Source organism: Streptomyces sp. NPDC026062 (assembly GCF_055568375.1).
This window is the reverse complement of record NZ_JBVHOQ010000018.1, coordinates 107,416-162,049: the sequence shown is the minus strand read 5'-3', so window position 1 is coordinate 162,049 and position 54,634 is coordinate 107,416. Positions and strand designations below refer to the sequence as shown.

55 protein-coding genes and 1 riboswitch (2 of these 56 running past the window's edge) are annotated in these 54,634 nt (G+C 71.1%); of the genes, 25 read left to right on the top strand and 30 right to left on the bottom strand.

The features are described 5' to 3' along the window. The 3 genes in view from ACZ4LX_RS18800 to ACZ4LX_RS18790 are tightly spaced (each overlapping or abutting the next) and all read right to left on the bottom strand, a layout consistent with a single transcriptional unit that may run on beyond the window. Window positions 1-522, bottom strand: partial view of a 5-oxoprolinase subunit C family protein gene (locus ACZ4LX_RS18800; protein ID WP_467645173.1) — the 5' portion only. Its footprint begins 345 nt before the window's first position; the window shows 522 of its 867 coding nt (coding positions 1-522); it begins with the start codon at window positions 520-522; its stop codon lies off the left edge, out of view. Further along, window positions 519-1,175 carry a 5-oxoprolinase subunit B family protein gene (locus tag ACZ4LX_RS18795; RefSeq protein ID WP_467645180.1) on the bottom strand — a complete coding sequence of 219 codons (657 nt, stop codon included), beginning with the start codon at window positions 1,173-1,175 and terminating at the stop codon, window positions 519-521. Before ACZ4LX_RS18795 ends, ACZ4LX_RS18800 begins: the two co-directional genes overlap by 4 nt. Further along, the gene (locus tag ACZ4LX_RS18790) at window positions 1,172-1,921 is read right to left on the bottom strand and encodes a LamB/YcsF family protein (protein ID WP_467645650.1); all 750 of its coding nucleotides are present in this window, start codon (window positions 1,919-1,921) and stop codon (window positions 1,172-1,174) included. Before ACZ4LX_RS18790 ends, ACZ4LX_RS18795 begins: the two co-directional genes overlap by 4 nt. A gap of 570 nt (window positions 1,922-2,491) precedes the next feature. Between ACZ4LX_RS18790 and ACZ4LX_RS18785 the strand changes: the two genes are divergently transcribed. The 5 genes from ACZ4LX_RS18785 to ACZ4LX_RS18765 all read left to right on the top strand — a co-directional run bounded on the left by ACZ4LX_RS18785 (window position 2,492) and on the right by ACZ4LX_RS18765 (window position 6,981). Then, entirely contained in the window at window positions 2,492-2,968 is a 477-nt protein-coding gene (locus ACZ4LX_RS18785) for a hypothetical protein (RefSeq protein ID WP_467645186.1), read from the top strand. Further along, a complete protein-coding gene (locus ACZ4LX_RS18780; protein ID WP_467645188.1) occupies window positions 2,965-3,738 on the top strand; it encodes a hypothetical protein in 774 nt (257 codons plus the stop codon). The genes ACZ4LX_RS18785 and ACZ4LX_RS18780 overlap by 4 nt, the downstream gene beginning before the upstream one ends. 92 nt (window positions 3,739-3,830) lie before the next feature. Then, window positions 3,831-4,718 (top strand): transporter substrate-binding domain-containing protein, encoded by an 888-nt coding sequence (locus ACZ4LX_RS18775; RefSeq protein ID WP_467645190.1) that lies wholly within the window; start codon window positions 3,831-3,833, stop codon window positions 4,716-4,718. A 105-nt stretch (window positions 4,719-4,823) separates the two neighbouring features. Then, complete coding sequence (locus ACZ4LX_RS18770) at window positions 4,824-5,480, top strand: HD domain-containing protein (RefSeq protein ID WP_467645192.1); 657 nt, start codon at window positions 4,824-4,826, stop codon at window positions 5,478-5,480. 160 nt (window positions 5,481-5,640) lie between these two features. Beyond that, window positions 5,641-6,981, top strand: coding sequence for a Cmx/CmrA family chloramphenicol efflux MFS transporter (locus tag ACZ4LX_RS18765; RefSeq protein WP_467645195.1), 1,341 nt, complete (start codon window positions 5,641-5,643; stop codon window positions 6,979-6,981). Window positions 6,982-6,987: 6 nt separating this feature from the next. On the opposite strand, the gene ACZ4LX_RS18760 is transcribed toward ACZ4LX_RS18765, so the two are convergent. Both ACZ4LX_RS18760 and ACZ4LX_RS18755 read right to left on the bottom strand, forming a co-directional pair. Next, window positions 6,988-7,260, bottom strand: a complete 273-nt coding sequence (locus ACZ4LX_RS18760; RefSeq protein WP_467645198.1) for a DUF4031 domain-containing protein — start codon at window positions 7,258-7,260, stop codon at window positions 6,988-6,990. Beyond that, window positions 7,257-7,625, bottom strand: a complete 369-nt coding sequence (locus ACZ4LX_RS18755) for a hypothetical protein (RefSeq protein ID WP_467645201.1) — start codon at window positions 7,623-7,625, stop codon at window positions 7,257-7,259. The genes ACZ4LX_RS18760 and ACZ4LX_RS18755 overlap by 4 nt, the downstream gene beginning before the upstream one ends. 103 nt (window positions 7,626-7,728) lie before the next feature. On the opposite strand from ACZ4LX_RS18755, the gene ACZ4LX_RS18750 reads away from it, so the two are divergent. The 3 genes from ACZ4LX_RS18750 (at window position 7,729) to ACZ4LX_RS18740 (ending at window position 11,291) form a co-directional block, all read left to right on the top strand. Then, on the top strand, window positions 7,729-8,649 hold the full coding sequence (locus ACZ4LX_RS18750) for a MurR/RpiR family transcriptional regulator (protein ID WP_467645202.1): 921 nt from the start codon (window positions 7,729-7,731) through the stop codon (window positions 8,647-8,649). 90 nt (window positions 8,650-8,739) lie between these two features. Continuing rightward, complete coding sequence (gene murQ, locus ACZ4LX_RS18745) at window positions 8,740-9,705, top strand: N-acetylmuramic acid 6-phosphate etherase (RefSeq protein WP_467645205.1); 966 nt, start codon at window positions 8,740-8,742, stop codon at window positions 9,703-9,705. 47 nt (window positions 9,706-9,752) lie between these two features. Then, window positions 9,753-11,291, top strand: a complete 1,539-nt coding sequence (locus ACZ4LX_RS18740) for a PTS transporter subunit EIIC (RefSeq protein ID WP_467645208.1) — start codon at window positions 9,753-9,755, stop codon at window positions 11,289-11,291. A 141-nt stretch (window positions 11,292-11,432) separates the two neighbouring features. On the opposite strand, the gene ACZ4LX_RS18735 is transcribed toward ACZ4LX_RS18740, so the two are convergent. The 10 genes from ACZ4LX_RS18735 to ACZ4LX_RS18690 all read right to left on the bottom strand — a co-directional run bounded on the left by ACZ4LX_RS18735 (window position 11,433) and on the right by ACZ4LX_RS18690 (window position 18,931). Further along, window positions 11,433-12,314 (bottom strand): inositol monophosphatase family protein, encoded by an 882-nt coding sequence (locus ACZ4LX_RS18735; protein ID WP_467645211.1) that lies wholly within the window; start codon window positions 12,312-12,314, stop codon window positions 11,433-11,435. Between the two features lie 62 nt (window positions 12,315-12,376). Beyond that, window positions 12,377-12,928 (bottom strand): YciI family protein, encoded by a 552-nt coding sequence (locus tag ACZ4LX_RS18730; protein ID WP_467645214.1) that lies wholly within the window; start codon window positions 12,926-12,928, stop codon window positions 12,377-12,379. Between the two features lie 50 nt (window positions 12,929-12,978). After that, window positions 12,979-13,224 carry a hypothetical protein gene (locus ACZ4LX_RS18725; RefSeq protein ID WP_467645217.1) on the bottom strand — a complete coding sequence of 82 codons (246 nt, stop codon included), beginning with the start codon at window positions 13,222-13,224 and terminating at the stop codon, window positions 12,979-12,981. A gap of 321 nt (window positions 13,225-13,545) precedes the next feature. Further along, window positions 13,546-15,936, bottom strand: a complete 2,391-nt coding sequence (locus tag ACZ4LX_RS18720; RefSeq protein WP_467645220.1) for an ATP-binding cassette domain-containing protein — start codon at window positions 15,934-15,936, stop codon at window positions 13,546-13,548. An 81-nt stretch (window positions 15,937-16,017) separates the two neighbouring features. Further along, window positions 16,018-16,428, bottom strand: coding sequence for a VOC family protein (locus ACZ4LX_RS18715; RefSeq protein WP_467645222.1), 411 nt, complete (start codon window positions 16,426-16,428; stop codon window positions 16,018-16,020). A gap of 10 nt (window positions 16,429-16,438) precedes the next feature. Next, window positions 16,439-16,891 carry a helix-turn-helix transcriptional regulator gene (locus ACZ4LX_RS18710; protein ID WP_467645224.1) on the bottom strand — a complete coding sequence of 151 codons (453 nt, stop codon included), beginning with the start codon at window positions 16,889-16,891 and terminating at the stop codon, window positions 16,439-16,441. Window positions 16,892-17,283: 392 nt separating this feature from the next. Then, entirely contained in the window at window positions 17,284-17,895 is a 612-nt protein-coding gene (locus tag ACZ4LX_RS18705) for a TetR/AcrR family transcriptional regulator (RefSeq protein ID WP_467645226.1), read from the bottom strand. A 132-nt stretch (window positions 17,896-18,027) separates the two neighbouring features. Continuing rightward, complete coding sequence (locus ACZ4LX_RS18700; RefSeq protein ID WP_467645229.1) at window positions 18,028-18,279, bottom strand: hypothetical protein; 252 nt, start codon at window positions 18,277-18,279, stop codon at window positions 18,028-18,030. 177 nt (window positions 18,280-18,456) lie between these two features. Next, window positions 18,457-18,699, bottom strand: a complete 243-nt coding sequence (locus tag ACZ4LX_RS18695) for a hypothetical protein (protein WP_467645232.1) — start codon at window positions 18,697-18,699, stop codon at window positions 18,457-18,459. After that, window positions 18,689-18,931: a hypothetical protein gene (locus tag ACZ4LX_RS18690; RefSeq protein ID WP_467645237.1), complete on the bottom strand. Its 243-nt coding sequence runs from the start codon at window positions 18,929-18,931 to the stop codon at window positions 18,689-18,691. The genes ACZ4LX_RS18695 and ACZ4LX_RS18690 overlap by 11 nt, the downstream gene beginning before the upstream one ends. Window positions 18,932-19,044: 113 nt before the next feature. Between ACZ4LX_RS18690 and ACZ4LX_RS18685 the strand changes: the two genes are divergently transcribed. Next, complete coding sequence (locus tag ACZ4LX_RS18685) at window positions 19,045-19,887, top strand: helix-turn-helix domain-containing protein (protein ID WP_467645244.1); 843 nt, start codon at window positions 19,045-19,047, stop codon at window positions 19,885-19,887. Beyond that, a complete protein-coding gene (locus ACZ4LX_RS18680) occupies window positions 19,868-20,134 on the top strand; it encodes a DUF397 domain-containing protein (protein ID WP_467645249.1) in 267 nt (88 codons plus the stop codon). Before ACZ4LX_RS18685 ends, ACZ4LX_RS18680 begins: the two co-directional genes overlap by 20 nt. A 193-nt stretch (window positions 20,135-20,327) precedes the next feature. Here ACZ4LX_RS18680 and ACZ4LX_RS18675 read toward each other — a convergent pair whose 3' ends face one another. Together ACZ4LX_RS18675 and ACZ4LX_RS18670 are read right to left on the bottom strand one after the other, a co-directional pair. After that, the gene (locus tag ACZ4LX_RS18675; RefSeq protein ID WP_467645255.1) at window positions 20,328-20,567 is read right to left on the bottom strand and encodes a hypothetical protein; all 240 of its coding nucleotides are present in this window, start codon (window positions 20,565-20,567) and stop codon (window positions 20,328-20,330) included. Window positions 20,568-20,611: 44 nt separating this feature from the next. Beyond that, window positions 20,612-21,913, bottom strand: coding sequence for a HEAT repeat domain-containing protein (locus tag ACZ4LX_RS18670; RefSeq protein ID WP_467645258.1), 1,302 nt, complete (start codon window positions 21,911-21,913; stop codon window positions 20,612-20,614). Between the two features lie 335 nt (window positions 21,914-22,248). Between ACZ4LX_RS18670 and ACZ4LX_RS18665 the strand changes: the two genes are divergently transcribed. Together ACZ4LX_RS18665 and ACZ4LX_RS18660 are read left to right on the top strand one after the other, a co-directional pair. Continuing rightward, window positions 22,249-23,145, top strand: coding sequence for a hypothetical protein (locus tag ACZ4LX_RS18665; protein WP_467645261.1), 897 nt, complete (start codon window positions 22,249-22,251; stop codon window positions 23,143-23,145). A gap of 199 nt (window positions 23,146-23,344) precedes the next feature. After that, window positions 23,345-24,388 carry an SGNH/GDSL hydrolase family protein gene (locus tag ACZ4LX_RS18660; protein ID WP_467645264.1) on the top strand — a complete coding sequence of 348 codons (1,044 nt, stop codon included), beginning with the start codon at window positions 23,345-23,347 and terminating at the stop codon, window positions 24,386-24,388. Between the two features lie 157 nt (window positions 24,389-24,545). Here ACZ4LX_RS18660 and ACZ4LX_RS18655 read toward each other — a convergent pair whose 3' ends face one another. Further along, entirely contained in the window at window positions 24,546-25,907 is a 1,362-nt protein-coding gene (locus ACZ4LX_RS18655) for a hypothetical protein (RefSeq protein WP_467645267.1), read from the bottom strand. Between the two features lie 357 nt (window positions 25,908-26,264). On the opposite strand from ACZ4LX_RS18655, the gene ACZ4LX_RS18650 reads away from it, so the two are divergent. Both ACZ4LX_RS18650 and ACZ4LX_RS18645 read left to right on the top strand, forming a co-directional pair. Then, window positions 26,265-27,002, top strand: a complete 738-nt coding sequence (locus tag ACZ4LX_RS18650; RefSeq protein WP_467645272.1) for a DUF4232 domain-containing protein — start codon at window positions 26,265-26,267, stop codon at window positions 27,000-27,002. A gap of 156 nt (window positions 27,003-27,158) precedes the next feature. Then, a complete protein-coding gene (locus ACZ4LX_RS18645) occupies window positions 27,159-29,009 on the top strand; it encodes an eCIS core domain-containing protein (protein WP_467645277.1) in 1,851 nt (616 codons plus the stop codon). Window positions 29,010-29,041: 32 nt separating this feature from the next. On the opposite strand, the gene ACZ4LX_RS18640 is transcribed toward ACZ4LX_RS18645, so the two are convergent. Further along, window positions 29,042-30,733, bottom strand: coding sequence for a CocE/NonD family hydrolase (locus tag ACZ4LX_RS18640; protein ID WP_467645282.1), 1,692 nt, complete (start codon window positions 30,731-30,733; stop codon window positions 29,042-29,044). Window positions 30,734-30,839: 106 nt separating this feature from the next. Here ACZ4LX_RS18640 and ACZ4LX_RS18635 point away from each other — a divergent pair, with 106 nt between their 5' ends. Continuing rightward, window positions 30,840-31,637, top strand: a complete 798-nt coding sequence (locus tag ACZ4LX_RS18635; RefSeq protein ID WP_467645287.1) for a TetR/AcrR family transcriptional regulator — start codon at window positions 30,840-30,842, stop codon at window positions 31,635-31,637. Between the two features lie 235 nt (window positions 31,638-31,872). Here the strand turns inward: ACZ4LX_RS18635 and groL are convergent, their stop codons facing one another. From groL to thrC, 4 genes are all read right to left on the bottom strand, one after another. Then, window positions 31,873-33,495, bottom strand: a complete 1,623-nt coding sequence (groL, locus tag ACZ4LX_RS18630) for a chaperonin GroEL (protein ID WP_467645293.1) — start codon at window positions 33,493-33,495, stop codon at window positions 31,873-31,875. A gap of 530 nt (window positions 33,496-34,025) precedes the next feature. Next, on the bottom strand, window positions 34,026-34,232 hold the full coding sequence (locus ACZ4LX_RS18625; protein WP_003967346.1) for a cold-shock protein: 207 nt from the start codon (window positions 34,230-34,232) through the stop codon (window positions 34,026-34,028). A 448-nt stretch (window positions 34,233-34,680) separates the two neighbouring features. Beyond that, complete coding sequence (locus tag ACZ4LX_RS18620) at window positions 34,681-34,959, bottom strand: MoaD/ThiS family protein (protein WP_467645297.1); 279 nt, start codon at window positions 34,957-34,959, stop codon at window positions 34,681-34,683. A 40-nt stretch (window positions 34,960-34,999) separates the two neighbouring features. Continuing rightward, window positions 35,000-36,310: a threonine synthase gene (thrC, locus tag ACZ4LX_RS18615; protein ID WP_467645301.1), complete on the bottom strand. Its 1,311-nt coding sequence runs from the start codon at window positions 36,308-36,310 to the stop codon at window positions 35,000-35,002. Between the two features lie 17 nt (window positions 36,311-36,327). Continuing rightward, a riboswitch (SAM riboswitch) is annotated at window positions 36,328-36,454 on the bottom strand. Window positions 36,455-36,606: 152 nt separating this feature from the next. On the opposite strand from thrC, the gene ACZ4LX_RS18610 reads away from it, so the two are divergent. Further along, entirely contained in the window at window positions 36,607-37,566 is a 960-nt protein-coding gene (locus ACZ4LX_RS18610) for a glucosyl-3-phosphoglycerate synthase (RefSeq protein WP_467645304.1), read from the top strand. A 53-nt stretch (window positions 37,567-37,619) separates the two neighbouring features. After that, window positions 37,620-39,011, top strand: a complete 1,392-nt coding sequence (locus ACZ4LX_RS18605; protein ID WP_467645308.1) for an alpha,alpha-trehalose-phosphate synthase (UDP-forming) — start codon at window positions 37,620-37,622, stop codon at window positions 39,009-39,011. On the opposite strand, the gene otsB is transcribed toward ACZ4LX_RS18605, so the two are convergent. From otsB to ACZ4LX_RS18590, 3 genes are all read right to left on the bottom strand, one after another. Next, window positions 38,988-39,923, bottom strand: a complete 936-nt coding sequence (otsB, locus tag ACZ4LX_RS18600) for a trehalose-phosphatase (protein ID WP_467645312.1) — start codon at window positions 39,921-39,923, stop codon at window positions 38,988-38,990. The two genes, ACZ4LX_RS18605 and otsB, sit on opposite strands and share 24 nt — an antisense overlap. 95 nt (window positions 39,924-40,018) lie before the next feature. Further along, window positions 40,019-40,315, bottom strand: coding sequence for a DUF3263 domain-containing protein (locus ACZ4LX_RS18595; protein ID WP_467645317.1), 297 nt, complete (start codon window positions 40,313-40,315; stop codon window positions 40,019-40,021). 89 nt (window positions 40,316-40,404) lie between these two features. Continuing rightward, window positions 40,405-41,619: an extracellular solute-binding protein gene (locus tag ACZ4LX_RS18590; protein ID WP_467645654.1), complete on the bottom strand. Its 1,215-nt coding sequence runs from the start codon at window positions 41,617-41,619 to the stop codon at window positions 40,405-40,407. Window positions 41,620-41,976: 357 nt separating this feature from the next. On the opposite strand from ACZ4LX_RS18590, the gene ACZ4LX_RS18585 reads away from it, so the two are divergent. The 5 genes from ACZ4LX_RS18585 to ACZ4LX_RS18565 all read left to right on the top strand — a co-directional run bounded on the left by ACZ4LX_RS18585 (window position 41,977) and on the right by ACZ4LX_RS18565 (window position 47,225). Then, window positions 41,977-42,885 (top strand): SIS domain-containing protein, encoded by a 909-nt coding sequence (locus tag ACZ4LX_RS18585; protein ID WP_467645321.1) that lies wholly within the window; start codon window positions 41,977-41,979, stop codon window positions 42,883-42,885. A gap of 178 nt (window positions 42,886-43,063) precedes the next feature. After that, on the top strand, window positions 43,064-43,996 hold the full coding sequence (locus tag ACZ4LX_RS18580; protein ID WP_467645324.1) for an ROK family protein: 933 nt from the start codon (window positions 43,064-43,066) through the stop codon (window positions 43,994-43,996). Continuing rightward, complete coding sequence (nagA, locus tag ACZ4LX_RS18575) at window positions 43,996-45,150, top strand: N-acetylglucosamine-6-phosphate deacetylase (RefSeq protein ID WP_467645326.1); 1,155 nt, start codon at window positions 43,996-43,998, stop codon at window positions 45,148-45,150. Before ACZ4LX_RS18580 ends, nagA begins: the two co-directional genes overlap by 1 nt. A gap of 184 nt (window positions 45,151-45,334) precedes the next feature. Next, window positions 45,335-46,276 (top strand): 1-phosphofructokinase family hexose kinase, encoded by a 942-nt coding sequence (locus ACZ4LX_RS18570; protein ID WP_467645328.1) that lies wholly within the window; start codon window positions 45,335-45,337, stop codon window positions 46,274-46,276. A 97-nt stretch (window positions 46,277-46,373) separates the two neighbouring features. Continuing rightward, a complete protein-coding gene (locus ACZ4LX_RS18565; protein ID WP_467645331.1) occupies window positions 46,374-47,225 on the top strand; it encodes a class II fructose-bisphosphate aldolase in 852 nt (283 codons plus the stop codon). 75 nt (window positions 47,226-47,300) lie between these two features. On the opposite strand, the gene ACZ4LX_RS18560 is transcribed toward ACZ4LX_RS18565, so the two are convergent. Both ACZ4LX_RS18560 and cdgB read right to left on the bottom strand, forming a co-directional pair. Further along, the gene (locus tag ACZ4LX_RS18560) at window positions 47,301-48,290 is read right to left on the bottom strand and encodes a carbohydrate-binding protein (protein WP_467645335.1); all 990 of its coding nucleotides are present in this window, start codon (window positions 48,288-48,290) and stop codon (window positions 47,301-47,303) included. Window positions 48,291-48,454: 164 nt separating this feature from the next. After that, window positions 48,455-50,101, bottom strand: coding sequence for a diguanylate cyclase CdgB (gene cdgB / locus ACZ4LX_RS18555; protein ID WP_467645338.1), 1,647 nt, complete (start codon window positions 50,099-50,101; stop codon window positions 48,455-48,457). A 372-nt stretch (window positions 50,102-50,473) separates the two neighbouring features. Between cdgB and ACZ4LX_RS18550 the strand changes: the two genes are divergently transcribed. Further along, window positions 50,474-50,980: a flavin reductase family protein gene (locus ACZ4LX_RS18550; RefSeq protein WP_467645340.1), complete on the top strand. Its 507-nt coding sequence runs from the start codon at window positions 50,474-50,476 to the stop codon at window positions 50,978-50,980. Window positions 50,981-51,078: 98 nt separating this feature from the next. On the opposite strand, the gene arfB is transcribed toward ACZ4LX_RS18550, so the two are convergent. Further along, the gene (arfB, locus tag ACZ4LX_RS18545; RefSeq protein WP_356319017.1) at window positions 51,079-51,513 is read right to left on the bottom strand and encodes an alternative ribosome rescue aminoacyl-tRNA hydrolase ArfB; all 435 of its coding nucleotides are present in this window, start codon (window positions 51,511-51,513) and stop codon (window positions 51,079-51,081) included. 224 nt (window positions 51,514-51,737) lie between these two features. Between arfB and ACZ4LX_RS18540 the strand changes: the two genes are divergently transcribed. Both ACZ4LX_RS18540 and ACZ4LX_RS18535 read left to right on the top strand, forming a co-directional pair. Continuing rightward, on the top strand, window positions 51,738-52,313 hold the full coding sequence (locus ACZ4LX_RS18540) for a TerD family protein (RefSeq protein WP_467645345.1): 576 nt from the start codon (window positions 51,738-51,740) through the stop codon (window positions 52,311-52,313). Window positions 52,314-52,591: 278 nt separating this feature from the next. Further along, window positions 52,592-54,175: a M4 family metallopeptidase gene (locus ACZ4LX_RS18535; protein ID WP_467645348.1), complete on the top strand. Its 1,584-nt coding sequence runs from the start codon at window positions 52,592-52,594 to the stop codon at window positions 54,173-54,175. Window positions 54,176-54,299: 124 nt separating this feature from the next. Here ACZ4LX_RS18535 and ACZ4LX_RS18530 read toward each other — a convergent pair whose 3' ends face one another. Continuing rightward, window positions 54,300-54,634 carry the 3' portion of a M1 family metallopeptidase gene (locus tag ACZ4LX_RS18530; protein WP_467645350.1) on the bottom strand. The gene runs 1,108 nt beyond the window's last position, so 335 of the gene's 1,443 nt are visible here — the last part of the coding sequence; the start codon falls outside the window, past its right edge — the gene reads right to left on this strand; it ends in the stop codon at window positions 54,300-54,302.

Here is a 54,634-nt window from a genome sequence, read left to right as displayed (position 1 = left end):
TACGTCGGGTGCCCCCGGCCACGGCACCGCGTCGGCGTGCGGCGCACCGGCCGGCGGGGGCGGTCCCAGCGGCAGGACGTCCCCGTCGCGCAGGGGCGCGGGACCGAGACCGGAGAGCAGGTCGGCGGACCGGCTGCCGAGCACCGGTTCCGCCGCCACCCCGCCCGCGAACGCCAGGTAGCCGCGCAGCCCTTGCACGGCCGGACCCGCGTCCAGCACCGCCCCCGCCGGTACGCGCACCGCGGCGCCCCACGCCACGGGCCGCCCGTCCACCGTCACCCGGCACGGCGCGCCGCCCACGACCGCGCGCACCGCGCGGTCCGGGCGGACGGCGCAGCCGGTGGCGGTCGTCTCCAGGACGGCCGCGGAGTGCGGGTTGCCGGCCAGCCGGTTGACGAGCCGGGCGGCGGGCGCGTCGAGCGCGCCCGCGCGTCCGACGCCCAGGTGGGCCAGCCCGGCGCGGCCCTCGTCCTGCACGGTGGTCAGGGCGCCGGCACGGACCACCTCGACGGTCGCCGTCATCGTGCCGCCTCCACGAACCGGACCCGGGCGCCCGGCCCCAGCAGCGCGGCCGGTTCGCGGTGCGGGTCCCACAGGGGGCCGGGGTCCGGCATCCGGCCGATGAGCTGCCAGCCGCCCGGGGACGGGCGTGGGTACACCCCGGTGTACGGTCCCGCGAGCGCGACGGCGCCCGCCGGGACCCTGGTGCGCGGCGTCGCCCGGCGGGGCAGGTGGAGGCGGTCCGGCAGGCCGGTGAGATAGCCGAATCCGGGGGCGAACCCGCAGAAGGCGACCCGGAATTCGGTTCCGGCGTGGATACGGGGCACCTCGGCGGCGGCCACCCCCCAGGCCTCGGCCACATCGGCCAGGTCCGGTCCGTCGTAGACGACGGGGAGCTCCACCACCTGACCGGCCTCCTGTCGCGGTGCCGGTGCGGGCCAGGTCCGCAGCTCCCGGGCGAGGGAGGCCGCGCCCCGCGCGATGCCGTCGAGCAGTACCGTGCGTTCGCCGGGCACGATGTCGCGCACGTCGGGCAGTTCGCCCGCCGCGCGCCGTCGCAGCACCTCGGCGTGGAATGCCTCCGCGGCCTGCCGGCCGTCCAGCTCGACCAGCAGGGCGTGCGGCCCGGCGGGCAGCACGACGAGCGGCGGGCCGGTGCGGCGGACCGTACTCATGCGAACGCCCGCACCGCGACGCCCGCTTCCTCAAGCGCTCCACGGACCCGCCGGGCGAGCGCCGCGGCACCCGGTGTGTCGCCGTGGACGCACAAGGAGCGGGCCTCGACGGCGATCCGGCCGCCGTCGGACCCGGTCACCGACCGGTCCACCGCGAAGCCCACGCTGCGGCGTACGACCTCGTCAGCGTCGTGCACCACGGCGCCCGGCTCCCCGCGCGGCACGAGCGTGCCCCGCGGGGTGTACGCGCGGTCGGCGAAGGCCTCGTCGACAGTGACCAGACCGGCCTGCGCGGCCCGTGCGAGAAGCCGGGAGCCGGGCAGTCCGAGAACGGCCATGTCCCCGCCCGCCAGCCGGACGCCCTCGACCACCGCGGCGGCCTGCTCGTCGTCCCGGACGGTGCGGTTGTAGAGGGCGCCGTGCGGTTTGACGTACGAGACGCGGGACCCGGCCGCCTCGGCGAACACCCGCAACGCACCGATCTGGTAAGCGATTTCGGCAGCCAGTTCGGCGGGCGGCACATCCATGGCGCGACGCCCGAAGCCCGCCAGGTCGCGGTACGAGACCTGTGCGCCGATCCGTACATCCCGGGCGGCCGCCGCATCGCAGACCCGCCGCATCACCGAGGCGTCGCCTGCGTGGAAGCCGCACGCCACATTGGCGCTGGTCACACAGGCGAGCAACGCCTCGTCGTCGGTGAGCGTCCAGCGACCGAAGCCCTCGCCGAGGTCCGCGTTGAGGTCCATCACCACGGCCGAAGCGGAGCCGCCCACCGTCGCGGAGCCGTCCACCGGAGCGGAGCCGCCCACCGAAGCGGAGCCGTCCACCGTCGCGACGCCGTCGACCGTCGCGGGGTCGCACACCCCGCCCGGACCGCTCGCCACAACCAACCCGCCTGCCTCGCCCAGCCTGTCCACGCTGCCCAACCCGTCCGTCCTCCCCAACGCGTCCGCACTTCCCGGTCCGTCCGTACCGCCAGGTCCGTCAGGCCCGTCCGTACTGCCCATCAGGTCCGCCGGTTCCGCCGGAATCGCCACGACGGCACGGTAGCGCCCGTACCGGCCGACCGGCCCCGGCGTCTGGTCCGAGGCGGAGAACTCCTGCTCCCGGACGCCCTCCGGTTCGCACCGCGCCCCCACAGCTGCCTTCGCCCGCGGACCGGTGGGCACCGCTCCGTCGCGGCAGCTCCGCCTGCGGGCCCGGTGTCCCGTTACCACCGCCGCACCACGCCATTCGAAGTTCCGCATGAGTGTGATTCACTCAACTACTCAAAGTATTGCGAGTGTTGGCAAATCCCTGATTCTCATGGAGCCATCATGTCCCTGCTTGACCTGGCCGCCCAGCTTGCCCCCCACTTCTCCTTCTTTGCCGGCCGCATGGTCGACGGCGTCATGTCGAGCGCCGTACAACGGGTCGCCGACCGGACCGTGGACGCGGGCGAGGGCGCCTTCCGGAGCCTCGTCGGCGAGGGCGGACAGAACGCCGCCGACGACGCCGCTCTCACCACCGAAGAGGCCACCGAACTGGACGGCCTGCTGGCCGAGTTGAGCGACTCGGACCGGTCAAGGCTCGCGACCGCGCTGAGCACGTGGCTGGAGAACGGCCCGCCCGGCCCCGACAGCCTGGAGGACCTGGTACGCCGTACAAGGCCCGCGCCCGGCCCGCCCGACGGCAACGGTCCGGCACCCGCCGCGCCCGGCACCTGCATCCGGGTCGAGTCCCAGGGTGACCACAACACCGTGATCGGCAGCGTCGGCACGTGGAACCAGCACCCGAGAAACGACCGGCCGTGAGTCAGGACCCACACGGCCCCGGCGAAACCTCGGTGCACACGACGGGCGACCACAACACAGCGGTCGGGCGCGTCGACGCCTTCCGCCAGACCTTCATCCAGCGGGCCCCGTTCGTCACGGGCTGGGTGTTCCTGGTCCTCGCCGTCGTCCTCGCCGGTTACGCCATCTGGAACTGGCCCGGCGGATCGCGCGGCCAGTACGTCGCCTTCGTCATCTTCCTGCTGCTCGCCTTCCTCGCCTCCGTCGTCCACATCGCCCTGCGCCGGTCCGATCGCGGACGGTCCTCGGGAGGGCAGGGGAAGACAGGCTCCAGATACGGCGAGATGCTCCGGCTTCCCGATCTGCTCCTCGTCGCCTCGCTCGTCTGCTCGCTGGTCAGCTGGTGGGCGTTCGAGGACGTGGTGCGGACCGGTGAGGTGCGGGCGACGATCCAGGTGCGCGGCACCCAGCCGCTGACCGGCGCCTCGGACAGCGCGCTCACCCTGACGGTGGCCCAGCCGGACCGGTCCAGCCGGCGGGACCGGCTGCGCCTCACGCTGGAGATCGGGGAGGACGACCCGGACGCACCGGCCTGCTCCCACAAGACGCGGGTCATGCTCACCGCGGTCACCGACGGCGTCACCCCGCACCGGTCCGACCTGCCCGCCCGTTCCACCACCGATTTCGAGCTCGCCGACCGGGCGGGCGCGACCTTCGAGCTGCGCGTACGTACCGACGAAGGCTGCAACCTGCGGCTGGTGGACCGGCAGGGCGTCCTGCACACCGACTGACGGGCCCACCGGCGGGACCCACTGGCTGACCGGGCCCACCGCCTGACGGGCCCACCACAGACGGACTGACCACAGACGGAGTGAGGTATCAGATGGCAGCAGCAGTTCGGCGGCGATGGGCGGCCCTCACCGCGGCGGCCCTCCTGTACGTGACCGGTTGCACGTCCGACCCCCCGTCGATCCTGGGGGACGACACGGAGGTGGGAGCCAAGAGCGACCAGCCGGGCACCAGCTTCTCCCCGCACGACGGCGAGTACAACGGCTTCGACATCGCCGTCGTCGGAACGCTCATGAACATGCTCGGCTACGAGACCCCGCGCTTCAGCGGCGTACTGTCCAAGAACCGGGCGAAGCTGCTGCACGACGGAGACGTACAGCTGGTGGCCGCGACCTACTCGATCACCCCGACCCGGATGGCGCCCAAGGACAAGGGCGGCGACGACCTCGACTTCGTCGGTCCGTACGCCTCCACCCACCAGGGCTTCCTCATCCGTGCGAACGACCGCAGCATCCGCACCCTGGCCGATCTCAACGGCAAGGTGGTGTGCGTCTGGAGGGGCACGACCTCCGCCAACGAGCTCAGCAAGGCGGCCTACGACAAGATCGCCAAGCGCACGGAGGAGGACGCCAGTTACTGCGTGAACGCCCTCAAGCAGAACGAGGTCGACGCGGTCTCCACGGACATGCTGATCCTCTACGGCTTCATGCAGGTCAACCCCACGCTCAGGGTCGTGCCCGGCATCAAGTTCGGGGAGCCCAACGACTACGGCATCGCCATGGCCAAGGGGCACCGCAAGGACTGCGTACGGCTCCGCGACAAGCTCACGGAGTACGTGAGCCAGGCGACCTCCTGGGAGCGCGACTTCCAGAACAGCCTTCCCGCCGTCCCCAAGACGGTCCGGGACGAGGCCAAACCCACCGAGAGCGACATCTCGGCCCTGTCCTGCGTGGACAAGCCGGGCGCCGCCCCCGCCGACTGAACCGGCACCCCGGCCCGCCCGGCCCCCTCCGGTCCCCTCCGCGCCCCTCCGTACCGAAACCGGCCGGCCCCTTCACACCGGCACCGGCCCCTCTACAGTCGCCGTATGACCGACAGCGCCCAGAGCCTCCGCAGCCGCTGGCAGGAAACCCTCGTCGCCGCCCGGAACGGCGCCGAGGGCCCCGACGCGCTGCCGTACGCCGACAACCTCCTGGCCCGGTGGGCTGAGCCCCAGCGGCGCTACCACACCACCGCCCATCTGACGGCGGTCCTCGACCACATCGACACCCTCGCCGGTCATGCCTCGGACGCGGACGCGGACGCGGTCCGGCTGGCGGCCTGGTTCCACGACGCGGTCTACCGGCCCGACCGCTCCGAGAACGAGGAGCGCAGCGCCCTTCTCGCCGAGCGCGCCCTGCCCGAGGCGGGCGTGCCCGCCCCGACCGCCGCCGAGGTCGCCCGCCTGGTCCGGCTCACCGTCTCGCACGACCCGGCGGACGGCGACACCAATGGCGAGGTCCTGTGCGACGCGGACCTCGCGATCCTCGCGGCCTCGCCCAAGGAGTACGCGCAGTACGCGGCCCAGGTCCGCGAGGAGTACGGATTCGTCCCGGCGGAGGCGTTCCGAGAGGGCCGGGCCGCGGTGCTGCGGCAGCTTCTGGAGCTGCCTCGGCTGTTCCGTACCCCGTACGGGGCGGCCGCATGGGAAGCGCGGGCCCGGCACAACCTGAGCACGGAGCTGGAACTGCTCGCCCCCCGCTGAGCAGGCGCTCCCCCGGGCCCGGGCGGGGTGAGCCGCCGGCCTTCGCCCCGGAACAGGCAGGGTGAGCCGCGCGCCATCGCCCCAGGCCCGGCGGGGAATGCCACGGACTATTTGGCTGTTGGCACCTGTCATGCCCGAATCTGCCACCATCCGCTCTCGTATGCCCCTGGCCGTATACATCCTCGGCCTCTCGGTCTTCGCCCTCGGCACGAGCGAGTTCATGCTCTCCGGGCTGCTGCCACCCATCGCCGACGACATGAACGTGTCGATCCCGCGCGCCGGACTCCTCATATCCGCCTTCGCGATCGGCATGGTGGTGGGCGCCCCGCTGCTCGCCGTGGCCACGCTCCGGCTGCCGCGCCGCACCACGCTCATCGCGCTGATCACCGTCTTCGGCCTCGGCCAGGTCGCTGGTGCGCTCGCGCCGACGTACGAGGTGCTCTTCACCTCCCGGGTGATCAGCGCGTTCGCGTGCGCCGGGTTCTGGGCGGTCGGCGCCGCCGTCGCCATCGCGATGGTGCCGGTGAACTCCCGTGCCCGCGCGATGGCGGTGATGATCGGCGGGCTGTCCATCGCGAACGTGCTGGGCGTGCCGCTGGGTGCCTTCCTCGGGGAGAACCTGGGCTGGCGGTCGGCGTTCTGGGCGGTCGGGGCGGCGTCCGCCGTGGCACTGGCCGGGGTGGCGACGATGATCCCCCGCATCCCGCTCCCGGACGAGAAGCCGCAGCTCAAGCGGGAGCTGTCGATCTACCGCGACCGGCAGGTATGGCTCTCCATCGTGCTCACCGCGCTCGCGGCGGGCGGGGTGTTCTGCGCGTTCAGCTATCTGGCGCCGCTGCTGACGGACGTCGCCGGGCTGGACTCGGGCTGGGTGCCGACCGTGCTCGCGCTGTTCGGGATCGGTGCCCTGGTCGGTACGACGATCGGCGGCCGGGTCGCCGACGCGCACCTCTTCGGGGTGCTGCTGAGCGGTATCGCGGCATCGACGGTGTTCCTGGCCGCGCTTGCGCTGTTCGCGTCGAACCAGGCCGCCGTGATCGCGCTCTCGTTCCTGCTGGGCCTCTCGGCCTTCTACACGGCTCCGGCGCTGAACGCCCGCATGTTCAACGTCGCCGGTGCCGCCCCGACCCTGGCGGGTGCGACGACCACCGCCGCGTTCAACCTGGGCAACACCGGCGGTCCCTGGCTGGGCGGCACGGTGATCGACCTGGACTTCGGCTTCGAGGCCACCGCGTGGGCGGGGGCCGCGATGACCGTGCTGGCCCTGGTGACCGTGGTCCTCTCCCTGCGATTGCAGCGCAGCCGGGGCGCGTCGTCCCTGCTGGTGGCGGGCGCCCCGGCCGCGGTGTCGCGGGACGCGGCCTCGCGGGACAAGACATCGCAGGACAACGCATCGCGGGACACGACGTCGCAGGAGAAGGCGCGGGACACGTCGCGGGATTCCGTGCGGGACGACGTGCCGGACGCGTCGCGGGTGTGCGCGCCCGGGACGGCCGGCTGAGCGGACTCAGCGGGGCGCGGGCCTGCCCTTGGGGCGGCGCAGGCCCGCCTCCGTGATCCGGCGGACCAGTTCCTTGGAGCCGATCTGCCGGGCACCGGCCCGTACGGCGTCCGCGTACCGCGCCTCGGGTACGTCGTAGTGGTCGCGCTCGAAGGCGCGGGGCGGGCAGCCGATGGACGCCGCGAAGGCGTGGAGTTCCTCGAAGGACACATCGCTGACCAGGTGCGACCAGAACCGCCCGTGCCCCGGCCAGTCCGGCGGATCGATGTAGACGGTCACGGCCGCAGTATTCCGGTCAGCGCGCCGACCGGGGCCACGGCCACGGCGGCCTTCGTGCAGACCCAGTGCGGGTCCGTTCCCAGCTCCGGCTCGACGTCGAGCGCGTGCGGGTCGCCCTCGTCGCAGACCGGGCAGAGCGGCCAGCGGCCGTACTCCTCCAGCAGCGCGTCCTGGACGTCCTGGGCGACGAGGCCGACGACGAACTCCGCGCCCTCCGGCCACTGCTCGACCCACCAGCGCCGGTGCGCCACCGCGTCCTCGACCATCGAGACGATCTGCGCCTCGGCGACATCTCCGGCGGCGAGGTCGGCCATGACGCGTGCGCGGGCGGTGTGCAGCGCCTGCTCCAGGGGGTTCGGCTCCATGCAGCCATTGTCCACCCACGCGCAAACCGCCCTTCCGCGTTCCGTCAGAGGTCGGGACCAAAGGGGGGTTGACGGACACCGGGGTTGAAAATATCTTTCAAAGGTGACCAATGACCTGAAGGAAAGTTTCAGCGCCGATTCGCCGCCGGCCCCGGCAGCGCTCGCGGCCAAGGTGCGGACGCTCGCGCCCTCCATGACCCGCTCCATGCAGCGGGTCGCCGAGGCTGTCGCGGGCGACCCGGCCGGCTGCGCCGCCCTCACGGTCACCGGTCTCGCCGAGCTCACCGGCACCAGCGAGGCGACCGTGGTCCGCACCGCCCGCCTCCTCGGCTATCCCGGCTACCGCGATCTGCGCCTCGCGCTGGCCGGTCTCGCCGCCCACCAGCAGTCCGGCCGGGCACCCGCCGTGACGGCGGACATAGCGGTCGACGACCCGATCGCCGACGTGGTCGCCAAGCTGGCCTACGACGAGCAGCAGACCCTCGCCGACACCGCCGCCGGGCTCGACACCGTGCAGCTCGGTGCCGCCGTGGCCGCCGCCGCCACCGCCCGCCGGATCGACATCTACGGCGTGGGCGCCTCCTCGCTCGTCGGCCAGGACCTGGCGCAGAAGCTGGCCCGTATCGGCCTGATCGCCCACGCCAACATGGACCCGCACCTCGCGGTGACCAACGCCGTGCAGCTGCGCTCCGGCGACGTGGCCATCGCGATCACCCACTCCGGTTCGACCGGCGACGTCATCGAGCCGCTGCGGGTCGCCTTCGACCGGGGCGCGACGACGATCGCGATCACCGGCCGCCCCGACGGCCCGGTCACGCAGTACGCCGACCACGTACTGACCACGTCGACGGCGCGCGAGAGCGAGCTGCGCCCGGCCGCCATGTCGAGCCGTACGAGTCAGCTCCTGGTCGTCGACTGCCTCTTCATAGGAGTCGCGCAGCGTACGTACGAGACGGCGGCCCCGGCCCTCGCCGCTTCCTACGAGGCGCTGGCCCACCGCCACAACCCCCGCAACACCCGCTGACCAACGGCACACGCATACACCGCACCCGCACCCGCACCCGCACCCGCACCCGCAGAACCGTACGAGTTCAAGAAAGCAGAGCCGCTCTCCATGACCTCCCTCACCGACACCGACGCCACCACCCCCGACGGGTACGGCGAACTGCGCGCCCAGCTCGCCACGCTCACCACCGAGGCGTTCCGCCCCGAGCTCGCCGAGATCGACCAGCTGGCCACCCCGGAAATCGCCCGGATCATGAACGGCGAGGACCGGACCGTTCCCGCCGCCGTCGGCGAGCGGCTGACCGAGATCTCCGCCGCGATCGACGCCACCGCGGCGCGCATGGCACGCGGCGGCCGGCTGATCTACGCGGGCGCGGGCACCGCGGGCCGCCTCGGTGTGCTCGACGCCAGCGAGTGCCCGCCCACCTTCAACACCGACCCGGCCGATGTGATCGGTCTGATCGCGGGCGGCCCGTCCGCCATGGTCACCGCCGTCGAGGGCGCCGAGGACAGCAAGGAGCTGGCCGCCGCCGACCTCGAAGCGCTGGGCCTGACCGCCGACGACACGGTGGTCGGCATCTCCGCCTCCGGCCGTACGCCGTACGCGATCGGCGCCGTCGAGCACGCCCGCGCCAAGGGCGCCCTGACGGTCGGTCTGTCCTGCAACGCGAACTCCGCGCTGGGCGCGGCGGCCGAGCATCCGCTGGAGGTCGTCGTCGGCCCGGAGCTGCTCACCGGCTCCACGCGGCTCAAGGCGGGCACGGCCCAGAAGCTCGTGCTCAACATGATCTCGACGATCACGATGATCCGGCTCGGCAAGACGTACGGAAACCTCATGGTCGACGTCCGCGCCTCCAACGAGAAGCTGCGCGCCCGTTCCCGGCGGATCGTCTCGCTGGCCACCGGGGCCTCGGACGCCGAGATCGAGGCCGCGCTCGCCGCCACCGACGGCGAGGTGAAGAACGCCATCCTGACCATCCTCGGCCAGGTCGACGGCCCCACCGCCGCCGCCCTGCTGGCCGCGTCGGACGGTCACCTCCGCGCCGCGCTCGCCGCCGCCCCCCGTACCACCTGACCCACCGCACCACCTCCGCTCCCCCGCACAGCAAGGCACCACGCACCATGGCTACAGAAGACAAGAACCGCGCCACTGCCGCCGCGATCCTTCCGCTCGTCGGTGGCGCCGCGAACGTCAGCTCCATCGCTCACTGCATGACCCGGCTCCGGCTGGGTCTGCACGATCGTTCGCTCGTCCAGGACGAGGCACTGAAGGCCGTGCCCGCCGTCATGGGTGTGGTCGAGGACGACACATACCAGATCGTTCTCGGTCCGGGTACGGTCGCCCGCGTCACCCCGGAGTTCGAGAAGCTCGTCGAGGAGGACAAGGCCTCGGCCCCCTCCCCGGCCGCTCCCCCGGCTTCCGCCGCTCCGCTCACCGCGGAGGAACTGGCCGCTCAGGGTGCCGAGATGAAGGCGGCCAGGAAGGCGAAGAACGCCACGCCGTTCAAGCTGTTCCTGCGCAGGATCGCCAACATCTTCGTGCCCCTGATCCCGGCCCTGATCGGCTGCGGCATCATCGCGGGCCTCAACGGCCTGCTGGTGAACCTGGAGTGGCTGCCCTCGGTCACCCCGGCCCTGGCCGCGATGGCGTCCGGCTTCATGGCGCTGATCGCGGTCTTCGTCGGCTACAACACGGCGAAGGAGTTCGGCGGCACACCGATCCTCGGTGGTGCGGTCGCGGCCATCATCGTCTTCCCGGGCGTCGCGAACATCGAGGCGTTCGGCCAGAAGCTTTCCCCCGGCCAGGGCGGTGTCCTCGGCGCCCTGGGGGCTGCGGTGCTCGCGGTGTACGTGGAGAAGTGGTGCCGCCGCTGGGTGCCGGAGGCGCTGGACGTCCTGGTCACCCCGACGCTGACGGTCATGATCTCCGGCCTGGTGACGATCTTCGGCCTGATGTACGTGGCGGGCGAGGTGTCCACCGCGATCGGTACGTTCGCCGACTGGCTGCTCTCCAACGGCGGCGCGGGCGCGGGCCTGATCCTCGGCGGCTTCTTCCTTCCACTGGTCATGCTGGGCCTGCACCAGGCGCTGATCCCGATCCACACCACGCTGATCGAGCAGCAGGGCTACACGGTCCTGCTCCCCATCCTCGCCATGGCCGGTGCCGGCCAGGTCGGCGCGGCGATCGCGGTCTTCTTCCGCCTGCCGCGCAACGAGTCGATCCGCCGGACCATCAAGTCCGCCCTGCCCGCGGGCTTCCTGGGTGTCGGCGAGCCGCTGATCTACGGTGTCTCGCTGCCGCTGGGCCGTCCGTTCATCACGGCGTGCGTGGGCGGTGCGTTCGGCGGCGCTTTCGTCGGCTTCTTCAACCAGCTCGGTGACGCGGTGGGCTCCACCGCGATCGGCCCCTCCGGCTGGGCGCTGTTCCCGCTGCTGGACGGCAACCACGGCCTGGGCGCGACGATCGCGATCTACGCGGGCGGCCTGGTCGTCGGCTATCTGGCGGGCTTCGTCGCCACGTACTTCTTCGGCTTCGGCAAGGACCTGCTGGCGGAGTTCAACGTCTCCCAGGAACCGGCCGCCTCGACGGTCGCGGCCACCGGCCCGGCCACGACCGGTACCGGCCCGGACGCCCCCGCGAAGGAACCTGCGGGGGTCTGACGGACCGCACGTCGACGTGCCGGGAAGGGCGGCTCCCCTGCCGAGGGGGGCCGCCCTTCCCCGTTCACGGGCCGGACGCCACCGGTCCCGCCCCCGGCCCCGGCCCTAGTCCTGCCCCCGGCCCTGCCTCCGACCCGGGCCCTAGTCCTGATCCTGATCCTGGTCCTGATCCTGATCCTGGCCGTGCCCCTGACCCTGATCGCGCCCCTGACCCTGATCGCGCCCCTGGTCCTCGACCATCCTCACCAGCGCCTCGTGCGTCTCCCGGTCCGCCGCCGCGATCAGGCCACCCGCCCCGGTGTACGGCGGCCGGCCGTGGAGGTCCGTCACCACGCAGCCCGCGGCCTCGCACAGCGCGATCCCGGCGGCGAAGTGCACGCTGTCGCGCAGGTCCCCGTCAGTGACGTACGCGGCCCTGCGGCCGGCGGCCACCCAGGCAACGGCCAGCGTGGTGGAGACGACGCGCGGCCGGAACCGCTCGGCGAACTCCGGAGCGGCGAGGAGGCGAACCGCCCGGAAGTCCGGGGCGCTGGGGAACGGGGCATCGAGATTGACGTCGACCAGCCGGGATCCGGGTGAGGGCGACAGCTCCTCGTCCGCACCGCCCCTGCGCACACGGGCGGACGAGCCGTCGGTCCAGAACACCTCACCGCTGAACGGGTCGGCGGACGCGGCGACCGTGATGCCGGACCCGACCCGCAGCGCCACGTTCACCGCGACCAGCATGTTCCGCACGGCGTAGTTCAGCGTGCCGCACAGCGGATCGACCAGCCACCTGCGTTCCGCGCCCACCGCACCGGTGTGCCCGCTCTCCTCACCGGTCACGGCGTCATCGGGGCGGGCGGCCCGCAGTACGTCGAGGATGGCCTGCTCGGCCGCGAGGTCGGCGGCCGTCGCGAAGTCCCCGCCGGACTTCTCCACACGGGACAGCGCGGCCCCGTACATGTCCCGGACCACCGCCGCGCCCGCTTCCGCCGCCGCGACGGCCAGTCGCGCATCACTTGCCGTGCCCATGACCACCATGCACGCAGGTTATCGGGGCTCTCCCAGGCTGCGCCCCCCAAAGTGGCCGGCCCTGCCCCTGGTCAGGACGAGCGGCCGCCGAACTGCCAGTTGTGCACCTCGATGTCGGCGTACCGGTCCTCGGTCAGGATGCCGCGTGCCGCGTCCGGGTCCGGAGCACGGACCAGCGCCGCCGTGCCCAGCCAGGTGGCGCCGTCGTCGGAGAGCAGCGGCCCGTAGGCGATCAGTTCGTCCCGGTCCGGCGGCACTTCGAGGTCGGCGGCCTGCCCGTCCCCGGTACCGAGGCCGAGCACCAGATAGCGGTTGCCGTCGGTCGGGCCGCCGGGGAACTCCCACATGGTGCGGCCCAGCGCGTTGTGCCAGCGGCGCAGCAGCACATCGCGGTAGACCCCGGCCTGGTAACCGGGTTCGTCGAAGGCGAAGGTGCGGGCGGCGACGGGATCGGGCACATCGACGATGTGCATGCTGCCGGTCGGGATGTCGCCGACAAGGGTCGGGCCCCGGGCGATCATCTCCTTCGCGTACCCGTCCATGTAGGACCAGTGTTCTTCCAGCAGTTCGTCACGCAGTGCCATGGAACCCGGCCGGTCGCGGTGGTAGCAGAGGAACTCCATGATCGAAGAATTCCTTCTCTACACGGCCACGTCCAGCGAGTTGACCGATGTCACCTGGGCAGCTGCCCCTCACGGTTGATCTCCCTGACCCGCGCCCGCAGGGCGAGTCCGGGCGGAGCGGGCCGGACGGCGTCGGGCGGGCAGTCCCACTCCGCACCGCCTCCGGGGAGCTTCAGCCGGATGTACGGGCCGACCCGGCCCATCACCCGGCCCACCCGGCCGTCCCGCACATCGACTGCGAACGCCCCCCGCGCCGGCACGGGGACCTCCGGGTCGCAGCCGCCCTCACCTGCCATGTCCGGCCACCTTTCCGTACCGCTTTCTGTCCCGCTCCTTCATCTCCATGATCCATCCATTCCACGCTGAGTAACCAAAATGCGCACCCAGCGTGCCTATTCTTTCGCGCCCCCCAAATCAGCACAGGTCACGCACCTCATGTACCGAATCGGAGCTTGCCGTGCCGGGCACCCGGACGAGGCGGAGGGGCCCGGGGCTCAAGCCTCGGGCCCCTCCGCGACCAGCGACCAGCGACCAGCGACCAGCGACCACGACGAACCGCGAACCGCGAACCGCCAAGCCGTCGGCCGCCGGCCGTCGGCAACCAACCGCGAGGGTCGTCAGCCGCCGACGTACTCCGCCAGGTGCTCGCCCGTGAGAGTAGACCGGGCCTCGACCAGATCCGCGGGCGTGCCCTCGAAGACGACCTTTCCGCCGTCGTGACCGGCACCCGGGCCGAGGTCGATGATCCAGTCGGCGTGCGCCATCACGGCCTGGTGGTGCTCGACGACGATGACGGACTTGCCGGAGTCGACCAGGCGGTCCAGCAGACCGAGCAACTGCTCGACATCGGCGAGGTGGAGTCCGGTGGTCGGCTCGTCGAGGACGTAGACGCCGCCCTTGTCACCCATGTGGGTGGCCAGCTTGAGGCGTTGCCGTTCGCCGCCGGACAGCGTGGTGAGCGGCTGCCCGAGGCTGAGATAGCCGAGGCCGACATCGGCGAGCCGGTCGAGGATGCGGTGCGCGGCCGGCAACTGCGCCTCGCCCGCGCCGAAGAACTCCTCCGCCTCGGCGACCGACATCGCCAGGACCTCGCTGATGTCACGGCCGCCGAGCTTGTACTCCAGCACCGACGGCTGGAACCGCTTGCCCTCGCAGTCCTCGCACGGGGTGGCGACCCCCGCCATCATCGCCAGGTCCATATAGATGACCCCGGCGCCGTTGCAGGCCGGGCAGGCCCCCTCGGAGTTGGCGCTGAACAGCGCGGGCTTCACGCCGTTCTCCTTGGCGAACGCCTTGCGGATCGGGTCGAGCAGTCCCGTGTACGTCGCCGGGTTGCTGCGTCGCGAACCCCGGATCGGGCTCTGGTCGATCGACACCACGCCTTCCCCCGCCGGGATCGAGCCGTGCACCAGCGAACTCTTGCCGGACCCGGCGACGCCCGTGACGACGACGAGCACCCCGAGCGGGATGTCGACGTCGACCTTGCGCAGGTTGTTCGCCGTCGCGCCCCGGATCTCCATCGCACCGGTGGCCTCGCGCACCGTGTCCTTGACGGCGGCCCGGTCGTCGAAGTGACGGCCGGTGATCGTGTCGCCGGCCCGCAGCCCCTCGACGGTGCCCTCGAAGCAGATGGTGCCGCCGCCCGTACCGGCCCCCGGGCCGAGGTCGACGACATGGTCGGCGATCACGATCGTCTCGGGCTTGTGCTCGACGACGAGCACCGTGTTGCCCTTGTCGCGCAGCCTCAGCAGCAGCTTGTTCATCCGCTCGATGTCGTGCGGGTGCAGCCCGATCGTGGGCTCGTCGAAGACGTAGGTGACATCGGTGAGCGCGGAGCCGAGGTGGCGGACCATCTTGACGCGCTGCGCCTCGCCGCCCGACAGCGTGCCCGCGGGCCGGTCGAGCGAGAGGTAGCCGAGGCCGATCTCCACGAACGAGTCGAGGCTCTGGCCCAGGGCGGTGAGCAGCGGGGCCACCGACGGCTCGTCGAGACCGGCGACCCAGGCGGCCAGGTCCCTGATCTCCATCGCGCACGCGTCGGCGATGGAGATCCGCTTGATCTTCGAGGAGCGGGCGCCCTCGCTGAGGCGCGTACCGTCGCACTCGGGGCAGATGGTGAAGGTGACCGCACGCTCCACGAACGCCCGGATGTGCGGCTGCATCGACTCCTTGTCCTTGGACAGGAACGTCTTCTGGATCTTGGGGATCAGCCCCTCGTAGGTGAGGTTGACGCCGTTGACCTTGACCTTGACCGGCTCCCCGTGGAGGAAGGCCTGGAGTTCCTTCTTGGTGTACTCGCTGATCGGCTTGTCCGGGTCGACGAAGCCGGACTGGGCGTAGACCTGCACGGTCCACTGGCTGTCCGACTTCCAGCCGGGGATGGTGAACGCGCCCTCGGAGAGCGACTTGGAGTCGTCGTAGAGCTGGGTGAGGTCGATGTCGGAGACCGAGCCCCGGCCCTCGCAGCGCGTGCACATGCCGCCGGTCTTGTTGAACGTCGCCTTCACGGTCTTCTTGTTGCCGCGCTCGACCGTGATCGCACCGCTGGCCCGGACCGAGGCGGTGTTGAAGGAGTACGCGCTGGGCGGCCCGATGTGCGGCTTGCCGAGCCGGCTGAACAGGATGCGGAGCATCGCGTTGGCGTCGGTGGCGGTGCCGACCGTGGAGCGGGGGTCGGAGCCCATGCGCTGCTGGTCGACGCTGATCGCGGTGGTCAGACCTTCGAGTACGTCGACCTCGGGCCGGGCCAGCGTGGGCATGAAGCCCTGGACGAAGCTGCTGTACGTCTCGTTGATCAGCCGCTGCGACTCCGCGGCGACCGTGCCGAAGACCAGGGAGCTCTTGCCGGAGCCGGAGACACCGGTGAACACGGTCAGCCGGCGCTTGGGGATCTCGACGCTGACGTCCTTGAGGTTGTTCACGCGTGCCCCGTGCACACGGATCACATCGTGGCTGTCGCCCGCGTGCGACGCGGACGAAGCCGTGTCCGCCCTCTTGGCCCTGGTCATCGTGTCTCCCTCTGTGGGCGGGGCCGCTCGTGCGGCCCCGTCGGTGTTGTGCGGGTCACGGTGTGGGGGGATGGGGACGGCTCAGCGCCGTTCCTGGATGCGGATCAGGTTGCCCGCGGGGTCGCGTACGGCGAAGTCGCGTACGCCGTAGGGCTGCTCGGTCGGCTCCTGGACGATCTCGGAGGTACCGGCCTGCACCTTATCGAACGTACGGTCGAGGTCGTCCGTGGCGAGCAGGACGCGGGCGAAGGTGCCCTTGGCCATCATCGCGACGACGGTGGCGCGCTCCTCGTCGGTGACGGCCGGGTCGGCGTACGGCGGCTCCAGGACGAGGGACGTCTCGGGCCGGCCGGCGGGTCCGACCGTGATCCAGCGCATCGCGCCCTGGCCGACGTCGTTGCGGACCTCGAAGCCGAGGACGTCGCGGTAGAAGGCCAGCGAGGCGTCCGGATCCTGGTGCGGAAGGAAGGCGGAGTGAAGGTTGATGTCCATGTCCGTCACGCTAATCCGGCTTCCCGGAGCGCGCTTCTCGATTCCTGACCGGTCGTGTCACCTGCTTCTCCAGACACGACGGCACCCCCGCCTCGCTCTGCTCCGCCTCCTCCGCCCGGCGCCGGTAGACGCTGGGCGACACCCCGACCAGTTCGGTGAAACGGGTGCTGAACGTGCCCAGCGACGAGCAGCCGACCTCGAAGCAGACCTCGGTGACGCTGAGATCGCCGCGCCGCAGCAGCGCCATCGCCCGCTCGATGCGCCGCGTCATGAGATAGCCGTACGGGGGCTCGCCGTAGGCCCGTCGGAACTCCCGGCTGAGATGGCCTGCCGACATGTGCACACCACGGGCAAGCGCCTCGACGTCCAGCGGCTGGGCGTACTCCCGGTCGATCCGGTCACGGACGCGGCGGAGCCGTGCGAGATCGCTGAGATGCTGTGCAGGATCGGTTCTGCTGGTCACCCGCGAAATCGTGCCACGCCCGGGCGCGGAATACCCGGAATACCCGGCAGCGGCCCAGGACCGCGCCGGTCGCAGGCGCGCAACGCCGAAAGCAGCGACGAAAGCAGCGCCGAAAAGGGAGGACCGCGGGCCATCAGGCCCTCGGTCCTCGACGTGTCATCCGCCGGGCAGCCGCGTCAGGCGCCTTCCCCGTCAGCTGCCACCACACCCCCGGCACGGGCGGCGGGACGACCGGCGGCCGGTCGTCGCAGGCAGGCTCCACAGGACACGGGCGCGCCCGGGAATCGGACAGTCTTCAAGGCCGGGTCCGTGGAGACAGGGCAGGCCGATCGGCATGGACGACCCCCTGACGGCTCACCCGGCGTCATGCGGTTGGGGGCCTCAGCAGGGATCTACGGGGTGGGGAGTCCGGCGGTCACCATGCGCAGAGCCCGGGGCAGCAGAACCTCCATCGGCTCGTCCGCGCCACCCTGCACGAACAGCTCCAGGGCGACATTGCTGGCGGCCATCACGCTCGCGGCCACCAGGCGAGGGTAGAGATCGGACTCAAGATCCATGCCTGTACGGTCGGCGATCGCCGCGGCCAGCTCCTTCTCCGCGATCTTGCCCGCCCGCAGCATCTCGGCCTCCAGCGCGGGTTCGGCCAGCATCACCCGCAGGCCGGCCGCCCACTCATCGGGGCCTTGAGGCGGCATGTTCTCCACCGCGGGCCCAGGCTCCAACTGCCGCAGCGCCGCGCGCGTGATCGCCTCCCACAGCGGCTCGCCGGGCGGTCCGTGGCGCAGCTCGGCCGCGAGGCGCAGCGAGCGCTCAAGGTGCCGGAAGGCGATCGCTTCGGCCTTGCTGGAGAAGTAGTTGTTGTAGGTGCGCGGCGACACGCCTACCGCTGCGGCAATGTCTTCGACCTTGACCGCACTCCACCCGCGCTCGGCAGTGAGCCGGACGGCGGCCCAGCTCAGCGCCGCGCGCGTGGCCTCTTTCTTGCGTTCCCGTAGACCGCTCATGCCGTTCACACTAACAAAAAATGCGTGGCACGCAATAATTCGCGTCCCGCACCTTTCCGGGTCAGGGCTGAGTCGTCGATCGCGATGCTCCCCGAGGCCGGGGTTCACGACGAACCTCGGGTGCGGGACCACCTACAGGGGGCTGTAGGTGCCGTACTTCCCGGCAAGGGAATTCGTGGCGGCTTCGGCTCCATCCGACCGGGGGCCGGAGACGCACGAGGTAAGGAACTGGCGTACCCGCTGTCCCGTCCAGCCGGCTGCGGCAGCAGCGGGCCAGAGGTGGGTCCCGTCCTGCGGGGACCTGGCTTCGACGAAGACGAAGTCGAGAACGCCGCTCACGGTTTCCTCGTCCAGAGCGAGGCGGAGCATGACCACGGCCTGCAACGCCCCCTCCACAACGGCCTCGTTGTCGGTGCTCAGGCACCGGCGAATCGCCTCGGTGCGGGAGTACCCCTGTAGCTCAGCCGGACGATGGCGTCACCCCCAGCACCATGAACCCGGCGGCGTGGACCGCCGTTGCGGACGCCCCGCACACCCCGGGGGCTGCGCGGAACCCGTTCCTCAGCGGGGCAGCTGGCCCTCGCGGTTGACCTCCGTCACCCTGGCCCGCAGCACGAGGCCCGGCGGGGCCGGACTGACACGGTCGGGCGGGCAGTCCCACTCCGCCCCGCCACCCGGCGGGCGCAGCTGCACATACGGCCCGACCCGCCCCATCACCCGGCCCACCCGCCCGTCCCGGCCGTCGACCGCGAACGACCCGGGCTTCGGCGCACCCGTATCCGGACCACCCGCGTCAGCCGTCATGACCGGCCGCCTCCCGCTCCAGCACCCGCGTCAGCCGCAGCGCCGTATCGAGGTTGCAGCGGCCCAGGTCAACCAGCGCCACCGGATCTTCACCCGCGAACGAGACCGGATCGATCCGCAGCGAGGGCAGCACCACACCGACCCCCGCGAACCCTCCCCGCAGCCGCGCCACCAGTTCCTCCGCCTCTCGCACCCTGCCCGCCGCCGCCTTGCGTCGCTCTGTAGTCGTCATGATCCATTCCTTCCACTCTGAGTAGTTCCGATGCATACCCAGCGTGGCGAATCACTCGTTAGCCTGGAAGAGGTGCTGTTCCAACAACCGCACGTGTGCAGCAGGGAGTTGTCATGCCAGGCCCCAGGAAGCTCGACCCCTCCTCCTCTCCGCGCGCCCTTCTGGGCGCCGAACTCCGCCACCGAAGAGAGCATGCGGGCCTCTCCCAGACCGATTTGGGCGCCCCGCTCTTCGTCAGCGGCTCGTTCATCGGACAGCTGGAGTCCGGGGTGCGGCGGATGCAGATGGACCAGGCGGAGAAGTTCGACGAGGTGCTGGACGCCGACGGCTTCTTCGTACGGAACTGCGCGGCGCTGAAGACGTCCAAATACCCGGAACACTTCGCGGAGGCCGCCGAGGCGGAAGCCCGCGCGGAGGCGATCAGGGAGTACGCGCCCCAGCTCGTCCCGGGGCTGCTCCAGACGGAGGCGTACGCGCGGGCGGTGTTCCGGGCCTACCAGCCGACGGCTGCGGAGAGCGTCATCGACGAGCTGGTGACGACGCGACTGGAGCGCGCGCAGATCCTCGCCGATCCAACCGCCCCGCTGTTGTGGGTGGTGCTGGACGAGGCCGTGCTGCGCCGGGCGATCGGGGGTCCGGAGGTGATGGCGGAGGCGCTTCGGCATATCGCGGGCCTCGCCGGACAGCATCGGATCATCGTCCAGGTCCTGCCGTTCTCGGAGGGCGCCCACATGGCGTTGGAAGGGCCCGTCAAGCTGATGGGGTTCCCGGACGCTCCCCCGCTCGCGTACCTCCAGGGGCTGGGCACCGGGCAGTTGCAGGACGATCCGGCCACGGTCCGTCAGTACGAACTGACCTACGATCTGGTGGTGGCCGGAGCGATGTCGCCGACGGCGTCCCTGGCCTTGATCGAATCGGTGGCGGAGGATTACGACCATGAAGCTGAGCGGTTCTGACTACGACCTGTCCACGGCGATCTGGCGCAAGTCGTCCCACAGCGGGGGCGACGGCGGCAACTGCCTGGAGATGGGCACCTGGCGCAAGTCCACCTACAGCGGCGGCAGCGGCGGCGACTGCCTCGAAATCCTCGACGGCGTGCCCGAGATCGTCCCCGTCCGCGACTCCAAGGTCACGGACGGACCGGCGCTGGTGTTCCGGGCGGGGGCGTGGTCGACGTTCGTGGACGGGCTGAAGAGGTCCTGAGCCGGTTCCAGTCGTTCCCGTGCTCCGACCGCAGGGGTTCGCCGGGTTCGTGGCCGGGCGGCTGGATGCGAGGTGACGTCCGGCGGGCGATGACGCCGCCGGCCCGGCGGGAACCGGGTCCCGGCCATCGCACCGTCCGGACGGCCACCACCCGCCCGACCGGGCTGGGCCCGCCGTGCGCATCGCGGTCTGATCACTCACTGACGCGCAGGGTCGCGCAATCCGCAACCCCCAGCTCCGACAGCACCGCCCGGAGCCGCTCCAGGGCCGCAGCGGAGTCCGCGTCCTCCGCGACGTCGAGGTCGAGATGGCAGCGGCCCGTACCGCCGCCCGCGCCGGTGACCTCGCCGTCGAGCTCGAACGCCGCCTCCAACGCCTCCTCGACCTCGTCACGATCGATCGGCAGCCCCACGAACACGATCTCGACGAACATCCCGGTCCTCTCTCCCGCCCCGGTGAACCGTGGCGATCACCACACTAGATCCGCACCGCCCCCGTGAACGCGCCGTGCCCCACGCCGGGGCGGGTGACCGCGAGCCAGCCGTGGCCCCGCAGGGTGGTCGTCGAGCCTACGCAGGTCGGCTCGACGGACAGGGCGTGCGCCGCGCCGCTGACGTCGGATTCCATGGTGGCGTTGGGTTCGTGCTCGTCCTCGGGGTCGTATGCGGGGTCGGCGGTGAGGGGCTGCTCCCAGTCCATGGGGTCGCCCTGCCACTCCGGCGTCCCGTAACGCCAGTACGCGCGGCGCGGCACGCCGTCGATGGCGACCGCCCAGATCATCGAGTCGCTGTGGACGTCCTGACAGTAGAACTGGGCCTGACCGCAGACCGCGCTGAGGCGGCCGAGAAGGTCGTCCACGTCCCAGGACATGCTGCCCAGCGGTGTGTCGGCGTAGATCAGCCGCCAGCCGTCCAGCTCCGGGGTGACGAACACCCGGAACGCCGTGTGCTCCGTGCCGTCCGGGTCCTTGACCACGGTGGCGTCGTTCTCCATCGCGGAGAGTCCCATGGAGATCGTGCAGGGGACACGGTCATGCAGTCCCATGGCGTCGAAAAGGCCCTCGTACAACGCGCCGGGGACGGCCACCCAGCAGTGGTCGGGCAGGGAGACCGGGGTGTCCTGGGCCGACTTGATGCGGATCAGACGCTCCAGGGCGCTGCGGTCACGCCGGTCGAACTGGTCAAGGCCGCCGATGAGCGCCAGCGCCGTCAGCGCGTGCCGTCTCAGGTGGGCGGGCCCGTCACGGCGGATGCCCCGCAGGGCGGGCCCGGCGTCCGCGCCGATGGCTCTGACGGCCGCCTCGGCATGGTGACGGGTGTACGCGTGGCGGTCGTTCAGAAAGGGGAGGACGTCGGTCAGCGTGCCCGCAGCGGCCTCGCCGAGGTTCTGCAACCCCCACAGGGCCTGGATCCGTATGTCCCTCATGGGGTGGGAGAGCGCGGCCTTGTACCGCGGGACGCACCGTTCGTCGAAGCCGCGCAGCACATGGCCCAGTTCCCACCAGTCGGGAACCTTCTCGGCCCGTGCCCGGGACTCCACCGCCGCGTCGAACCCGGCGGGGCCGATCAGACGCAGAGCGTCCCGCAGACTCCACATGGCCGGTCGGCTCACCGTGCCCAGCGCGGCCACAAGTGCGGGCGCCGCGTCGGCACCGGCCTCGGCGAGCCGCCGGACGATGTCGGCGGTCGCCTCCGCGTCCTGTCCAACTCGGTCGAGTTCAGCGATGAGTTCGGCAACGCGCTCGTCAACACGTCCGGCCATGCGTTCGACTTGATCCATGCGGCGGACAATAACCGAGTGGACTGACACCGGCGCACGACGTCCGCATGCGTGCGGCGCCTTCATCTCGGACATCTCGGAGGGATGGGCGGACGCCGCCGCGCACCTCGCCTCAATCCTCGGAGCTCAAGCCCCGAGATCCGAGCGCTCTTTCAGAGGAATGGTTGGCGGGATTGATTTCCCACCCACCCTCCCTGCCTGGCGCGTTGACTTTTCGCGATCGACTTGCGACGGAGGGTAGCGACGCTCTAGCGTCAGCCCAGACACGACGGCCCCCGCCGGTGCGCAAACACCGAGCAGGGGCCTGACCAGGACGATCGAACGGACCCGATCTCATGGCTGCCGACCAGCTTAGTGCCGCCCCTGTTTCCCCGTCCGGACCCGTGCCCACGCTCGACCATCCGATGGCGAACCCCGGATACGGCAAGCGTTCCGCACCGGACCAACGCGCCCGTACCGGCCATGCCTTCGCGCACCTCCTCCCCCGTGACGCCGCTGTCGCCGCGTACATCGACGGGCTCTGCGAGGGCGCCGACATCTCCGTGAAGACCCTCGCCAAGGTGCTCCCGTACGGGCAGTGCGCGCTCCGGACCACGCTGAACAGGCTCCAGGAGGCCGGACACCTGCGCCGGGGCAGTGAGTGCGTGGCGACCGAGGAGGCGCTGATCTGGGTGACGCGCACGTTCTTCTCCCGCACCGCGCGCGAGGACGAGTGGTGGGCGGCGTACATCCGGGGCGACGCACCGAAGGCACCCCAACGCCCCACCCGTTCCCGCTCGTTCATCCTGCTGGCCGCGCTCGGGAAGGCCGCGCCCTCACTCCAGTTGTCCGAGCGGGACTGCCTGCACCTGGAACCGGGCCTCAGCGAGTGGTTCGAGCGGGGCGCCACCGAGGCGCAGGTCCTGCGGGCGCTGACCGAGGGCCTGCCGGTGCGCGTCCACCATGCCGCCGCCCTCGTCCGACGGCGGCTGCTGGACAAGCTGCCGCCCTCCGTCGTCGCTCCCGTCCGCAAGGTCGTCCTGCGGACCCTGGAATGCCGCGAATGCCGGGCGCCCGGCAGCCCGGAGGCGATGCCGGGCGGCATCTGCGGAGCGTGCGACGGCAGCCCGGGACCCGCCGCCGCCCGGGGCCCGGAGGGTGCCGTGCCCGTCCAGGGCGTACGGGCGCGGATGAGCGAAGTACGGGCGGGCCTGGCACCCAGGAACGAGCGCGCGGGCCGCCGGAACGGGTGAGGGGAATCGCGGGACCGGCTCTCCAGGGTGGGGTGTTGACGGGCGACGGGGCGAAAGATCTGATCATTTAGCCCGATCGAGGGCGGAAGGCCGTTTTCGGGAGGAAGCCGGTCCATCGGCATGGATGATCTTGGCCGAGGTGCCTCCGCCCGAGGGCACGTATCGGCCCCGGGCATCCTTCGCCGACCCTGGAGAATCCATGCGACACCCCGTCTCCCGCCTGCGTACGCGAGCCCTGGCCGTCGGACTCGCGCTGGCCGCGGCCACGCTCGTGCCCGCCGGCTCCGCCGGTGCGGCCGATGCGTACGAGTGGGCCGCCCTGGGCGACTCGTACACCGCCGGCGGCTTCGTCGGTGAACCGCTGCCCGCGCTGGGCGACCCCTCGCGGGACGGGTGCGACCGCACCTCCGACGCCTACCCGGGCCTCGTCGAGCGGGAACTCGCCGAGTTCCCGCCGGGCAAGGCCGTCAACCTGACGAACGTCAGCTGCGGCAACGCCACCATCAACCACATCGCCACGACCAAGCAGACGCCGATCAGCCCGGTCGAGCCCCCGGCCGCCGGCTGGGCCGCCGTGGACACGCAGATCAAGCGGGCCGCGCTCGGCGACGGGACCGACGTCGTCACCGTCGGCGTCGGCGGCAACAGCCTGCCCTTCGGCGGCATGCTCCTCACGTGTCTCACGGAGGGCGCCACCGGGAAGACCTGCCGCGACAACTACACCAATCCCCCCGAGGGCGAGGAGAGCATCGACGACAAGCTCGCCCGGGTCCAGGACGAGTACATCGAGATGCTGGCCCACGTCCACCAGGCCGCGCCCAACGCCAAGGTGATCACGGTCGGCTACCCGGCCGTCCTGCCGGACGACGCCGGTGACTGCAACCGCCTGTCCCTCGGCGAGCTCGGTCCGATCGCCCACAGCGACATCAACTGGCTCCGCGACGACGTCCTCAAGCAGCTGAACAACACCATCAAGCGCGTCACGGAGTTCTTCGGTGACCGCTACGTCGACGTCTACACCTCCAGCGTGGGCCACGACGCCTGCCAGCCGGCGGACACCAAGTGGGTCGAGGGAATCTGCGGCGAGGCCCCGAGCTACTGGCCCGCCAACGTGGCCGGCACGATCCTGAACTGCGCCCCCTTCAACAAGCGCGCCACCCTGGTCCACCCGAACGCCGCAGGACACGCCAACACCGCCCACCACGTCGAGCGCGCCATCCGCATCGCCCTTCTGGAACGCTGACCGGATCCCGGCACCAGGCCCGGCGCCCGACAGCCCGGCAGCCCGGCAGCCTGGGGAAGGAGAACACGTACGGCCCGCCGGATGTCCGGCGGGCCGTACGTGTCGGAGCAAGTCGGTCCGTACGTGTCGGAGCAGTCGGGCCGTCCGGGTCAGGCCGTCAGTTCCGGGCCGCGCGGCGGCGGACCAGCAGGACCGCGCCCGCACCGACGGCCAGGGTCGCGGCAGCCGCGCCCGCCAACGGAAGCGTCGAACCGGAGCCGGTGGCGGCCAGGCCGCCACCGGTGGAGCCGGACTTCACGGAGACGTCCGTCGCGGAGCCACCGGTGGAACCGGAACCGCCTGTGGAGGCGGAACCGCCGGTCGAAGCGGAGCCGGAACCACCCGTGGACGCGGTGCCCGAGCCGCCCGTGGTGGACGTCGAACCGTCACCGCCCGCCGATCCGCCCGTCGATCCGCCAGCCGATCCGCCAGCCGTGGAGCCGGAACCGCCGGTCGAGGCCGTGCCGTTGTCCAGCAGCAGCGTGGCGGTGTCGTTCTTCTTGTTGTTGTCGTAGGGGCGCTCCTGCCCTTCGAGAGTCACCGTGAACCTGGCTCCGGGCACCGCCTTGTCGACGCGCAGCGTGAAGAGCCACTGGTCGGTGAAGCCCGCCTTCACGGGGGGATTGGTGTAGGGGGAGCAGCTGTAGCTACCGGTGGCGACCTTCGTGCAACGGTTGTCCCTCTTCGTCACCGTCGTTCCGGCAGGGATCTTGACCAGGGCCTTGACCAGCGGCTTTACATCGTCGTAGTAGTAGTGCACCCAGCCCGGCCCGGCATTGGTGAACTTCGCCTCCAGCGTGACCGTGTCCCCGACGCGTTCGGTCTCCCGTGCCGCCGCCTGGAAGTCGGCCGTGTTCACCACGTTCACCGCCAGAATGGCGGAGTCCCACTGCCTGTCGTCGACCCGGGACGGGTGATCGCCGTCGCCCACCGGAGTGTTCGGGGGCAGCTCGGTCAGCTCCACCGCAGGTCCGCTTCCGGGAAAGGTGTGGACGGGGCCGCCTTCGGAGGGGTCCATCTCCTGCCCGGGGTCATAGGTGCTGATCATCACGGAGACGCTCTCGTTCAGCCCGTTGTCGAGGACCTTCAACGTCGGAGTCTTCTCCAGGGCGTAGATGCCACCGCCTTTCACGGTCTGGTTGAACGTGCAGACCACGAGGTTCGCGTTGGATTCGATGTCGCGCCCCACGCGGTCACAGTTGGAAGGCAACTCCGCCGGTATGGCCAGCCCCGAACCGACGTGGTAGCTCAGGTGGACCTTCTCGATATCGGTGGTCCCCTTGTTCGCGAAGGTGCCGGGCAGCACGACGCTGCTGCCGATCTTCACTCCGTCCAGGGACGTCACCGGACCCAGCAGCAGGTCTCCTGGCGTGGCGGCGGTGGCGGGCACCGCGGCCGCCGCGGCCAGGAGGGCGGCGGCCCCGACCGCGACGGCCGCGCTGCGGAGAGGACGGAGACGGACGGCAACAGTTCCGAGCATGGGCAGATCCCTTGCAGTAATGCGATAAATACGTACGGAGGAACGGCTGGGAAACACCAGTTCCGACAGAGCAGACACTCCAGCCCCTCAGACGGTTGTACGACACATGCGCCGCCGCGGGTCCGCCTCGCCCCGGACCCGCACCCAAGGAGGCCAAAAGCGCCGTACCTTCAACACCCCTTCCCACGAATGGTGTTGTCGGCTCCGCATAGCGTCACGCCACGGTCGGCGATTCATCCGGGGGCCGTAACAGAAACGGATTCCGCGTGCCCCCACCGCTCGGCCGAGGTCACACTCCCCTGTATCGCTTGCACACAGTCCGGCCCGGGGCCGGTCACGGGGGAAGAGGAAAGCACCATGAACTCCATCAGCTCAAGGACTCTCAGATCCGGTTCCGTACGCCGGACGCTGCGCGGCACCCTCCTGGGGGCGGGGGTGGCCGCGGCCCTGCTGACGGCCACCGCCTGCCTGCCCGCCGGGGGTGACGACGAGTCCGCCGCTCCGTCGAACTCCGCCCCGGCCGCGCAGAATCCGTCGAAGAGCGCCGAGCCCTCGGGTGACTCCGGGACCGGCACCAGCGGCGCGACGGACGAGGCGACCGGGGACAGCGGGGAGACCGGCGGCGGCAACGGCACCAGCCACCAGGACTGCGAGGCCACCGGCCTCAGGACCTCGGTCGAACTCCAGGACCCTTCCGGGGACACCCCCCGCCACTTCCTGCTGACCGTCACCAACGGCAGCACATCGCCCTGTGTCCTCAACGACGCACCGCTGATACGGCTCGGAGCCGGTGACAGCGCCCCGACCGTCGAGACGCTCGGAGAGCCGGACACCGAGCCCGTCGTCGTCGCGGCAGGCGGCAAGGCCTACGCCGGTCTGTACGTCTTCGGCAACGACGAGGGAGGCGAGGCGGAGTACGACCAGGCCACCAGGTTCACCGCCACCCTGGTCGCCGGTGAGGGCACCGAACTCAGCGGCACACTCGTCTTCAACCTCCCCGGCGGCCTGCGCTCCGTCTCCTACGACGACGCGGCACGGGTGAACGGCTGGGCCGGCACGGAGGGGCTGGCCATGCGGCCGATCAACCAGCTCTGACCGCCCCGTACGACGGCCCACCCACCTGGTCCCGGGGGCGCCTCCGCCCCCGGCCCCACCAGGGCAAGGCTCTCTGCCCTCGGGGGGCCTGGCCGTGACCATATCGCCCGGGTATACAGGGAACGTTCACCCTGCCCAGCCCGGAAGGTCACCCGGATGCGCCCGCACGCCTCCAAGCCCGCCCACGACGAAGCCGGACCCGACCGGGCGAGGGCGCACAAGCCTTCCCGTACGCCGGAGGCGGCCGGGAACGCAGCCCCCCAAGGGCTGTTGCCGCTTCCGCGCGCGGCGGGGAACGCCGCCGTGGTCCAGCTGCTGCGGCAGGCGGGCCACCCCGGGGCCGAGGAGACGCACCGGCACGGCGACGGCTGCGGGCACGAGCCGGGCGGACCTGCCTCGGTGCAGCGCTCCGCCGTCCACGACGACATGCGGCCCTCCGCCGTGCACGACGTGCAGCGCTCAGCGGTTCATGACGTGCTGCGTTCCGCCGGGAAGCCCCTGGACAGCGGAGTCCGTACGGACATGGAGGCCCGGTTCGGCGCCGACTTCACCGACGTACGCATTCACAGCGACGGCGCCGCCCGTACCTCCGCCGCCGCGATCGGCGCTCGCGCGTACACCTCGGGAAGCCACATCGTGCTGGGCGACGGAGGAGGCGACCGGCACACGCTGGCCCATGAGCTGACCCATGTCATCCAGCAGCGTCAGGGACCGGTGAGCGGCAGCGACAACGGCGGCGGCCTGCGGGTCTCCGACCCCTCCGACCGGTTCGAACGCGAGGCGGAGGCGAACGCGACGCGCGTCCTGTCCGGCAGCGCCCCGGCCCGTACGGCGGCCGAGGCCACGGCACCCGCACACGGCTCCGGCGAACCGTCCGTGCAGCGGATGCGCAGCAACAACCCCCACGCCGACGGCGGCGCGCACAACGGGTGGGAACTGACCGCGCACCACGTGGTCGCGCACTCCCAGCTGACCGGCGCGCTGGATTCCGTGGGCGGCGACAAACGGGCCACCCTGCTGCGCCAGGCCGTTCCCCAGGTGATCACCGACACGATGCTGGACAACCTCAAGGTCGAGATCCCGGCGCACATGAACCGGGACGACTTCAGGACCAGGTTCCGCGCCGCGCTGGTCAGGACGGGCGGCGGCGACTCGGCCGAGTTCCTGGGGAACAACCTCAACGAGATCCGCTACGCCTTCTACGAGTGGCAGGGCGGCAACCAGTTCCTCGGCCCCGGCACCAGCCTCCGCGCGGAACCGACCAGCAGCGGGGAGGACACGGACTACGACGGCCAGAGCTTCTCCCCGCTCGGCGACGCCCGGTTCGCGAACCTCACCGCTCTCGGGGACGAGCTGAAAACCGCGAACAGGGACAGGGACCAGAAGAAGCAGGCTCGCCTCCTGCGCGAGATCCTGAACATCACCGTGAACGCCACCCCGCGTCCCTTCGACGCCAGTGCCTGGACCGAGGTGACCTCGGTGGCCGAGGTGGACCGGCTGGCCGAGGCCCTGGGCCGGGCCCATATGCGGGACTACACCTACTTCATGATGCGGATGGACGACATCACGAGGGGCAGGTACACCGGGATCTCCCACAACGAGGAGAAGACGAAGTTCTTCTACTTCGGCCAGCCGATCCACCCCATGGAGATCAAGGGCTCGTTCATCTACTTCAAGCTGAACACCGCACAGGAGACGGTCGTCACGAAGGAGAAGGTGGCGGTCTCCGACCTCCTCCCCGGCGCCCAGGTCAGCGGCTCGAACGTGGAGTTCGGCCTGCCCGACGGCGGCCACGTCAACAACGGGGTCCTCACTCTGGACGGATACGCCGGATCGCTCCCCGTCGAGGACATCGGCGGGGGCCGGTACCGGGTGAGCCAGACCATCTACAGGAACCGGAAGCTCGACACCGACGCCGCCGGAATGAAGCTGACCGACTACTGCGTGGAGGTCGGCGTCCCGACCTCCACCTTCCTGCCCCGTGTGCTGGTGGAGGCGATGGCCTAGGGCCGTCTAGATCACGACGGGCCACGTCCCAGTCAGCTCCGCTCGTCCGTTCCGTGCGGCAGCACGAGCGCGGAGTCGGCGTGCACGGTGACCCGCACCGGCACGAACTCCGTTGCGTCCCAACGGGGTTCGCCCGTGCCGGGGTTCGGCGCATAGCGCGGGTGCGCGCCCGCGCTCAGCTGCCAGCGGATGCGGTGCCCGGCGGCGAAGCGGTACGCGGTGACGCCCATCGGGACGGTGACACGGGCCGGGTCCTCGCCCGGCGTACGCAACCGCGCGAACCCGTCGCAGACGTTGGTGGAACGCCCCGCCGCGTCCACGTCGCACAGCCGGGTGAAGACGTCCCCGTGCCCGGTGTCCGTGGACGCGCTGATCCGCGCGGAGACCGCGCCCAGCACCGTGACGGGTTCGGTCAGGACCGGGCCGGTGAACGTGAGGACGTCGTCGCGGGACTCCAGGATGCCGTTGTCCCGGGCCCCCGCCGTGCCGGAGAGCAGGGGGCCGCCGAGGGAGGGGGTGGGGTCGGCCGGGTCGTGGCGGAAGGTGGCCAGGGCGGCCGTGTCGGTGGGCGGCTGCCGGGTGAGATGGCCGTCGGCGGTCGGGAACCACGAGGTGGTGGCGGGGGTGAGCGGCCAGGCGTCGAGGTCCTGCCAGGCCGCGTCCGCGCCGCCCGTGTGGACGCGTACGGGGGTGGGGCGCAGCTGGGAGGGGTCGTCGCACAGGTGGGCGCGGAGCCAGGCCAGGCTCTCGGCGAACACCTCGGGCCAGCCCTGCTGAAGGGCTGAGGTGTGGGTCCAGGGGCCGACGAGCAGGGAGGCCTCGCCGCCCGCCGCGCGCAGTCGCGCGTACTGCTGGAAGGTCTGGCCGACGAGCATGTCGTGCCAGCCGGTGACCAGGGCGGTGGGGATGCCCGGCCGCTCGGCCGCCCGGCCCGCCGACGCCCCATGCCAGTACGGGTCGTCCGCGTCCGGGTGCGCCGTCACGTCGTCGAGCCAGGGCACGTCCTGCCCGAGTCCGGCCGCGTACGCACCCCGCAGCGGACGGGCGTCGACGATGTCGCCCAGGTGGCGCTTGAGGCGCAGCGTCGCCTTGATGAACGGCCCCATGCCCTGGTGCTGGTACGTCATACCGGCGCCGACCGCGAGCGCGTTCTCCAGCTGGAGCACACCGTCGGTGTGGAAGAGGGCGTACGGGTCGTGCAGGCCGACCTGGACCACCATGGCCTTCAGTTCCGGCGGCGGGTCGAGGGCGAGCGCCCACTGGACATAGCCGAGGTAGCTGGGTCCGACGGTGCCCAGGGTGCCGTTGAACCAGGGCTGTTCGCGCAGCCAGTCAACGGTGGCGAGGCCGTCGGCGGCCTCGTTGCGCCAGAGGTCGAAGGTGCCGCCCGAGCCGCCGGTGCCCCGGCAGCTCTGAAGGATCACGTGGAAGCCCTGTTCGGCGAAGAGCATCCCGTACTGGGGGGACCAGGGCACGCCCCGGCCGTAGGGCGAGCGCACGAGGAGGGTGGGGAAGTCGCCCTCGGCGCGGGGGAAGTAGTGGTCCGTGATCAGGGGGCTGCCGTCGGCGGCGGGGACGCTCAGCCCCGGCTCCCAGCCGGCCCGGTGGCGCTTCGGCGGCAGGTTGCGCCAGGTGGCCCGCATCATCCGGGCGGAGAGCGGGGGCTTCGCGGCCGACGGCGTCCAGGCGGGCTTCGGCAGGGCGTCGTGCGTGCGTGATGTCATCGTTCGCCTCCATCGCTCAAGTCATTCTCGTACTGTGTACGAGAATAGACGATGCTTGGATGACCTCGACAGGAGGAGCAGCTGTGAGGAAGGGAACGGCAGGATCGTGACCCGTACAGAGGGATCCGGCGCCACCGGCGTGGACCCCCGAGAACTCTGGCTGACCCCGGACCGGCCCCGCCGGGGGCGCAGGCCCGCCTTCAGCCGCGAAGCGATCACCGTGGCGGCCGTCGCCCTGGCCGACGCCGAGGGCATCGACGCGGTCACCATGCGGCGGGTCGCCGCGGAGGTGGGCGCCGGAGTCATGTCGCTCTACAGCTACGCCCCCGACAAGGAGACGCTGCTGGACCTGATGATCGACCACGTCAACGGCGAACTCCTCACGTCCGCCCCGACCGCCGCGACCGCCCCCGAAGGCGAACCCCCGGCCGCCGCCCCCGCACCCTCCGAAGGCGAACCCCCGGCCGCCGCCCCTCTCACCGGCGACTGGCGGGCCGATCTCAAGGCCATCGGGCGCCTCCAGCGCGCGCATATGCTCCGCCACCCCTGGCTGGCCACCGCCGTGCCCGCCCGCCGGACGCTCGGGCCCCGCACTCTCGCCTTCCTGGAACACGCCCTGGCCGCCCTGCGGCCCAGCGGTCTCGACGGCGGCGCCCGGCTGGAGGTCTTCGCCCAGCTCACCGCGTTCGTGGCCGGGCATGTGGCGCATGAGGTGGCGCAGGCCGAGGCCGCCCTGTCACCGGACCGGGCCGAGGCCGAGGCGCTCTACCTCGCCGCTGTCGCGGCGGACGGCCACCATCCGGAGCTGGCCGAGGCCCTGGCCTCCGCCGGACGCCCGGTCACCCCCGACGCCACGTTCACCCGCTTCCTGAACCGCCTGGTCGACGGCCTCGACGCGGACTGACACCGCTGGCCGCTGACCCGCACCGCTGACAACCGACAGCCGACCACCGGCAGCCGGCAGCCGGCAGCCGGCAACCGGCAACCGGCAACCGCAACGGGACAGCGCGGCCTTGCCCTTCCGCGTCCGGCGGGGCGCGGGCGCGCAGGGGCATACGAAAACGACACCGGCCCCCGGGGATTGCTCCCCGGGGGCCGGTGTCGTCTACAGCTGTGCGGGAACTACCGATCCGTCAGGATCAGAAGTCCATGTCACCGCCCGGCATGCCGCCCGGAGCGCCGGCAGCGGCCTTCTCCGGCTTGTCGGCGATGACGGCCTCGGTGGTGAGGAAGAGCGCGGCGATGGACGCGGCGTTCTGCAGGGCGGAGCGCGTGACCTTCGCCGGGTCGAGAATGCCCTCGGCGATCATGTCGACGTACTCGCCGGTCGCGGCGTTGAGGCCGTGACCGATCGGCAGGTTGCGGACCTTCTCCACGACGACGCCACCCTCAAGACCACCGTTGACGGCGATCTGCTTGAGCGGGGCCTCCAGCGCGAGCTTCACGGCGTTGGCGCCGGTCGCCTCGTCGCCCGTGAGGTCGAGCTTCTCGAAGACGGCCGAGGCCTGGAGCAGCGCCACGCCACCACCGGCGACGATGCCCTCCTCGACGGCGGCCTTGGCGTTGCGCACCGCGTCCTCGATGCGGTGCTTGCGCTCCTTGAGCTCCACCTCGGTGGCCGCGCCGGCCTTGATGACGGCCACGCCGCCCGCGAGCTTCGCCAGGCGCTCCTGGAGCTTCTCGCGGTCGTAGTCCGAGTCGGAGTTCTCGATCTCGGCACGGATCTGGTTGACGCGACCCTGAACCTGGTCGCTCTCACCGGCGCCGTCGACGATCGTCGTCTCGTCCTTGGTGATGACGACCTTGCGGGCACGGCCGAGCAGGTCCAGGCCGGCGTTCTCCAGCTTGAGACCGACCTCCTCGGAGATCACGGTGCCACCGGTGAGGATGGCGATGTCCGCGAGCATGGCCTTGCGGCGGTCACCGAAGCCCGGAGCCTTGACGGCGACGGACTTGAACGTGCCCTTGATCTTGTTGACGATCAGGGTGGAGAGCGCCTCGCCCTCGACGTCCTCGGCGATGATCAGCAGGGACTTGCCCGACTGCATGACCTTCTCCAGCAGCGGGATCAGGTCCTTGACGCTGCCGACCTTCGAGTTGACGATCAGGATGTACGGGTCGTCGAGCGACGCCTCCATACGCTCCATGTCGGTCGCGAAGTAGGCCGAGATGTAGCCCTTGTCGAAGCGCATACCCTCGGTGAGCTCCAGCTCCAGACCGAAGGTCTGGGACTCCTCGACGGTGATGACGCCTTCCTTGCCGACCTTGTCCATGGCCTCGGCGATGAGCTCGCCGATCTGGGCGTCAGCGGCGGAGATGGAGGCGGTCGAAGCGATCTGCTCCTTGGTCTCCACGTCCTTGGCCTGCTCCAGGAGAGCGGCGGAGACGGCCTCGACGGCCTTCTCGATGCCCCGCTTGAGGGCCATCGGGTTGGCGCCTGCGGCCACGTTGCGAAGGCCCTCGCGGACGAGCGCCTGAGCGAGAACGGTGGCGGTGGTCGTACCGTCGCCGGCGACGTCGTCCGTCTTCTTGGCGACCTCCTTGACCAGCTCCGCACCGATCTTCTCGTACGGGTCCTCCAGCTCGATCTCCTTGGCGATGGAGACACCATCGTTGGTGATCGTGGGGGCGCCCCACTTCTTCTCAAGGACGACGTTGCGGCCCTTGGGGCCGAGGGTGACCTTGACGGCGTCGGCGAGCTGGTTCATGCCGCGCTCAAGACCGCGCCGGGCCTCCTCGTCGAAGGCGATGATCTTGGCCATATGAAGTGGTCCTCCCGGACAGGGGTGGATTTCTCCGGACCGAGTGGCGCCCGCGACGGACGGCCTGCGTGTCTGCCGGTTCCTTGCCCCGGAGACCTGCGGGCCTCACCGGCCCGGTCCAAGTTTCTGTCACTCTCACCCAGAGAGTGCTAAGCCAATAATTAGCACTCGACCCCTTCGAGTGCAAGCGCCTCTGGCTCCTTGGGCGGTGGCGGCCGGACGACGGACGGTGCGGGCGTCACCCTCCGGAGCAGGGACAGCCGTGAAGGGGTTGACGGAAGCGGCCCGGCACCCGCGGAGCGCCGGAGCACGCGGAGCACCCAGACGCACGGACCGCGCGGAGCACCCGGGACCGCACGGCACACCCGGACCGCACGGAGCGCACAGAGAGCCGGGTACGCGCCGGATACGCGCCGGAGCACGGCACGCACAGCGTCCGGGCCCGGACGCGCGGAGGGCCCGTACCTGTGGGGTACGGGCCCTCCGTGCGTGAGTAGTGTCGTTGGCCGACTGTTTCGCGGCCGGCGGGCTCAGCCGACGGCGAGCTTGACCATGTCCGCCTGCGGCCCCTTCTGGCCCTGCGAGATCTCGAATTCAACTCGCTGACCCTCTTCGAGGGTGCGGTACCCGTCCATCTGGATCGCGCTGTAGTGGACGAAAACATCCGCACCACCGTCGACCGCGATGAAGCCGTACCCCTTCTCCGCGTTGAACCACTTGACGGTGCCCTGAGCCATGCCCAACTCCCCTATTACTGGCCCTTGCACGGGACCGCACTTCGCGGACCCGGGTCAGAACTCACCCTCCGACAGGAGAGGGTTCGTGCGCCGGAACGCCTCGACCGCGGCCGAATGTATCTGCCCAACTGCCCTCTGCAACAGGTCAATCGGACGAGAATTCTGAGCCGTTTCGATCGCCCCAATATGGGGATTTCGTGGGAATCCAGGGCAAGTCCGACCAGGCAAAGGCGACTTATGGCGCAAGGTGCTCACGTACTTTGGCTGCATCTTGTCGCGGCCAGGCGCATTCTCATATGCGGGCGGCGCGGGCAGCGGAGGGGACTTCCCTCACCCTACCGCGCTCAACCATGCAGAATTGCCCCCTCCGCTTCTCTCGCGGAGGGGGCAATTCAGGTGACACGGTGAAGTCGGGCCGGCCCTTGCCGAAGGGCCCGGACCCGCGGGCTCAGCAGCCGCCGGCGACGGCCGGGATGATCGAGACGCCGGCACCGTCCGGGGTGACCGCGTCCAGGCCGCCCTCGAAACGCACGTCGTCGTCGTTGACGTACACGTTCACGAAGCGGCGCAGCTTGCCCTGGTCGTCCAGGACACGGGCGGCGATGCCCGGGTGGTCCTTCTCCAGGGAAGCGATGACCTGGGAGAGGGTCGTGCCCTCGGCCGGGACCTCGGCCTGGCCGCCCGTGTAGGTGCGGAGGATGGTGGGGATACGGACCTTGACGCTCATGGTGTGCCCTTCCTGAAGTCTCGGGGTGGTCGGAAGCTTCTCAGCCGGTGGCGAGCCCGGCGGCGCGGAAGGCGTCCAGACTCGGGCGGATCGTGGCGCTCGCCTGCGAGGTGGCGGCCACCGCGTCCAGTGTCTTGAGGCCGTCCCCGGTGTTCAGGACGACAGTGGTGAGCGACGGGTCCAGCAGACCGGCCTCGATCAGCTTCTTCGTCACTCCGACCGTCACCCCGCCCGCCGTCTCGGCGAAGATGCCCTCGGTGCGGGCCAGCAGCTTGATCGCGTCGACGACCTGCTCGTCGTCGACGTCCTCGACGGCGCCGCCGGTGCGGCGGGCGATGTCCAGGACGTACGGGCCGTCGGCCGGGTTGCCGATCGCCAGGGACTTGGCGATCGTGTTCGGCTTCTGCGGGCGGACGACGTCATGACCGGCCTTGAAGGCGGCGGAGACCGGGGAGCAGCCCTCGGCCTGGGCGCCGAAGATCTTGTACGGCTTGTCCTCGACCAGGCCGAGCTTGATCAGCTCCTGGAGACCCTTGTCGATCTTGGTGAGCTGGGAGCCGGACGCGATCGGGATGACGATCTGGTCGGGGAGCCGCCAGCCGAGCTGCTCGCAGATCTCGTAGGCGAGCGTCTTGGAGCCCTCGCCGTAGTACGGGCGCAGGTTGACGTTGACGAAGCCCCAGCCCTCGCCGAGCGGGTCGCCGATGAGCTCGGAGCAGAAGCGGTTGACGTCGTCGTAGTTGCCCTCGATGCCGACCAGCTCACCGCCGTACACCGCGGCCATGACGACCTTGCCCTGCTCCAGGTCGTGCGGGATGAACACGCAGCTGCGCAGTCCGGCGCGGGCGGCGGCGGCGCCCACGGCGCCGGCGAGGTTGCCGGTGGAGGAGCAGGACAGAGTGGTGAATCCGAAGGCGCGGGCGGCCTCGACGGCGATCGCGACGACGCGGTCCTTGAAGGAGTGCGTCGGGTTGCCGGAGTCGTCCTTGACGTACAGACCGCCGGTGACGCCCAGCTCGCGGGCGAGGTTGTCGGCCTTGACCAGCTTGGTGAAGCCGGGGTTGATGTTGGGCTTGTCCGCGACATCGGACGGGACCGGCAGCAGCGGCGCGTAGCGCCAGATGTTGTTCGGGCCGGCCTCGATGCGCTTCCTCAGCTCGTCCGGGGAGCCGCTCGGCAGGTCGTACGCCACTTCGAGCGGCCCGAAACAGGACGCGCAGGCGAAAATGGGACCGAGTGCGAATCGCTCTCCGCATTCGCGGCAGGAAAGCGCGGCGGCGGGACCGAGGTCCACGGATGATTCGGCGTTTGCTGCGGCAGATGTGGCGGGTGCGGCAGTCTCAACAGCCATGATGGCGAGGCCCTTTCTCCTCATCTTCCTCGCGACGCATTTCGTCACGAGACGGAATTGGCACCTTCCCCACCTGACCTCGCGGTCGGCGGGAGGGTTGCCGGGACTTCAACGGGCCGTTCCCTCTGTCCCTCTGGATGAGCGCTGTGGCACTGGATCATGGATCCAGGCGTTTATCGGCGGATGACCCCGGCATGCGACGGCCATCTGCGTTGTTCAAGACTGTAACCGAAGCACCGGACTGTTGAGATAGCCGTCCGTACCGCGAGATGGATCACATACAGGGAGTATCGACCGTGCTGGAAGAGGTCGAACGCTGGCTGACCAGGCGTTCCTGGTCAGCCGCCGACCGTCCGCTGGACCTTCTGCTGGACGCGAGAAACGGCTTCGGGAGCAGCGTGCAGGGGCCGCGCGTGAGTGTGGTGCTGCCCGCGCTGAACGAGGCGGAGACGGTCGGCGACATCGTCACGACGATCCGGCGCGAGCTCATGGAGAAGGTCCGGCTGGTGGACGAGCTCGTGGTGATCGACTCCGGCTCGACGGACGCCACCGCCGAGGTCGCCCGCCGGGCGGGCGCCCGGGTCGTCCACCGCGACGCGATCCTCCCCCGCATCCCCGCCACCCCGGGTAAGGGCGAGGTGCTGTGGCGGTCACTCCTGGTGACCAGCGGCGACATCGTCTGCTTCGTCGACGCGGACCTGAAGGACTTCTCGGCCGACTTCGTCTCCGGCATCGTCGGCCCGCTGCTGACCGATCCGGATGTGCAGTTCGTCAAGGCGATGTACGACCGTCCGCTCGGCGGCACGGCCGGGCAGGGCGGCCGGGTGACCGAGCTGGTGGCCCGGCCGCTGCTCAATCTGCACTGGCCGCAGCTGGCCGGCTTCGTCCAGCCGCTGGGCGGCGAGTACGCGGTACGCCGTTCGCTCCTGGAGCGGCTGCCCTTCCCGGTCGGTTACGGAGTGGAGCTGGGCCTGCTCGTCGACTCCCTGCACACGGTCGGCCTGGACGCGCTCGCGCAGGTGGACGTCGGGGTCAGGATCCACCGCCACCAGGACGGCCAGGCGCTCGGACGGATGGCCGCCGCCATCTACCGCACCGCCCAGCTGCGGCTCTCCAGGGGACATCTGGTCCGCCCCTCGCTGACGCAGTTCGAGCGCGGCGAGCACGGGTTCGTCCCGCGTACGTACCCGGTGGACACGGAGGAGCGGCCGCCGATGCTGGAGATCGAGGAGTACCTTTCACGCCGTGCGGCGTGACCCCGGCCGACTTCGCACGTTTGGGCGCTTCGTGATCGGGCTAGATTCCGCCCATGGTCTCCGAGCACGCCCCTCAGCCCGCTGCCCAGGTCCTCGTCGCGTCGAACCGCGGGCCGGTCTCGTACACGCTGCGTGAGGACGGCACCCTCGACTCGCGGCGCGGCGGGGGCGGGCTCGTCTCCGGGCTGAGCGCGGTGGACGACAAGATGTGGGTCTGCGCCGCCCTCGGGGACGGTGACCGCGAGGCGGTGCGGCGCGGGGTCGGGGAACCGGGCATCCGGATGCTCGACATCGACGCGGAGGTGCACGCCGACGCGTACAACGGCATCGCGAACTCGGTGCTCTGGTTCGTCCACCACATGCTCTACCAGACCCCCGTCGAGCCGGTCTTCGACGCGGAGTTCCGGCGGCAGTGGGCCTCCTTCGAGACGTACAACCGGGCCTTCGCCGCGGCGCTCGCCGAGGAGGCGGGCGAGGGCGCGGCGGTCCTCGTGCAGGACTACCACCTGGCGCTGGTGCCGGGCATGCTCCGCGAGCTCCGCCCCGATCTGCGGATCGGCCACTTCTCGCACACCCCGTGGGCGCCCGTCGACTACTTCCGGCTGCTGCCCGACGACATCGCGGAACAGCTCCTGCACGGCATCCTGGGTGCCGACCGGGCGGCCTTCCTGACCCGCCGCTGGGCGGACGCGTTCATCGGCTGCTGTACGGAGATCCTCGGCGGCACCGGCCACACCCGGATCGGGGTGCACGGCCTCGGCGCCGACGCGGACTTCCTGCGCCGCCGCTCCCACGAGGCGGATGTGGACGAGCGGATGGCGGCGCTGCGGGAGCAGGTGGGCCCCGGCCGAAGGACGATCGTGCGGGTGGACCGTACGGAACTCTCCAAGAACATCGTCCGGGGGATGCTCGCCTACCGCGCCCTGCTCGACGAGCGGCCCGAGTGGCGCGGGCGCGTCGTCCACATCGCGTTCGCCTACCCCTCACGCCAGGACCTGGCGGTCTACCGGGAGTACACCGCCGAGGTGCAGCGCGTCGCCGACGCGATCAACTCGGCTTACGGGACGGCGGACTGGACCCCGGTCGTCCTCCACGTCAAGGACGACTTCGCGCGCTCGCTGGCGGCGTACCGGCTGGCGGACGTCGCGCTCGTCAACCCGATCCGGGACGGGATGAACCTGGTCGCCAAGGAGGTCCCGGTCGTCTCCGACGACGGCTGCGCGCTGGTGCTGTCGCGCGAGGCGGGGGCGTACGAGGAGCTGGGCACGGACGCGATCACGGTCAACCCGTACGACGTGTCCGCCACCGCGGACGCGCTGCACGAGGCGCTGACAATGGCGGACGACGAACGGGCGGCCCGCACGGAGCGGCTGGCCGCGGCGGGCACGGCGCTGCCGCCGCAGCAGTGGTTCCTGGACCAGCTAGAGGCGTTGCGCCAGGGCTGACAGGAACGCCACGACGGCCCCGGGCCCGGGAAGCGTCAGGTCGGCGCGTTCGGCCAGCTCGGGCACCTCCGCGCCGCTACAGACCAGCAGACCGGGGATGGTGTCGGGGCCTTTGGTGCTGTGGGTGCCTTTGGTGCTGTGGGTGCCTTCGGTGTCGCCGGTGCCTTCGGTGTCGCCGGGGCCTTCGGTGCCTTCGGTGCGGAGCTTCTCCACGGCTGCGTACGCGGCCAGATCGCCCAGGTCGTCACCCGCGTAGAGCACGGATCCGGCGCCGGTCTCGCGCACGTACCGGGTGAGCGCCACGCCCTTGTCCATGCCGGAGGGGCGCAGTTCCAGGACGAGCCGGCCCGGCTCGACGATCAGGCCGTGGCGGGCGGCGAGTTCGCCCAGGGGGCCGCGCAGGGCCTCGAAGGCGGCCTGCGGGTCGGCGGCGCGGCGGGTGTGCACGGCGAGCGCCTGGCCCTTCTCCTCTGTCCAGGTGCCGCGCCAGGAGTCGAACCTGTCGAGTACGCCCGGGAGTTCGGCCCGCACAGCGGCGACGCCGGGGTGCGGTGCCGGGGCGCGGACGGTGCCGGTGACGGCGTCCCAGCGTTCGGCGCCGTAGTGGCCGAGTACGACGAGATGGTCCAGCCCCGCGACCCCGGCGAAGCCGCCGTAGCGGACCGCGACACCGGCCGGGCGGCCGGTGATCACGGCGATCGACGCGACCTTCGGGGCGAGTGCGGCCAGTGCCTCGACGACGCCGGGATGGGCACGGGCCTGTTCGGGGTCCGGGACGATGTCGGCGAGCGTTCCGTCGAAGTCGAGTGCGATGACAGCGCGGTCGGGCCGGGCGAGGAGCGCCGCCAGGCCCTCCTGGCCGGCGGGGGTGGCCGGGTCCGGCAGAGATGGGGTGTGCGAGTGGCTGCCCATGGCCCGAGCCTACCGGCGGCTGCCCGTCGCACCGGGCCCGTCGGCCGGGTCGGCCCGGTCGGCCGGGTCGGTTTCCGGACCGCCCGGCCCGGGTGTCACCGCCGTCCCCGCCGGGCCTCCCGCACACGGCGGAGGCGGTTCACCGTCACCGGGTCCGCCTCCAGTGCCCGCCGGTCGTCCAGCAGGGCGTTCAGCAGCTGGTAGTAGCGGGTCGGGGAGATGCCGAGCTGTTCCCTGATCGCCCGCTCCTTCGCCCCGGGCCCCGCCCACGACTGCCGCTCGACCGCCAGCACCGCGCGGTCCCGGTCGGACAGCGGGACGGCGCCGTGGAGGCCGTCGGAACCGTCGGAGCCGTTCGGGCCGTCGGGTCCGTTCGGGGGGAGGGTGGTCATATCAGCCAATATATTGCGGAGCCGGTGGAGGCACAGATCCGGGCTGCGGGGCCGGGCACAGGTCCGGTAGTACCCGGCCGGCCGCTCCGCTACTCCGCGTCCTCCGCGGCCGTCGACTCCTGCGCTATGCGTTCGAGCACGCTCTCCGGGTTCGCGCCCGGCTCGACGGCCTTGCCGATGTTCTCCTTGACCGACTCGCTGGTCTTCGCCCAGGACGTCTTGCCGAAGGGGTAGAACTCCGCGTCCGGCAGCGCGGCCAGGAACTTGTGCAGCGGCTTGAACGCGGCGTCGTCCTCCATCGCGGCGGACGCGGTCTCGGTGACCGGCAGCAGGTCGTACCTGTCGGCGAACGCGATCACGTTCTTGTCGCTGAACATGAAGTCGAAGAACTTGCCCATCTCGACCCGGTGGCCGCGCTGCTTGAACCCCATGATCCAGTCGGCGACGCCCATCGACCCGGTGATGGGCCCGTGGGGTCCGGGCAGCTGCACCATGCCCACGTCCACGCCCTGCTTCTGGGCCTCCTCCATCAGGGTCGGATGGCCGTTGAGCATGCCGACCTCGCCCCTGCCGAACGCCGCGAAGGCCTTGGCCCGGTCGAGTTCGCCGGGGGCCACGGGGCCGACGAGACCCTTGTCGACGAGGTTCGACTTCAGCCAGTCGAAGGTCTTGATGTTCTCGGCGGAGTCGATGTCGTACGAGCCGACGTCGTCGGTGTAACCGCCGCCGCCGCTGAGCAGCCACATCATGGTCTCGGCCTGGGACTCCTCCTGCCCCAGCGGCAGCGCGAACGGGTACTTCACCCCGCGCCGGCCGAGCTCCGCCGCGTCGGCGGCGATGTCGTCCCAGGTGCGCGGGGCCTTGAGGCCCGACTGGCTGAAGAGGCCCTTGTTGTAGAAGAGCAGCCGGGTGCTGGCCACGAACGGCAGCCCGTACTGGGTACGGCTGTACCGGCCCGCCTCCGCGAGCTTCGGCAGGAAGTTGGCCTGGGTGGGGATGCTGAGCATCTGGTCGGCCGGGTAGAGCTTTCCGGCCTTGGCGTAGTCCGCGTACGCGCCGATCTGCGCGATGTCCGGGGCGTCGCCCGCCTTGACCATCTCGGCGACCTCGCGGTCGATGTCCGTCCACGGATAGACGGTCACCTCGACCTTGATGCCGGGGTTGGACGCCTCGAAGCTCCGGGCCAGCCCGTCCCAGTACGTGGCGGACTTGTTGGCCTCGCCGGTGCCGTAGTCGGCCGCGACCAGTTTCAGCGTGACCTCGTGCGAGCCGTTGCCGCCGCAGCCCGAGAGCGTGGCCGTCATCCCCAGTGCGGCGACAGCCGCCGTCAGTCCCCAGTAACGCCGCTGCACAGCCCAGTCCGTTCTCGTAGATCGCACCACTCGCGGACCCCATGCCGACACGGGTCCTTCCGGATGAGGTGCGATTTTGCACCACCCCCGGGCGGGAGGTCTACACCAATGGGGACCCGTTTCCCCGGCACAGCGGCATTGCACGGGACGCCGGGCGACTGCTAAGGAGGTCTCGGCCGGCCCGCCCGGCCGGTCCTCACTGTTCCGGACCAGCCCGTTCGCGGCGTCCGCCCTGTCGGACACCTCCGCCCCGCACCCGGTGCGACCGAGCCGCACCGGTCACCGCCCAGCCGCAAGGAGCCGTCCCACATGTCCCGTACCGCATCAGAAATCGTCACCCAGCCCAGCTGCTGGCGTCGTGCCGCAGAGGCGGGCGCGGCCTTCGACGGGCTGCCGCGTCCGGGCGAGCGGGTCGCCGTGACCGGGTGCGGCACCTCCTGGTTCATGGCCATCGCCTACGCGGCGCTGCGGGAGGCGGCCGGGCAGGGCGAGACGGATGCCTACGCCTCGTCCGAGTTCCCGGCCGGGCGGGCGTACGACCGGGTCGTGGCGATCACGCGCTCCGGCACGACGAGCGAGGTGCTGGCCCTGCTGGGCGAACTGCGCGGCAAGGCCGCCACGGTCGCGCTGACCGCCGACCCGAAGACGCCGGTCATGGAGGCCGCCGACACGGTGGCCGTACTGGACTGGGCGGACGAGGAGTCGGTCGTCCAGACCCGCTTCGCCACTACCGCGCTCGCCTTCCTGCGGGCCGGACTCGAAGCGGCCGGCCCGCTCCCGGCCGGGGTGAAGACGGTCGCCGAGGCCGCCGTCGACGCGGAGCGGGCGGTGACCGAACCGCTGGACGAGGCGGTGGTCGGGGCCGAGCAGTGGACGTTCCTGGGGCGCGGCTGGAGCTACGGGCTCGCACAGGAGGCCGGGCTGAAGATGCGTGAGGCGGCGGGCGCCTGGACCGAGTCCTACCCGGCGATGGAGTACCGGCACGGCCCGATCGCGATCACCGGTCCGAACCGGGTGGCGTGGGTCTTCGGCACGCCGCCCGAAGGGCTCGCCGGCGAAGTCGCGGCGGTCGGCGGGACGCTGGTCGCCCGCCCGTCCGCCGACCCGATGGCCGACCTGATCCGGGCGCAGCGGCTCGCCGTCGCCCTCGCGGAGTCGAAGGGCTACGACCCGGACCGTCCGCGCAATCTGTCGCGCAGCGTGATCCTGCCGGCGTAGGGCGTCTTCCCGGCCCGGGGCGCGGCGGCTCGCGGAATGCCCGCACCGCACCCGCCGGAGTGTTGCGCCCCATGTCGGCGGGTTGCCCCCTGCTTGTGACCCCGATTTTGTATGGATGCGCAACAAACAACGATAGTGGACTAGACCTTTTGGGGTTCGTCGGGCGAAACTGTTTCCCGTGAAACACGTCATCGCCCTCGATGTGGGCGGCACCGGAATGAAGGCCGCACTGGTCGGGGCCGATGGCGCCCTGCTCTACGAGGCTCGGCGCGCGACCGGCAGAGAGCGCGGTCCCGACGCGGTCGTCGAGTCGGTCCTCGCCTTCGCCGCGGATCTGCGCGCGTACGGCCAGGAACACCTCGGCGAGAGCGCCCTCGCGGCCGGCGTCGCCGTGCCCGGCATCGTCGACGCCGAGAACGGGATCGCCGTCTACGCGACGAACCTGGGCTGGCGCGACGTCCCCATGCGCAGGCTGCTCGGCGAGCGGCTCGGCGGCGTACCCGTGGCCCTCGGCCACGATGTCAGGACCGGCGGCCTCGCCGAGGGCCGGATCGGCGCGGGCAAGGGCGCCGACCGCTTCTTCTTCGTGCCCCTGGGCACCGGGATCGCCGGAGCCATCGGCATCGCGGGCACCATCGAGGCGGGCGCCCACGGCTACGCGGGCGAGATCGGCCACATCGTGGTCCGGCCGGACGGCCCGGACTGCCCCTGCGGCCAGCGCGGCTGTCTGGAGACACTGGCCTCCGCGTCCGCCGTCAGCCGGGCCTGGGCCGTCGCGTCCGGTGATCCGGAGGCCGACGCCGCCGACTGCGCCAAGGCCGTCGAATCGGGCGACCCGAAGGCCGTCGAGGTATGGCTCGACGCCGTCGAAGCGCTCTCCGCCGGGCTGGTCACCGCGCTCACCCTGCTGGACCCCCGCACGATCATCATCGGTGGCGGTCTCGCCGAGGCCGGGGAAACCTTGTTCACACCACTCCGTGCGGCCGTCGAGGAACGCGTCACGTTCCAGAAGCTGCCCCACATCGTCCCGGCGGCCCTCGGGGACACCGCCGGATGCCTGGGCGCAGGGCTGCTCGCCTGGGATCTTCTCTCCACGGAGGTATCCGCCTGATGGCCGGACGCGCAGACAGCACCGTTCTCGCAGGTGCCCGGGTGGTGCTCCCCACCGGAACCGTCGAGAACGGCCGGGTGATCGTCGATGGCACCCGCATCGCCGGCAGCTCGGCGGAGGACGCCCCGGCCGTCGACCTGACCGGCCACTGGATCGTTCCCGGCTTCGTGGACATGCACAACCACGGCGGCGGCGGCGCCTCCTTCACCTCCGGCACCGTGGACGAGGTTCTCACCGGCGTCCGCACCCACCGCGAGCACGGCACCACCACCCTGGTCGCCTCCACCGTCACCGGCGAGATGGACTTCCTCGCCGAACGGGCCGGCATCCTCTCCGAACTGGTCGAACAGGGCGACCTGGCCGGAATCCACTTCGAGGGCCCCTTCATCTCCCCGTGCCGCAAGGGCGCCCACAGCGAGGGCCTGCTGCGCCACCCGGACCCGGCCGAGGTCCGCAAGCTGATGGACGCGGCACGCGGCACCGCGAAGATGTTCACGCTCGCCACCGAACTGCCCGGCGGCATCGACTCCGTACGGCTGCTCGCCGAGCACGGTGTCATCGCCGCGATCGGCCACACCGACGCCACGTACGAGCAGACCGTCGAGGCGATCGACGCCGGCGCCACCGTCGCCACGCACCTCTACAACGCGATGCCCGGCCTCGGCCACCGCGCACCGGGCCCGATCGCCGCCCTCCTGGAGGACGAGCGGATCACCGTCGAGCTCATCAACGACGGTACGCATCTGCATCCCGCCGCCCTGGAGCTCGCCTACCACCACGCGGGCGCCCACCGCGTCGCGCTGATCACCGACGCCATGGACGCGGCCGGCTTCGGCGACGGCCAGTACCAGCTCGGCCCGCTCGCCGTGGAGGTCAAGGACGGCGTAGCCCGGCTCGTCGAGGGCGGCTCCATCGCGGGCTCCACCCTCACCCTGGACACCGCGTTCCACCGGGCCGTCACCATCGACCGGATCCCGGTCGGCGACGTGGTGCAGTCCATCTCCGCCAACCCGGCCCGGCTCCTCGGGGTCTACGACCGGGTCGGCTCGCTGGAGCCCGGCAAGGACGCCGACCTCGTCGTCCTGGACGACGCGTTCCGGCTCAAGGGCGTCATGCGCAAGGGCGAGTGGATCGTCCGGCCGCAGGCCGGCTGATCCGGCCGGAGGCCGCAGGCGTGACGTATGCGAGCCGCGGCCCGCATACGTAACGAAGAGACAGCGGTTGGCCCGGGGATCTGGGCCGACCGCCCCTCTCTTTGACATGATCGCGTAGGAACCAGACAGGAAAGCGCGTTCCGGCAGGGATCCGCGCTCCACACAGATCGAGGGGGCGGCCGAAGTGATCCTCACGGTCACGCTGAACACGGCACTCGACCTGACCTACGGCGTACCGGCACTCGTACCGCACTCCAGCCACCGCGTCACCGACCTCTCCGAACGCCCCGGCGGCAAGGGCATCAACGTCGCCCGCGTGCTCGCCGCACTCGGTCACGAGAGCGTCGTCACCGGCTTCGCCGGAGGCACCACCGGAGCCGTGCTGCGCGAACTGCTCGCCGCCCTTCCCGCCGGCCCCGCCACCGTCACCGACGCCCTGGTGCCCGTGGCCGGAAGCACCCGCCGCACCCTGGCCGTCGCCGACCGGGCCACCGGGGACACCACCCAGTTCAACGAAGCCGGACCGCACGTCACCACCGACGAGTGGACCGCGTTCCTCGCCTCGTACGGAGAACTGCTCGCCGCGGCCGACGCCGTCGCCCTGTGCGGCAGCCTGCCGCCCGGCATCCATGTCGGCGCCTACGCCGAACTGGTCCGCCTCGCCCGCACCGCCAGGGTCCCCGTCCTGCTGGACACCAGCGGGGAACCGCTGCGCCGGGGCATCGCCGCCCGCCCCGACCTGATCAAGCCGAACGCCGACGAGCTCGCCCAGCTCACCGGCGCCCGCGAACCCCTGCGCGGCGCCCGCGACGCCCGCCGCCGGGGCGCGCACGGGGTGATCGCCTCACTGGGGCCCGACGGCATGCTGGCGGTCACCCCCGAAGGCACCTGGCAGGCGTCCCCGCCCGAGTCCGTGAAGGGCAATCCGACCGGGGCCGGCGACTCCGCGGTGGCCGGACTGCTCTCCGGACTCGTGGAGGACCTGGACTGGCCGGACCGGCTGCGCCGGGCGGTGGCACTGTCGACGGCGACCGTGCTCTCCCCCACAGCCGGTGACTTCGACCGCGCGGCGTACGAGGAGCTGCTGCCGCGCGTCGGTATCGAGGAGCACGCACCGGCGGCCTGAACACCGCGCCGGTACCGAGGAACACGCAACCGGCGGCCCGAGCGCCGCGTCGGAATCGGGCCCCTCCCACCGGCCCGGGGAAACAGCAGAGGTCAGCATGCCGCTCGTCAGCACCGGTGAACTCGTCTCCGCCGCCCAGGCAGAGGGACGCGGAATCGCCGCCTTCAACGTCATCACCCTGGAGCACGCCGAGGCGATCGCCGCCGGTGCGGAGCGTGCCGGGGCCCCCGCCATCCTCCAGATCTCCGAGAACGCCGTGAAGTTCCACGGCGGCCGGCTCGCGCCCATCGCCGCCGCGGCCGCCGCCGTCGCCCGCACCTCCTCGGCCCCGCTCGCCCTCCACCTCGACCACGTCGAGTCCGTGGAGCTGCTGCACCAGGCGCACGACACGGGCTTCGGCTCGGTGATGTTCGACGCCTCGAAGCTGGGTTACGAGGAGAACGTCCGGGCCACCGCCGCAGCGGTCGCCTGGGGCCACGCACGCGGTATCTGGATCGAGGCCGAGCTCGGGAAGGTCGGCGGCAAGGAGGGCGAGGCACCACTCGACGCCCACGCCCCCGGGGTACGCACCGACCCGGCCGAGGCCGCCGCGTACGTCGCCGCCACCGGTGTCGACGCCCTCGCCGTCGCCGTCGGCTCCTCGCACGCCATGACCGAGCGCACCGCCGCCCTGGACCACGCGCTGATCGGCCGGCTCCGCGACGCCGTCCCCGTACCGCTCGTCCTGCACGGCTCCAGCGGCGTCCCCGACGAGGAGATCCGCCAGGCCGTGGCGGCCTCCGGCATGGTCAAGATCAACGTGGGCACGGCGCTGAACACCGCGTTCACCGGAGCCGTACGCGCCCACCTCGCCGAGAACACCACGGGCGTGGACCCGCGCAAGTACATCGCCCCGGGCCGCGACGCGATGGCCGCGACAGTGGCCGGGTTCCTGGCCCTGATGGGCTGAGCCGGCCGCACGGGAGAAACGGACCGGCCCCCTCGCCGCGTGGCGAGGGGGCCGGAACGTGTACGGCGGAACGGATCAGCGCGTCTGGTGACCGGCCTTCAGCGACAGCTGGTCCAGGTTGGCGTCACACTGGTCGCCCTCGTTGCAGGAGATCATCAGGGTGTTCGGACCCTTGGTGAGGTTGACGTAGGCGTACGTCGTCGTCCACCCCTTCTCCAGGTCGCCCTCGGGGGCCTTGGCGAAGTTCGTCATGTTGATGGAGCGGGGGGCCTCGGCGTTCACCGTGAGGGAGGTCTTGGCGTCCTTGCCGGGCACGCCGTACGTCACGAACAGCGTGTACTCGCCGTCCTCCGGCACCTCGACGGACCAGGTCGCGGACCGGCCGACCGCGTTGAGGTTGATGTACTGCCCGTTGCTGCTCTTGGCGCCCTTGACGCTGTTGTCGAGCCCCGCGTCGCCGCCGAGCTTCAGCGACGCCGCGTCCTGCTTCGGGAGCTCGACGGGGGCCTCGGAGCTCTCGGACGGCTCCGGGGTCGGCGACTGCTCGACCTCACCGGCCGGACCCGAGGAGGACGTGGCCTCCTCCTTCTTCTTACCCTTGTCGTCGTCGTCCGTCATCAGCGCGACGCCGATGCCTATGAGCACGACCGCGACCACCGCGAGCGCCCCGATCAGCAGGCCCTTGGTGTTCGGACCGCCCCTGCCGGGACCGCCGCCGCTGCCGCGGCCGCCCTGCTGCGGCACCTGCGCGGTGGCACCACCACCGGGGTACGTCTCCGGGGCGGCGTACTGCGGATTCGGCTGGCCGTACTGCCCGTTCTGCTGACCGTAGGGCGCCTGGGGCTGCCCGTACGCCTGCTGCGGCGGCACCTGCCCGTACTGGCGCTCACCGACGGTCCGCACCTGGTTGTACGAGGTGCGGGGCACGCCCGGCTGCGCGGCGGGACCCGGGTAGCCGTAGCCACCCTGTCCCGGCGGCTGCGCGCCGGCTGCCCGACCGTCCTCGTAGAGGTAGCCGAACGGATCGTCGTCCTCGGGTGTGCTCGCGCCGTTGTTCCCGGCCATCCCTGGGTCACTCCTCACCATGTCGCCAGCCGTCGCCGAATATCGCCGGACGTTGCCGACCGGCCGAGCCTACCCCGAACGGCTCACGTCAAGAATTGCCGGAGGTGCCGCGCGAACCGGGGCGGGGCAGGCGGCTCACCCCCCGGACCACGGGCCGACGGCCGTCAGCCGGCCCGGCGGTGAACCTTCGAACGCGACCGCTTCTCGACGTACATCCGCTGGTCGGCGGAGCGCAGCACCTCTTCGGCCGTCATGCCGCACGCGGCCCAGCCGATACCGAAACTCGCCCCCACCCGTACCGCCCGGCCGTCGACCCTGATGGGCGGAATGATGGCGTTACGCAGGCGTACGGCCAGGTCCGCGGCGTCTGCGGCCCCCAGCCCGTCCGCGAGAACGACGAACTCGTCACCCCCGAGCCGGGCGACGGTGTCCCCGTCGCGGACACAGGTGGTGAGCCGGCGGGCGACCTCGATGAGAACCGCGTCACCCGTGTGGTGACCGAAGCGGTCGTTGATCGACTTGAAGCCGTCCAGGTCGCAGAAGAGGACCGCGAGCCCCTTGGCCCCGTCGTCGTTCACCGTGTCCGGTGCGACGGAATGCACATGATGGTCGTACGGACCGACGCCCCGCCCCGCGTCGAAGCCGTCGGGGAATCCGGCCGCCCGTGCCTCGTCCACATCGCCGTACGCCGCGTCCAGGACCTCCACATCGGTGGAGACCACCGCGTGCGGACGCTCGCACAGCCGGGCGCCGAGCCGGGCCCGCAGCTCCGCGCTGTTGGGCAGCCCGGTCAGGGCGTCGTGCGAGGCGCGGTGCGCGAGGTTCAGCTCATGGCGCTTGCGCTCCTCTATGTCCTCGACATGGGTGAGGAGGAAGCGCGGCCCGTCCGCGGTGTCCGCGACGACGGAGTTGCGGAGCGAGACCCAGAGATAGGTGCCGTCCCGGCGGCCCAGCCGCAGTTCGGCACGGCCGCCCTCGGCGGAGGTACGGAGCAGGGTGCCGATGTCCTCGGGGTGGACCAGATCGGCGAAGGAGTAGCGGCGCAGCACCGAGGCGGGGCGGCCCAGGAGCCGGCACAGGGCGTCGTTGGTGCGCAGCAGCCTGCCGTGCTGGTCGCCGCCCATCTCCGCGATGGCCATGCCGCTGGGGGCGTACTCGAAGGCCTGCCGGAAGGACTCCTCGCTGGCCCGCAGCGCCTGCTGCTCGCGCTCCAGACGGACCAGGGCGCGCTGCATGTTTGCTCGGAGCCTGGCGTTGCTGATCGCAATGGCCGCCTGGGACGCGTACATCTGAAGCGCCTCACGGCCCCAGGCGCCGGGACGGCGGCCGTTGCGGGGGCGGTCGACGGATATGACACCGAGGAGGTCCAGACCACCGCCCGAGGCGTACATGGGGGCGTAGAGCCGGTCCTGCGGGTGCCACTCGTCCTCGAAGCGGGGCTCGGGGCCCTCGGTGTGCCACTGGGGGACGTCGTCGTCGAGGAGGACCCAGCCATCGGTATGGGGGATGAAGCGGAGTTCGTCCCATGTCTCCCCCATGACCAGCCGGCGGTCCCAGGAGGTACGGGAGCCGACGCGGCCGGTGATCAGCGCTTCCGCCGCGTTGTTGCCGGCGAACGCGGCGACGACGAGATCACCGTCGGGACGGACGAGGTTGACGCAGGCAAGCTCGTAGCCGAGACCGTCGACGATTCCGTCGGCGACGGTCTGCAGCGTGTCGGCCAGGCTCCGCGCCGTATTGAGATCGGCCACGGCCTGGTGCAGCTGCCGCATCGTCGCAAGACGGACGTACGGCTCCGACTCGGCCTCCATCGCTCGCACTCCCCGAGACCTCGACAGCACTCCAGATTTCATATCGACGCACTAAACGTACTTACTGCAGTGTCACGGCCACTGAATCACAGTGAGCTGTGCACCCGGTACACAGGGTCAACAAATATTGCACTCTGTGACTCAAGTCACAACAGGTGGTGAAGGGTCCAAAGTGTCACCGATCGGCCGCCCGCCCTCTTCCTGAACGCAAAACGCAAACCTCTTCACCGCGGGGCCAGGGCGGACAGGTCCTAGGACCCGGCTGGTCCCCTGGCCCGATGCGGAGGCCCGCCGTCCACGGCTAGCGTGCCCGGTGTGTTGCAGACAAAGCCTCCCACCCCGCGTACCGAAGCCGTCCCCCATGCTGAGGGGGTGAGCAACGACGAGTTCCGCGGCGCCCTCGCCCGGCTGGCAGCCGGAGTGGTCCTGATCACCGCGCAGGAGCCCCCGCTCGACGAGCACGGGCGCGGCGAGGACGTGGGCATGACCGCGACCGCCTTCATGTCCGTGTCGCTCGACCCGCCACTGGTCATGGTGAGCCTGCGCAACGACTCCCGGATGGACGACCTGCTGGCGGAGCAGCCGCTGTGGGCCGTCTCCGTACTGTCGGAGAGCCAGCGGCACATCGCGGGACGGTTCGCCATGAAGGGCCGGATCAGCGACCGGCTGCTCTTCGAGGACATCCCCTACGTACGGGGAGAGGTCACGAGCGCACCCCTGATCGGGGGCGCCCTCGCCACGCTGGAGTGCCGGACCGAGCAGCGGATCACCGCGGGCGACCACACGCTGGTGATCGGCCGGGTGCTCGGGGCGCAGCTGCCGAGCGGGGACGGCAGCCCGCTCACGTACTTCCGGGGGCGTTACCGGCAGCTGGGCTGACGCCGTCGCTTCGGTGCGCCGCGGGCCGCGGGACCGACGCGCTTCCGGGGCGTCGAAGACAGTGGCCGCCGCCGTCGAAGACAGTGGAAGGGCCGCCGCTACCAGTCGCGGCCGGAGCGGCCACGCTTGGTGTCGCCGCGCTGTTTCTTCTCGCGCAGCCGGCGTTCGTTGATCCCGCGCGGGATCTTGCGCTTCACGCGCGGCTTGGGCGGTGGCGCCGTGGCCTCGGCCAGCAGGGCCGTGAGCCGGACGGCGGCGGTCTCGCGGTTGCGCCACTGCGAGCGGTGCTCCGAGGAGCGGACCGATACGACGCCGTTGACCAGCCGGTTCGCCAGCCGCTCCAGCGCGCGCTCCTTCCACACCTCGGGCAGCGACTCGGTCGCGGCGAGGTCGAAGCGCAGCTCCACCTGGGAGTCGCTGGTGTTGACGTGCTGCCCGCCGGGCCCGGAGGACCGCGAGAAACGCCACATGAGCTCGGCCTCCGGCAGGGAGACCGCACCGCGGATGACATAGGGCCCGGACATGACACCCATGTTCCCCGCCCCGGCGGGGATTCGTCACCTTCTTTTGGCGCGCACCCTCCGCCGTCCGCTTCTTGCGGCACGCCCCCCTCCGCCGTCCGTGCGCGCTCCGTCATCAGTTCGGTAAAGAAAGTAAAGGCGGAAGGAACCTCCCGGTCCCCTGCCTGCGTTATGACCTGTGACGGTAGCTTCGTGATGGCACGAAGCCCGCACACGACAGATGAAAGGGACTCCCCATGGCTGTAAGCCTGTCCAAGGGCGGCAACGTCTCCCTCACCAAGGAGGCCCCCGGCCTCACCGCCGTCACGGTCGGCCTCGGCTGGGACGTCCGTACCACCACGGGCACCGACTTCGACCTCGACGCCTCCGCGATCGCGGTCAACGCCGCGGGGAAGGTCTTCTCCGACGGGCACTTCGTCTTCTTCAACAACAAGGCGACGCCCGACCAGACCATCGTGCACACCGGTGACAACGTCACGGGCGAGGGCGAGGGCGACGACGAGCAGATCAACGTCAACCTGGCGGGTCTGCCGGCCGACATCGACAAGATCGTCTTCCCGGTCTCGATCTACGACGCCGAGGCCCGCAGCCAGAACTTCGGCCAGGTGCGGAACGCCTACATCCGCATCCTCAACCAGGCCGGCGGCTCGGAGATCGCGCGCTACGACCTGAGCGAGGACGCCGCCACCGAGACCGCCATGGTCTTCGGCGAGCTGTACCGCAACGGCGCCGAGTGGAAGTTCCGCGCCGTGGGCCAGGGCTACGCCTCGGGCCTGCGCGGCATCGCGCAGGACTTCGGCGTCTCCCTCTGACGCTCCGTAACACCCGCTTCACCGAAGCCCCCGGCCGAACGTCCTGCGGCCGGGGGCTTCGGCGTGCGCACACAGCACCGAACCCGCCCAACGGGACGCATGCCACGCGGTGTTGCCCCATGGATGGAAGCCCGCCGGATAGCGGACACAGTCGCACCCCAGTCGGACAAGAACTGGTCAAAGAATTGTGAGGCAATTGTTAGTACACCGTCAGAATTGGTCATTCGGTGGCACGCTCTCCGCTCGTAACCCCCCACGGAACGAGCAACGGAGAACACATGACCCCCCACATGAACACCCGTCGCGCCGCAGCCCTGGCCGCCGTGGCCGCGATGGTCGTCGTCGGAGTGCAGACCGGTGCGGCAAACGCCAATCCGAACACGCCCGGTGACGGACCCTCTGCTTCTCCTCGCACCGCCTCGCCCGCCCTCAACAGCGCCTCCGCGCGGACGTCCGCCATCAAGTCGGCCCAGACCGAGGCCTCTTCGGCCGCCGTCTCACTGGGTCTCGGCAGCCAGGAGAAGCTGATCGTCCGTGACGTGATCAAGGACGCCAACGGCACGGTCCACACCCGCTACGAGCGCACCTACGCCGGACTGCCCGTCCTCGGCGGCGACCTCGTCACCCACACCGCGAGCAACGGCACGCTCAAGAGCGTCACCAGGGCGACGGACGCGAAGATATCCGTGCCGTCCACGACGGCGAAGATCAAGACCCTGGCAAGCGCCCGCAAGGTGATCTGGGCGAGCAACGGCAAGCCCGTCCTCGCCCTCGAATCCGTGAAGACCGGGGTGCAGAAGGACGGCACCCCGAGCCGCAAGCGCATCATCACGGACGCCACCACCGGCAAGGTCCTGCACAGCTACGAGGAGATCGAGACCGCCGGCATCGGCAACAGCCAGTACAGCGGCCAGGTCGACCTGAGCACCACCGCGTCCGGATCCGGCTTCGAGCTGACCGACGGCGACCGGGGCGGCCACAAGACGTACGACCTCAACCAGGGCGAGAGCGGCACCGGCGACCTGGTCACCGACGACGACGACACCTGGGGCGACGGCACCGGCGACGACCGCCAGACCGCGGCCGTCGACGCCCACTACGGCGCCGCGGAGACCTGGGACTTCTACAAGTCGGCGCTCGGCCGCGACGGCATCGCCGGTGACGGCAAGGCCGCCTACTCCCGGGTCCACTACGGCGACGCGTACGTCAACGCGTTCTGGGACGACAGCTGCTTCTGCATGACGTACGGCGACGGCGCCGACAACAAGAGCGCCCTCACCGGCCTCGACGTCGCCGGCCACGAGATGAGCCACGGCCTGACCGCCTCCACCGCCAACCTCGACTACATCGGCGAGTCGGGCGGTCTCAACGAGGCCACCAGCGACATCTTCGGCACCTCGGTGGAGTTCTTCGCCGACAACGCCACGGACGTCGGCGACTACCTCATCGGCGAGAAGATCGACATCAACGGCGACGGCACCCCGCTGCGCTACATGGACGAGCCCAGCAAGGACGGCGGCTCGGCCGACTACTGGGACAGCAGCGTCGGTGACCTGGACGTGCACTACTCGTCCGGTGTCGCCAACCACTTCTTCTACCTGCTGGCCGAGGGCAGCGGCGCGAAGACCATCAACGGAGTCGACTACGACTCCCCCACCTCCGACGGCTCCACCGTCACCGGCATCGGCCGGGACAAGGCCGTCCAGATCTGGTACAAGGCCCTCTCCGAGTACATGACCTCGACCACCGACTACGCGGGCGCCCGTGAGGCGACCGAGCAGGCGGCGACCGACCTGTACGGGGCGGACAGCGCCGAGCTGGCCTCGGTCAGCGCCGCCTGGAGCGGCGTCAGCGTCGAGTAGCACCACCAGCGTTGCCCCGGGAGCCGGTCAGCCGTCCGCGGCGGGCCGGTTCCCGCGTTCCGGGGCTCCCGGGCTCCGGGGGCTCCTGCGTCCCGGGGCCTCCCGCGTCGGCTCCCGGGATTCGTCAGCTGTCCGCCGCGGGCCGGTCCTTGCCGTACAGCCAGTTCTTCCACAGGTCCGACAGGTCCTGGCCGGTCGCCTTCTCCACGTACGCGGTGAAGTCCTTCGTCGAGGCGTTCCCGTGCCGGTGGGCCTTCGTCCAGCCGGCGAGCAGCGCGAAGAACGCCTCGTCGTCGTCGACCGCCTCGCGGATCTTGTGGATCACCATGGCCCCGCGCCCGTACACCGGCTGCGCCGAGATGTCCGCCGCACTCGGCGGATCGGCGGGCGGGAAGGCCCAGTTGTCGTCGTCCTCGTACGCCTCGTCGAACAGCTCCTGGGCCGTGGTGTCCTGCTTCT

Excerpts from the sequence above, each read along its gene's own strand:
- ACZ4LX_RS18690 (WP_467645237.1), bottom strand. The coding sequence starts at position 18,931 with ATGACGACTACAGAGCGACGCAAGGCGGCGGCGGGCAGGGTGCGAGAG.
- ACZ4LX_RS18775 (WP_467645190.1), top strand. The coding sequence starts at position 3,831 with ATGGCAGCAGCAGTTCGGCGGCGATGGGCGGCCCTCACCGCGGCGGCC.
- murQ (WP_467645205.1), top strand. The coding sequence starts at position 8,740 with ATGACCTCCCTCACCGACACCGACGCCACCACCCCCGACGGGTACGGC.
- ACZ4LX_RS18540 (WP_467645345.1), top strand. The coding sequence starts at position 51,738 with ATGGCTGTAAGCCTGTCCAAGGGCGGCAACGTCTCCCTCACCAAGGAG.
- ACZ4LX_RS18665 (WP_467645261.1), top strand. The coding sequence starts at position 22,249 with ATGGCTGCCGACCAGCTTAGTGCCGCCCCTGTTTCCCCGTCCGGACCC.
- arfB (WP_356319017.1), bottom strand. The coding sequence starts at position 51,513 with ATGGGTGTCATGTCCGGGCCCTATGTCATCCGCGGTGCGGTCTCCCTG.
- ACZ4LX_RS18660 (WP_467645264.1), top strand. The coding sequence starts at position 23,345 with ATGCGACACCCCGTCTCCCGCCTGCGTACGCGAGCCCTGGCCGTCGGA.
- ACZ4LX_RS18790 (WP_467645650.1), bottom strand. The coding sequence starts at position 1,921 with ATGGACCTCAACGCGGACCTCGGCGAGGGCTTCGGTCGCTGGACGCTC.
- ACZ4LX_RS18695 (WP_467645232.1), bottom strand. The coding sequence starts at position 18,699 with ATGACGGCTGACGCGGGTGGTCCGGATACGGGTGCGCCGAAGCCCGGG.
- nagA (WP_467645326.1), top strand. The coding sequence starts at position 43,996 with ATGGCCGGACGCGCAGACAGCACCGTTCTCGCAGGTGCCCGGGTGGTG.
- ACZ4LX_RS18705 (WP_467645226.1), bottom strand. The coding sequence starts at position 17,895 with ATGAGCGGTCTACGGGAACGCAAGAAAGAGGCCACGCGCGCGGCGCTG.
- ACZ4LX_RS18650 (WP_467645272.1), top strand. The coding sequence starts at position 26,265 with ATGAACTCCATCAGCTCAAGGACTCTCAGATCCGGTTCCGTACGCCGG.
- ACZ4LX_RS18785 (WP_467645186.1), top strand. The coding sequence starts at position 2,492 with ATGTCCCTGCTTGACCTGGCCGCCCAGCTTGCCCCCCACTTCTCCTTC.
- ACZ4LX_RS18675 (WP_467645255.1), bottom strand. The coding sequence starts at position 20,567 with ATGTTCGTCGAGATCGTGTTCGTGGGGCTGCCGATCGATCGTGACGAG.
- thrC (WP_467645301.1), bottom strand. The coding sequence starts at position 36,310 with ATGGCTGTTGAGACTGCCGCACCCGCCACATCTGCCGCAGCAAACGCC.
- ACZ4LX_RS18640 (WP_467645282.1), bottom strand. The coding sequence starts at position 30,733 with ATGACATCACGCACGCACGACGCCCTGCCGAAGCCCGCCTGGACGCCG.
- ACZ4LX_RS18755 (WP_467645201.1), bottom strand. The coding sequence starts at position 7,625 with ATGGAGCCGAACCCCCTGGAGCAGGCGCTGCACACCGCCCGCGCACGC.
- ACZ4LX_RS18795 (WP_467645180.1), bottom strand. The coding sequence starts at position 1,175 with ATGAGTACGGTCCGCCGCACCGGCCCGCCGCTCGTCGTGCTGCCCGCC.
- ACZ4LX_RS18655 (WP_467645267.1), bottom strand. The coding sequence starts at position 25,907 with ATGCTCGGAACTGTTGCCGTCCGTCTCCGTCCTCTCCGCAGCGCGGCC.
- ACZ4LX_RS18715 (WP_467645222.1), bottom strand. The coding sequence starts at position 16,428 with ATGGACATCAACCTTCACTCCGCCTTCCTTCCGCACCAGGATCCGGAC.
- ACZ4LX_RS18645 (WP_467645277.1), top strand. The coding sequence starts at position 27,159 with ATGCGCCCGCACGCCTCCAAGCCCGCCCACGACGAAGCCGGACCCGAC.
- cdgB (WP_467645338.1), bottom strand. The coding sequence starts at position 50,101 with ATGGAGGCCGAGTCGGAGCCGTACGTCCGTCTTGCGACGATGCGGCAG.
- ACZ4LX_RS18535 (WP_467645348.1), top strand. The coding sequence starts at position 52,592 with ATGACCCCCCACATGAACACCCGTCGCGCCGCAGCCCTGGCCGCCGTG.
- ACZ4LX_RS18680 (WP_467645249.1), top strand. The coding sequence starts at position 19,868 with ATGAAGCTGAGCGGTTCTGACTACGACCTGTCCACGGCGATCTGGCGC.
- ACZ4LX_RS18625 (WP_003967346.1), bottom strand. The coding sequence starts at position 34,232 with ATGGCTCAGGGCACCGTCAAGTGGTTCAACGCGGAGAAGGGGTACGGC.
- ACZ4LX_RS18585 (WP_467645321.1), top strand. The coding sequence starts at position 41,977 with ATGTCCCGTACCGCATCAGAAATCGTCACCCAGCCCAGCTGCTGGCGT.
- ACZ4LX_RS18740 (WP_467645208.1), top strand. The coding sequence starts at position 9,753 with ATGGCTACAGAAGACAAGAACCGCGCCACTGCCGCCGCGATCCTTCCG.
- groL (WP_467645293.1), bottom strand. The coding sequence starts at position 33,495 with ATGGCCAAGATCATCGCCTTCGACGAGGAGGCCCGGCGCGGTCTTGAG.
- ACZ4LX_RS18620 (WP_467645297.1), bottom strand. The coding sequence starts at position 34,959 with ATGAGCGTCAAGGTCCGTATCCCCACCATCCTCCGCACCTACACGGGC.
- ACZ4LX_RS18725 (WP_467645217.1), bottom strand. The coding sequence starts at position 13,224 with ATGGCAGGTGAGGGCGGCTGCGACCCGGAGGTCCCCGTGCCGGCGCGG.
- ACZ4LX_RS18735 (WP_467645211.1), bottom strand. The coding sequence starts at position 12,314 with ATGGTGGTCATGGGCACGGCAAGTGATGCGCGACTGGCCGTCGCGGCG.
- ACZ4LX_RS18770 (WP_467645192.1), top strand. The coding sequence starts at position 4,824 with ATGACCGACAGCGCCCAGAGCCTCCGCAGCCGCTGGCAGGAAACCCTC.
- ACZ4LX_RS18685 (WP_467645244.1), top strand. The coding sequence starts at position 19,045 with ATGCCAGGCCCCAGGAAGCTCGACCCCTCCTCCTCTCCGCGCGCCCTT.
- ACZ4LX_RS18720 (WP_467645220.1), bottom strand. The coding sequence starts at position 15,936 with ATGACCAGGGCCAAGAGGGCGGACACGGCTTCGTCCGCGTCGCACGCG.
- otsB (WP_467645312.1), bottom strand. The coding sequence starts at position 39,923 with ATGGGCAGCCACTCGCACACCCCATCTCTGCCGGACCCGGCCACCCCC.
- ACZ4LX_RS18765 (WP_467645195.1), top strand. The coding sequence starts at position 5,641 with ATGCCCCTGGCCGTATACATCCTCGGCCTCTCGGTCTTCGCCCTCGGC.
- ACZ4LX_RS18670 (WP_467645258.1), bottom strand. The coding sequence starts at position 21,913 with ATGGATCAAGTCGAACGCATGGCCGGACGTGTTGACGAGCGCGTTGCC.
- ACZ4LX_RS18730 (WP_467645214.1), bottom strand. The coding sequence starts at position 12,928 with ATGGAGTTCCTCTGCTACCACCGCGACCGGCCGGGTTCCATGGCACTG.
- ACZ4LX_RS18605 (WP_467645308.1), top strand. The coding sequence starts at position 37,620 with ATGGTCTCCGAGCACGCCCCTCAGCCCGCTGCCCAGGTCCTCGTCGCG.
- ACZ4LX_RS18590 (WP_467645654.1), bottom strand. The coding sequence starts at position 41,619 with ATGACGGCCACGCTCTCGGGCTGCGGCGGCAACGGCTCGCACGAGGTC.
- ACZ4LX_RS18565 (WP_467645331.1), top strand. The coding sequence starts at position 46,374 with ATGCCGCTCGTCAGCACCGGTGAACTCGTCTCCGCCGCCCAGGCAGAG.
- ACZ4LX_RS18595 (WP_467645317.1), bottom strand. The coding sequence starts at position 40,315 with ATGACCACCCTCCCCCCGAACGGACCCGACGGCCCGAACGGCTCCGAC.
- ACZ4LX_RS18560 (WP_467645335.1), bottom strand. The coding sequence starts at position 48,290 with ATGGCCGGGAACAACGGCGCGAGCACACCCGAGGACGACGATCCGTTC.